Annotated in this window: 31 protein-coding genes, 2 pseudogenes and 1 riboswitch (1 of these 34 running past the window's edge); of the genes and pseudogenes, 16 read left to right on the top strand and 17 right to left on the bottom strand. The window is 48.7% G+C overall.

Annotated elements, in window-relative coordinates; translation table 11 throughout:
- The 4 genes from CG67_RS17950 to CG67_RS16545 all read left to right on the top strand — a co-directional run.
- The coding region (locus CG67_RS17950) for a BapA/Bap/LapF family large adhesin (RefSeq protein ID WP_025904051.1) at positions 1–5,215 on the top strand (5,215 nt) is incomplete at its 5' end.
- Between the two features lie 120 nt (positions 5,216–5,335).
- Complete coding sequence (locus CG67_RS16555) at positions 5,336–6,772, top strand: TolC family outer membrane protein (protein ID WP_025904050.1); 1,437 nt, start codon at positions 5,336–5,338, stop codon at positions 6,770–6,772.
- Positions 6,769–8,916, top strand: a complete 2,148-nt coding sequence (locus CG67_RS16550; RefSeq protein WP_025904049.1) for a type I secretion system permease/ATPase — start codon at positions 6,769–6,771, stop codon at positions 8,914–8,916. The genes CG67_RS16555 and CG67_RS16550 overlap by 4 nt, the downstream gene beginning before the upstream one ends.
- Positions 8,903–10,123, top strand: a complete 1,221-nt coding sequence (locus CG67_RS16545) for an HlyD family type I secretion periplasmic adaptor subunit (RefSeq protein ID WP_025904048.1) — start codon at positions 8,903–8,905, stop codon at positions 10,121–10,123. The genes CG67_RS16550 and CG67_RS16545 overlap by 14 nt, the downstream gene beginning before the upstream one ends.
- A 186-nt stretch (positions 10,124–10,309) precedes the next feature.
- Here CG67_RS16545 and CG67_RS16540 read toward each other — a convergent pair whose 3' ends face one another.
- Entirely contained in the window at positions 10,310–11,446 is a 1,137-nt protein-coding gene (locus tag CG67_RS16540) for a lipase family protein (RefSeq protein WP_025904047.1), read from the bottom strand.
- Between the two features lie 601 nt (positions 11,447–12,047).
- Here CG67_RS16540 and CG67_RS16530 point away from each other — a divergent pair.
- Positions 12,048–13,265 carry a lactonase family protein gene (locus CG67_RS16530; protein ID WP_174371902.1) on the top strand — a complete coding sequence of 406 codons (1,218 nt, stop codon included), beginning with the start codon at positions 12,048–12,050 and terminating at the stop codon, positions 13,263–13,265.
- A gap of 172 nt (positions 13,266–13,437) precedes the next feature.
- Here the strand turns inward: CG67_RS16530 and CG67_RS16520 are convergent, their stop codons facing one another.
- The 3 genes from CG67_RS16520 to CG67_RS16510 form a co-directional block, all read right to left on the bottom strand.
- Positions 13,438–14,757: a gluconate:H+ symporter gene (locus CG67_RS16520; protein WP_025904043.1), complete on the bottom strand. Its 1,320-nt coding sequence runs from the start codon at positions 14,755–14,757 to the stop codon at positions 13,438–13,440.
- Positions 14,758–14,859: 102 nt separating this feature from the next.
- The gene (gene idnD / locus CG67_RS16515; protein ID WP_025904042.1) at positions 14,860–15,891 is read right to left on the bottom strand and encodes an L-idonate 5-dehydrogenase; all 1,032 of its coding nucleotides are present in this window, start codon (positions 15,889–15,891) and stop codon (positions 14,860–14,862) included.
- Between the two features lie 308 nt (positions 15,892–16,199).
- Positions 16,200–16,733, bottom strand: coding sequence for an NlpC/P60 family protein (locus tag CG67_RS16510; protein ID WP_025904041.1), 534 nt, complete (start codon positions 16,731–16,733; stop codon positions 16,200–16,202).
- A gap of 463 nt (positions 16,734–17,196) precedes the next feature.
- A riboswitch (TPP riboswitch) is annotated at positions 17,197–17,309 on the top strand.
- A 162-nt stretch (positions 17,310–17,471) separates the two neighbouring features.
- Between CG67_RS16510 and thiD the strand changes: the two genes are divergently transcribed.
- Complete coding sequence (gene thiD / locus CG67_RS16505; protein WP_025904040.1) at positions 17,472–18,272, top strand: bifunctional hydroxymethylpyrimidine kinase/phosphomethylpyrimidine kinase; 801 nt, start codon at positions 17,472–17,474, stop codon at positions 18,270–18,272.
- 50 nt (positions 18,273–18,322) lie between these two features.
- Here thiD and CG67_RS18860 read toward each other — a convergent pair whose 3' ends face one another.
- The gene (locus tag CG67_RS18860; RefSeq protein ID WP_371190699.1) at positions 18,323–18,532 is read right to left on the bottom strand and encodes a DUF1493 family protein; all 210 of its coding nucleotides are present in this window, start codon (positions 18,530–18,532) and stop codon (positions 18,323–18,325) included.
- Between the two features lie 776 nt (positions 18,533–19,308).
- On the opposite strand from CG67_RS18860, the pseudogene CG67_RS16495 reads away from it, so the two are divergent.
- Both CG67_RS16495 and CG67_RS16490 read left to right on the top strand, forming a co-directional pair.
- Positions 19,309–20,156: pseudogene (locus tag CG67_RS16495) on the top strand (DUF3289 family protein).
- Positions 20,146–20,610 carry a DUF943 family protein gene (locus CG67_RS16490; RefSeq protein WP_025904038.1) on the top strand — a complete coding sequence of 155 codons (465 nt, stop codon included), beginning with the start codon at positions 20,146–20,148 and terminating at the stop codon, positions 20,608–20,610. Before CG67_RS16495 ends, CG67_RS16490 begins: the two are co-directional and overlap by 11 nt.
- 286 nt (positions 20,611–20,896) lie before the next feature.
- Here CG67_RS16490 and CG67_RS17945 read toward each other — a convergent pair whose 3' ends face one another.
- The 5 genes from CG67_RS17945 to CG67_RS16465 form a co-directional block, all read right to left on the bottom strand.
- Positions 20,897–21,229 carry a LysR family transcriptional regulator substrate-binding protein gene (locus CG67_RS17945; RefSeq protein WP_371190698.1) on the bottom strand — a complete coding sequence of 111 codons (333 nt, stop codon included), beginning with the start codon at positions 21,227–21,229 and terminating at the stop codon, positions 20,897–20,899.
- 44 nt (positions 21,230–21,273) lie between these two features.
- On the bottom strand, positions 21,274–21,582 hold the full coding sequence (locus CG67_RS16480) for a lysozyme inhibitor LprI family protein (RefSeq protein WP_051546434.1): 309 nt from the start codon (positions 21,580–21,582) through the stop codon (positions 21,274–21,276).
- A gap of 446 nt (positions 21,583–22,028) precedes the next feature.
- On the bottom strand, positions 22,029–22,343 hold the full coding sequence (locus CG67_RS16475; protein ID WP_200910045.1) for a DUF1493 family protein: 315 nt from the start codon (positions 22,341–22,343) through the stop codon (positions 22,029–22,031).
- A gap of 105 nt (positions 22,344–22,448) precedes the next feature.
- On the bottom strand, positions 22,449–22,907 hold the full coding sequence (locus CG67_RS16470) for a lysozyme inhibitor LprI family protein (RefSeq protein ID WP_025904034.1): 459 nt from the start codon (positions 22,905–22,907) through the stop codon (positions 22,449–22,451).
- Positions 22,904–23,932 carry a peptidoglycan-binding protein gene (locus CG67_RS16465; protein WP_235501148.1) on the bottom strand — a complete coding sequence of 343 codons (1,029 nt, stop codon included), beginning with the start codon at positions 23,930–23,932 and terminating at the stop codon, positions 22,904–22,906. The genes CG67_RS16470 and CG67_RS16465 overlap by 4 nt, the downstream gene beginning before the upstream one ends.
- A 445-nt stretch (positions 23,933–24,377) precedes the next feature.
- Here CG67_RS16465 and CG67_RS16460 point away from each other — a divergent pair, with 445 nt between their 5' ends.
- From CG67_RS16460 to CG67_RS18205, 4 genes and pseudogenes are all read left to right on the top strand, one after another.
- Positions 24,378–24,671 carry a hypothetical protein gene (locus CG67_RS16460; protein WP_025904032.1) on the top strand — a complete coding sequence of 98 codons (294 nt, stop codon included), beginning with the start codon at positions 24,378–24,380 and terminating at the stop codon, positions 24,669–24,671.
- Positions 24,671–26,209, top strand: a complete 1,539-nt coding sequence (locus CG67_RS16455; RefSeq protein WP_025904031.1) for an S-type pyocin domain-containing protein — start codon at positions 24,671–24,673, stop codon at positions 26,207–26,209. The genes CG67_RS16460 and CG67_RS16455 overlap by 1 nt, the downstream gene beginning before the upstream one ends.
- A 4-nt stretch (positions 26,210–26,213) precedes the next feature.
- Positions 26,214–26,699: a hypothetical protein gene (locus CG67_RS16450; RefSeq protein ID WP_025904030.1), complete on the top strand. Its 486-nt coding sequence runs from the start codon at positions 26,214–26,216 to the stop codon at positions 26,697–26,699.
- 2 nt (positions 26,700–26,701) lie between these two features.
- Positions 26,702–27,438: pseudogene (locus CG67_RS18205) on the top strand (IS3 family transposase); the annotation flags it as partial.
- A gap of 145 nt (positions 27,439–27,583) precedes the next feature.
- On the opposite strand, the gene CG67_RS17730 reads toward CG67_RS18205, so the two are convergent.
- Positions 27,584–27,802 (bottom strand): hypothetical protein, encoded by a 219-nt coding sequence (locus tag CG67_RS17730; protein ID WP_074011275.1) that lies wholly within the window; start codon positions 27,800–27,802, stop codon positions 27,584–27,586.
- Positions 27,789–27,971 (bottom strand): hypothetical protein, encoded by a 183-nt coding sequence (locus CG67_RS16440; protein ID WP_025904028.1) that lies wholly within the window; start codon positions 27,969–27,971, stop codon positions 27,789–27,791. Before CG67_RS16440 ends, CG67_RS17730 begins: the two co-directional genes overlap by 14 nt.
- A 531-nt stretch (positions 27,972–28,502) precedes the next feature.
- Between CG67_RS16440 and CG67_RS16435 the strand changes: the two genes are divergently transcribed.
- On the top strand, positions 28,503–29,819 hold the full coding sequence (locus CG67_RS16435; protein WP_025904027.1) for a site-specific integrase: 1,317 nt from the start codon (positions 28,503–28,505) through the stop codon (positions 29,817–29,819).
- Between the two features lie 4 nt (positions 29,820–29,823).
- Positions 29,824–30,438 (top strand): Fic family protein, encoded by a 615-nt coding sequence (locus CG67_RS16430; RefSeq protein ID WP_025904026.1) that lies wholly within the window; start codon positions 29,824–29,826, stop codon positions 30,436–30,438.
- Here the strand turns inward: CG67_RS16430 and CG67_RS18200 are convergent.
- The 5 genes from CG67_RS18200 to zorA1 form a co-directional block, all read right to left on the bottom strand.
- On the bottom strand, positions 30,435–30,593 hold the full coding sequence (locus CG67_RS18200; protein WP_152975079.1) for a hypothetical protein: 159 nt from the start codon (positions 30,591–30,593) through the stop codon (positions 30,435–30,437). The two genes, CG67_RS16430 and CG67_RS18200, sit on opposite strands and share 4 nt — an antisense overlap.
- Positions 30,594–30,728: 135 nt before the next feature.
- Positions 30,729–33,980 carry a type I Zorya anti-phage system protein ZorD gene (gene zorD / locus CG67_RS16425; RefSeq protein WP_025904025.1) on the bottom strand — a complete coding sequence of 1,084 codons (3,252 nt, stop codon included), beginning with the start codon at positions 33,978–33,980 and terminating at the stop codon, positions 30,729–30,731.
- Positions 33,980–35,662: a type I Zorya anti-phage system protein ZorC gene (gene zorC / locus CG67_RS16420; RefSeq protein WP_025904024.1), complete on the bottom strand. Its 1,683-nt coding sequence runs from the start codon at positions 35,660–35,662 to the stop codon at positions 33,980–33,982. Before zorC ends, zorD begins: the two co-directional genes overlap by 1 nt.
- Complete coding sequence (gene zorB1, locus CG67_RS16415) at positions 35,659–36,399, bottom strand: type I Zorya anti-phage system protein ZorB1 (RefSeq protein WP_025904023.1); 741 nt, start codon at positions 36,397–36,399, stop codon at positions 35,659–35,661. Before zorB1 ends, zorC begins: the two co-directional genes overlap by 4 nt.
- Positions 36,400–36,412: 13 nt before the next feature.
- The gene (gene zorA1, locus CG67_RS16410) at positions 36,413–38,602 is read right to left on the bottom strand and encodes a type I Zorya anti-phage system protein ZorA1 (protein ID WP_025904022.1); all 2,190 of its coding nucleotides are present in this window, start codon (positions 38,600–38,602) and stop codon (positions 36,413–36,415) included.
- A 325-nt stretch (positions 38,603–38,927) separates the two neighbouring features.
- On the opposite strand from zorA1, the gene CG67_RS16405 reads away from it, so the two are divergent.
- Complete coding sequence (locus CG67_RS16405; RefSeq protein WP_025904021.1) at positions 38,928–40,637, top strand: class I SAM-dependent DNA methyltransferase; 1,710 nt, start codon at positions 38,928–38,930, stop codon at positions 40,635–40,637.
- On the top strand, positions 40,627–41,633 hold the 5' portion of the coding sequence (locus tag CG67_RS16400) for a restriction endonuclease subunit S (RefSeq protein ID WP_025904020.1). Its footprint extends 376 nt past the window's final position; the window shows 1,007 of its 1,383 coding nt (coding positions 1–1,007); its start codon is at positions 40,627–40,629; its stop codon lies off the right edge, out of view. The genes CG67_RS16405 and CG67_RS16400 overlap by 11 nt, the downstream gene beginning before the upstream one ends.

Raw genomic sequence — 41,633 nt, 5'->3', positions numbered from 1 at the left:
CGGCAGCCACAGTATTACCACCACGGTCACCGATGCGGCCGGCAATACCAGCCAGCCTTCGGCCGCGATTCCTGTGACGGTCGATACCACGGCGCCGGCAGCAGCCGGTGATGTCGAACTGACCGACGGTAACGGTAATAACCTGTCCGGAGCGGAGACAAATGACTCTACTCCGGTCCTGAAAGGGACTGCGGAAGCCGGCGACACCGTCACTATCCTCGACAACGGTAAAGCCATCGGTACCGCCACGGCGGGCAGCGACGGCAGCTGGAGCAGCACCCTGCCGGCCCTGGCCGACGGCAGCCACAGCATCACCACCACGGTCACTGATGCGGCCGGCAATACCAGCCAGCCTTCGGCGGCTATTCCTGTGACGGTCGAGACCACGGCACCGGCAGAAGCAGGCGATGTCGAACTGACCGACGGTAACGGTAATAACCTGTCCGGAGCGGAGACAAATGACTCTACCCCGATCCTGAAAGGGACCGCGGCAGCCGGCGACACCGTCACTATCCTCGACAACGGTAAAGCCATCGGCACCGCCACGGCGGGCAGCGACGGCAGCTGGAGCAGCACCCTGCCAGCCCTGGCCGACGGCAGCCACAGTATTACCACCACGGTCACCGATGCGGCCGGCAATACCAGCCAGCCTTCGGCAGCGATTCCTGTGACGGTCGAGACCACGGCACCGGCAGAAGCAGGCGATATCAGCCTGACCGATTCCGCCGGGGACGATCTGAGCGGGAAAGCCAGTAACGATGCCACCCCGATCCTCAAAGGGACCGCGGCAGCCGGCGACACCGTCACTATCCTCGACAACGGTAAAGCCATCGGCACCGCCACGGCGGGCAGCGACGGCAGCTGGAGCAGCACCCTGCCGGCCCTGGCCGACGGCAGCCACAGCATCACCACCACCGTCACTGATGCGGCCGGCAACACCAGCCAGCCTTCGGCGGCGATTCCTGTGACGGTCGATACCACGGCGCCGGCAGCAGCCGGTGATGTCGAACTGACCGACGGTAACGGTAATAACCTGTCCGGAGCGGAGACAAATGACTCTACTCCGGTCCTGAAAGGGACTGCGGAAGCCGGCGACACCGTCACTATCCTCGACAACGGTAAAGCCATCGGCACCGCCACCGCGGGCAGCGACGGCAGCTGGAGCAGCACCCTGCCGGCCCTGGCCGACGGCAGCCACAGCATCACCACCACGGTCACTGATGCGGCCGGCAATACCAGCCAGCCTTCGGCCGCGATTCCTGTGACGGTCGATACCACGGCGCCGGCAGCAGCCGGTGATGTCGAACTGACCGACGGTAACGGTAATAACCTGTCCGGAGCGGAGACAAATGACTCTACTCCGGTCCTCAAAGGGACCGCGGCAGCCGGCGACACCGTCACTATCCTCGACAACGGTAAAGCCATCGGCACCGCCACCGCGGGCAGCGACGGCAGCTGGAGCAGCACCCTGCCGGCCCTGGCCGACGGCAGCCACAGCATCACCACCACGGTCACCGATGCCGCCGGTAATACCAGCCAGCCTTCGGCGGCGATTCCTGTGACGGTCGATACCACGGCGCCGGCAGCAGCCGGTGATGTCGAACTGACCGACGGTAACGGTAATAACCTGTCCGGAGCGGAGACAAATGACTCTACTCCGGTCCTGAAAGGGACTGCGGAAGCCGGCGACACCGTCACTATCCTCGACAACGGTAAAGCCATCGGCACCGCCACCGCGGGCAGCGACGGCAGCTGGAGCAGCACCCTGCCGGCCCTGGCCGACGGCAGCCACAGCATCACCACCACGGTCACCGATGCGGCCGGCAATACCAGCCAGCCTTCGGCCGCGATTCCTGTCACGATCGAGACCACGGCACCGGCAGCAGCCAGTGATGTCGAACTGACTGACGGTAACGGTAAGAATCTGGCCGGAGCGGATACTAACGACAATACCCCTCAGCTCACTGGTAAAGCCACAGCAGGAAATACCATTACTGTTTACGATGGTACGAAAGCTATCGGTACGACAACAGTTAACAGCGATGGTAGCTGGAGTATTACGCTTTCCGCTCTTGCTGATGGTACCCATAGTCTGACGACAAAAGTAACTGACTCTGCGGGTAATAGTAGTGATGTCAGTAATGCTATCGCTGTCACAATCGATACCCAGGCACCAGCATCTGCTACCGGTATCACGTTGGTTGATGACAGTGGTAACAATATTGCTGATAGCTCCACGACAGATACCACTCCAATCCTGAAAGGAAACGCAGAAGCAGGAAGTACTGTAACCATTAGTGACGGCTCAGGTACTCTTGGGGAGGCAACTGCTGATTCAGAGGGTAAATGGACTTTCACAACGCCGGTACTGACGGATGGAACCTATAGCTTTACGACGACAGTAAGTGATGCCGCTGGTAATACCAGTCATGCTTCTGCAGCAATTGACACCACAATCGAGAGTACTCAGCTACTTGCAGTGGATGATACAGCGAGCCTGGATTACACCACTTATGCTGAAGAAACCGATAAAGGTACAAGCTCTAAAACTGGATTCTCGTTATTAGATCTTTCGTTAGGAGATGTTCTCGACTTATCCCTGGTAAATCCAGCCAGCCAGTTACAACTTGATGTTGCCAAAGGAACCACCGAAAACCTCGTTGTCCAGGGCGATGTAGGCGGCCTGGTAGCATCTTCATTTGATTTATATATCTATAAGTATGATGCGAGCAGTGGTGAGTATCTGCAATACGAGAAAGTGAGTAATTGGATCGTTGGCTTACTGGCCGGTGTCTCCAAGGATCTGTCACTTTCTCTGGGTGAAGGTACCTATCTGTTTTTGCTGAACTCCGGCGTGGGCCTCTCTGTTGCTACGGGTTATACCCTGCATATCAAATCCGATATTCTGGAAACGTACACATCAAATAGTGCAGAAACCAGCGGTAACCTGATATCGGGCAGTAGTGATGGCAGTGGTGCAGATACAGCACCGGCGGGTTCAGTGATCAGCAGTGTGAATGATACCAGTGTAGCGGCATCAGGTTACACCACGATCTCAGGGACCTACGGTACGCTCAGTATTGATGCTGCCGGTGACTATACCTATAAACTGAACTCAGGGACTGACGTTGCTGATATTGGTAATAGCGAAACCTTCAATTACACACTGACGGGGCCAAATGGCAACACCAGTAGTGCCACACTGACGATCTCTCTGACCGATGCCGATACTGATACTGGCACTGTTGCGCTTCCGGATGTGAGCGTAGATCTGGATTACGCTACCACATCAGAGGAAACGGATAAGGGGACCAGTTCTAAGACCAGCGCCGCCTTACTGAACCTTTCACTCGGCAGTGTGTTAAATACTTCTCTGCTGAATCTGAATAATCAGTTACACCTGAACGTAGCGGACAATACGGTCGAAAATATTACCATCAAGGCAACAATGGTGGGCGTGATCGCATCAACATATGATCTCTATGTCTATAAATATGATGATGAAACTGGCCAGTATGCACAGTATGAAAAGGTATCTGACTGGATAACCAGTGCTTTGCTTGCCGGCGCGTCATCTCCATTATCACTGGAGCTTAGTCAGGGATCCTATTTGTTTATGTTGAATGGGGGCGTCGGCTTATCTGTGGCGACGGTTTACACACTGAGCATTACGTCTGATGTGGTTAACAGCGTCACTTCAGTTGCCACCTCAACCACAGGGAATCTGCTCACTGAAACCAGCAGTAGTGAAGGAAGCGATACTGTACCGACAGGTACGCTGATCACCTCTGTAGGTACAACAGCCCTCAGCACAAGCGGGAATACAGAAATTACTGGTCAATACGGCATTCTGACTATCGATCAGCAAGGGGATTACACCTATACCCTGAATGCCGGGCAGACAACAGATACTCTCAGCTCCGCAGAGAAGTTTACTTATACCCTGACAGAACCTGACGGGACAATTACCACCAAGATATTGTCGATTAACCTCAACAATAATGCACTCAAGGCGGTAGATGATCAGGCAAGCCTCGATGTCTCTGCGACCGAAGTTGAATCCGCCTATTCAGAAGCGGTGGCCAGTGGGACACTGAACACCGCAACCAGTAGTAGTCAAACCACAACCTTTGGTAATGAATTTAGTGTAGACAGCAATACGGTATTAACAGGTACCCATCTGATTATCACCGGTACTCAGTCATCGGTTAGTGCGACGGCCAGTTTAACCCTGTCTTACAACATTTATGAAGGAAGTGATGCAACAGGTACTTTGGTTGCCTCAGGTACGGTGACACCGACTACAACCTTATCCCTTACTCAAAAAGTAACGACTGCTGATATTGATTTAAGTGATAACGACCTATCGGCAGGGGATTACTACGTACAGATCAGTGCTACATCTTCAGCTACCGGCCTGCTGACTATTGCACCGACGGTCTCTTTTAGTTCCACAATATCGGGGACAGAAGTATCGGTCAGTAATTTCCAGACATCCTCTGAGTCGTCAGACGTCACAGGAAACCTCTATGACGGCACGGATTCTGATGGTACCGCAGATGAACTACAAACGGTTTATACCAAGCTGACAGTGACCAACGAGTCTGACAGTAGCGTTACGCTCAATCAGTACGACACTGCATCACAAACGCTCACCGGTTTGTATGGCACCCTTACGATTCATGGAGATGGCAGCTATAGCTATGCGTTGAACAGTAATATCAATGTGGCTGATATGACGCAGAAGGAGATGTTCAGTTACACGCTGACTGCAGAGGATGGCAGTACGACCTCTAAAGCCAACCTGACGATTAACCTGCATCCGACAATCACCGGTACCAGTCAGGCCGATACTACGGGTGGTACAGCTTATGACGATACCTTCCACCTTGAAGGCGGTGCCGATACTGTCGTGTATAAAGTCTTAAGCGATGATAATACCGGAGGGAACGGCAGCGATACCTGGGACGACTTCTCGGTGAGTGAAGGGGATCATATCGACCTGGATGCTCTGCTGGTCGGCTGGGATGGGAAGGAAAGCAGCCTGGGTAATTACGTTTCTGTTACCCACACCGATAGCGGCAATACCGTCGTCTCTATTGACCGTGATGGTAGCGGCAGTGCATACCAGTCTACTACATTGGTCACACTGGAAAATGTGAACGCCACAATGGACGAAATTCTTCATCATTCGTCGACTGATAATCCATCATAACCATGAAAAGGCGGGCAGCCATGCCCGCCTTTTTTCCTTATTACACGCTAACACGGAGGTGGGTGTTGCTTTATAGCCCCTCATTTTTATCATATTTGACTTCACAGGTATTCATGAGCAATGCTAATCATTAATTCGCAGATTTTACTCCGCATTCTCCCACTCGCTATCCTGACGTCCGGCATATTCTTATCTGAGCCAGGGCTCGCAAACAGCATAACGAGCGCAGGTGATATCAGCACTCAGGACCTGATTGATCAACAATCTCTTCCTGACCTGAGCAATACAGTCACTCAGCCGATTACTCCTCCACCTTCTGGCCTGACAGATATGGATTACGCCGTATTACAGGCAGAACAATGGCATCCGGCAATAGGTCAGGCGGTAGGGAAACTTTTTCAGCAAGCTGCGAAAGTTGATGTAGCAAAAGCTAAATACTATCCCCAGATCAGCGCCGGTATGAATAATGGCTACTCAAACAGCTATGTTGACGCCGGATATTCACCCTCATTAGTTCTCTCTGTATCTCAGATGTTGTACGACTTCGGTAAGGTCTCCAGCTCAGTTCGTGCAGCCAATGCCGGACTGGCTGAACAACAGGCAAATGTCATGGTAAGTATTGACCAGGTTGCCCACGATACAGCGTCTGCTTTGGTTCAGGTTCAGGGATACCAAAAGCTAGTCATTATTGCGCAGCAGCAGCTTGATGCACTGAATCATATTGGTTCTCTGATTCAGCAGCGTAATACTGCCGGAGCCAGTTCTCTTTCTGACGTGGTACAGACCAATACCCGTATAGAAGGTGCTAAAGCCACACTAATGCAATATCAGTCAGCTCTCCAACGCTGGAAAGCCACACTGGCGACAGATATGGGGACAGGCCCGATTGGACAAGTGGCAAATACTCTCCCGTCATCCCTGATGAATGCCTGCACGGTCCAGCAAATTAACTATCGCGTCATTCCCTCTGTACTGGCTGCTTATGCGCAGAAAAATCAGGCACAGGCTGAACTCGATAATGCCAATGCTCAGATGAGGCCCACACTCTCTCTTGAGCCCCAGGTGACTCATTACCTGAATAATAACTACTCAGATAGCAGTGAGCTGGATAAAACCCAATACTCAGCCTGGATTAAACTTGAAATGCCTCTTTACCAGGGGGGCGGATTAACCGCCAGCCGTGATGCAGCAGTACAAACTCTCGAATCAGCCCGTGCTGCTATCCGTCTTGCCGAGCTTGAGGCTCGCCAGAAGCTGACGGAATCACAGGAACAAGCACAGAATCTTTATCAGACATTAAATGTCCAGGCGAGACAACAACTTCTCGGTGAGAAAACCCGTGACTTATACGAAGCTCAATATTTGCAGCTGGGAACACGTCCCTTACTCGATCTGTTGAATGTTGAACAGGAGATTTATCAAGCCAGATTTACTCAGGAGCAAACACAGGCACAGTTGCATTCACTCCAACTGGACTGCCTCTACAGTACCGGACAAATGCGGAATACTTTTAAATTGAATAATAGAAAAATACAGGGAGTTGAGATAAGGCCATGAGTCATCACATATTGGTTGATAGTGAAAGTAAAGTGCTGGCCTGGGTGGATACACTGTCCCTGATTGCCAAACAATATCGCTTAAGTTTTTCTCACGGCGCGATGCAGTCTCAGGCTTCGTGGCTGGCCGGAAAATACCTTCCCGAAGTCCTGGGACATCTTGCCCGACAGGCAGGCTTACACTATCGAATCCTGTCTGAAAATAGTGCGGATCTTTCCTCTCGCCGACTTCCCCTGGTTGCTGTATTTAAAAATGGTGATATCGGTATTATCGAAAGTTTTGACGGCGAGAAAAATGTTGCTTTAAGACTGATTCAGGATCACGGACTAAGCACCTCAGTACCATTAGAGGGACTACTGGATGAAACTGAATGTCTGGTGGCTTTACGTCCGTCAGCACCTGCGCGCGATATACGTACCGAGAACTATCTGGCAGCGTTCCGCCCTGACTGGCTACGTAAGATTGCCCTGAAGGATCTGCGACCTTATGGCTACGTCATGCTGGCTTCCCTGGCTATCAACGTCCTGTCATTATCAGGTATTCTCTTTTCCATGCAGGTTTACGATCGGGTTATCCCGGCTCAGTCATACCCGACATTATATGTATTATTTGGTGGTGTACTGATTGCTTCGGTATTTGGTTTTTTACTAAAAGTTGTTCGCAGTCATGTGATGGACATCTTAGGTAAACGAGCCGACATGCGGGTCTCTGACCGGGTCTTTGGCCACGCATTACGTTTACGCTATTCAGCCATACCTCGTTCTACAGGAAGTTTTATTGCTCAGGTTCGTGAGCTTGAGCAGCTAAGAGAAATGGTTACCTCAACGACGGTTTCTGCAATCGTCGACCTGCCTTTCTTTATTTTGTTTTTTTTAGTCCTCACGGTTGTCTCGCCATACCTATGCTGGATAGCTCCGGTTGCCGCTATATTGATGATTATTCCTGGTCTGCTAATGCAAAAAAAACTGGCCCGGCAGGCACGAAAAAATGTTCATGAAGCGACACTGCGTAATGCCATACTGGTCGAAAGTCTGCAGGGGATACAGGATATCAAACTGATGCAGGCTGAAAGTCATTTCCAGCAACAGTGGAATAGTTATATACAAGTCACAGCGGAGTCCGGTGCACAAACCCGTAAAATCACTCATGGCCTGCTGAGTTGGGGAACGACTCTACAGAACCTGGTTTATGCATTAGTGGTGGTGATTGGTGCACCATTAGTCATCAGTGGTGATATTACGACAGGTGCTATGGTCGCCGCATCCCTGCTCTCTTCCAGAATGATTGCCCCAATGACGGCGTTGTGCGGTGTTCTTGCTCGCTGGCAGCAGGTTAAAGCAGCCAAAGCCGGACTGGACAATCTCATGCAACTACCGGTTGAAAACAATCGGGAGGAAGTCAAAGTTCATACACCAGTGTTACACGGTGAATATACCTTCGCTCAGGCCTCTTTCAGGTATGCAGACCAGCAAGGACCTGCCCCTCTCACTGTCCATAACCTCCATATTAAGGCCGGAGAAAAGATTGCTTTGCTGGGTCGTAATGGTGCCGGGAAATCTACTTTCCTGCAAGCGCTAGTCGGCAATGTTGATTTGGTTTCCGGGGAGTTACGTGCTGACAGTCTTAGTTTACCGCATATCGATATTGCTGATATTCGCCGGAATACTGGTTTGCTGACTCAGGATGCCCGACTGTTCCATGGAACCCTTAGGGAAAACCTGGTACTCGGCCGTTCTCAAGCTACCGACAGTGATATTTTTGAAATACTTGAAGTCTGTGCAGTCGCAGACTTTATCAAAAAACTGCCTCTCGGACTTGAACATCCGATTATGGAAGGTGGTAGCGGACTTTCTGGTGGCCAGCGTCAGGCAATACTACTGGCCAGAACATTGCTTAGGGATCCAAATATTGTCCTGCTGGATGAACCGACAGCATCGTTAGATGAACATACAGAAAAAGAATTTATTGAGCGCTTCACCCGCTGGATTGGCGGACGAACATTAATTATTGCCACTCACAGAGCTGCTGTTCTGTCTCTGGTGGACAGAGTATTGGTGCTTAAAGACGGGCAACTCACACTGGATACGCCAAAAGCTAAACTTCTGAATAAAGATGCCAGGGAAAAGCAGAATGATATTCAATAAGCAAAAAACATCTAACGAAAAAGAGTCTTTTGACCCGGCAAACCTGCTTGATGATTCAGGCGTAGACAGCAGGTCGCTCAACGGCTCAATCCTTATCATTACAGTACTTTTTGGACTCCTTGCGATATTCACCCTATGGGCCTGGTTTGCCAAGCTTGATGAAGTATCGACTGGCACAGGAAAAGTTATTCCCAGCCTTCATGAGCAAGTACTTCAATCACTGGATGGCGGCATTCTGGCTGAGCTGTACGTGCGTGAAGGAATGCAGGTAAAAGCTAATCAGGTAGTGGCCAGGCTTGATCCGACGATAAGTGAATCAAATGTCGGCGAAAGCTCGGCCAAATATCGGGCGGCTCTGGCAGAGAGTGTGCGTTTACATGCAGAAGTAAACAATACTCCTCTGGTATTTCCGCAGTCATTAAAATTATGGCCCGACCTGATTAATTCTGAAACATCGCTTTACCACAGCCGAAGAGACCAGTTAACAGAGTCAGAAAAAGAGATGAATCAATCCATCGGTTTAGTACGGCGCGAGCTTGGCATTACCGAAGGCCTGGTTAAAAGCGGGGCGGCCAGTATTGTCGATGTTCTGCGTTTACAGCGTCAGTTAGCGGACCTTAATTTGAAACTCACTGATTTACAAACTCAGTACTATGTAGATGCTCGCCAGCAAATGGCTAAGGCCGATGCTGATGTGCAGTCTCTGGCAGAGGTGATTAAAGGTCGCGCAGATACACTCGATCGTCTGACCATCAAATCTCCGGTACGGGGCGTGGTAAAAAGTATCAAAGTCACTACAATCGGTGGTGTCATCCCACCTAATGGTGAGCTCATGCAAATCGTCCCTATGGATGACCGTTTATTGATTGAAGCCAGACTATCCCCCAGAGATATTGCATTTATCCATCCCGGACAACCGGCGATGGTAAAAATAACAGCCTATGACTATTCCATTTATGGTGGTCTGCATGGGAAGGTTGAAAGCATCTCTCCGGATACCATCCAGGATGAAGCCAAACCTGAGGTTTATTATTACCGGGTCTACATCCGTACTGAGCATGATTTCCTTACTAATAAGTTAGGAAAGCATTTCTCTATCGTACCAGGAATGATTGCAACTGTTGATATCAGAACCGGTCAAAAAACTGTGATGCAATACTTGATCAAACCGTTCAATAAAATGAAAGAAGCTCTGAGAGAGCGCTAAAATAACGAGCAGGCCATGATTAACTATTGGTGGCCTGCTCATTACTCTCTGGTACATAAAAATAATAAACGACTACCTTTGTTTAATTATCAGGCAGCCCACACCCCTGTCACTTCTGCCCTCTGTCTATACATTAAAAATCACACCACCAATAATACTCAGTTATAAAATGTCAGATAGCTCACCTTAGTCTGCGGATGACATCAGTTTAACGACAAAGGGCACAGAATCGCGCAGCGACACATTCACCGTTTCACCGTGGTTCATTCCCGCATACTCTTTTATTTCCACCGGCGTACCCGCGGCTTTAACATCCCGGGCAAACTGCTGTTGCATGGCGGTCGGCACATTAATGTCTTTCAGGCCGATACCGATAAAGACCGGATGGTTAATTTTCAGGGTGTTATAGCGCAGAGAGGGCAACTGCGTGTCCAGCAGTTTCTGGAACCCCGGCAGGAAACTGTTGCTTTCGTTCAGCCCCTTCTCCATCACATGCTGCGTTAACGGAGTAATGCACAGGCGGCTTGCCAGCCTGACATCCGCAATCGCCTCCTGACGGAAATAGTCTTCGGCCTTCAGCGACTTATTTTCATCGGCTGCCGACAGGAAAATATAATAGGCATAGGGCATTTTCGGGTCGCCGCCGGTGATCCCCTGATCCGGTTTGAAGATAGCATTCACAGAGGTCGAGGCGTTGATATAGGGAGTCCCGGTCAGCACTGTGCCCAGCACATGCAGTGCCGGCGCATAAGATGGCTGATAGCCGGACGCGGCAAATGCCGCATGTGCCCCCTGTGACTGGCCGACAATAATAATTTTATTACTCAACGGGAAATTTTTCAGTGCCGCCGTAATGCTGTCAAGCACACTCCAGGCCTCTGCACGTGCATTCAGATAATGATGCAGGCCGCGGGAGCCCAGCCCCGCATAGTCCGGGGCAACCACCGCAAACCCCAGCGATAGCCAGGTGTTCAGATATTGCTGGTCACGTGATGAACGGGGGTTCAGAGAAGGGGCGCATTGGGTAGCCACCCCGACGGTTCCGTGGGCCCAGACGACCACCGGCCAGCCTCCGCGAGGGGCCGGGCCTTTCGGTAAAAATACCGCACCGGTATCTTCACGGCGGGTTTTTCCGTCGACGCCACTGACCGACGTGTAATGGATCAGATACTGTGCAGAAGCTTCCTGCAAGCCGTGATCGGCAGGCAAAGGACTTTTTTCCAGTAACACGCCATTGGGTGATAAGGATGCCGCACCGGCAGACGGTGTTACGGCCATCAGACTCATTGAAGATATCAGTAGTGCGCCTGCGAGTTGATTCATTTGTCACTCCTGCCCTGTCTGAATAGTGGCGGAACTCCCGGATGCCTTGTCCGCCGCTGGATGATGGCGTAGTACTCTGCCACAAAAACTGACTGCGATGTCTTACATCCCCGGGCAGCCACAAAGTACGACTCAGGCTGCCGGAGTTACACTTCTCCATTTTTTAAATCAGTTAAGCCGGCCTTCCGTATCGACCTCCGTCAGTGACTGATGACCGGAAAAATATGCACCACCGGGATACCCCCCCTGCCCGCTCATCGTTCAGAAGTCCTCAGCCAGGGGGCTGATGATGAGATTACGGTGAATATCCGGCCCCCGCCTGAGCCTTTTCAGCATAGGCCTCACGGGCATCGCTGTAAATCTGCACCAGCACCTCAGGCCCGTTCCGGGCCAGCCTCTCTGGCCCGCGCGGCATAATAACCACACTAAAGTTAACATTTATTTTCATTTTGAAATATTTTATAAAGGTTCTTCTGCCGCCGGCGAACCTGAGATTTCCCCCGTGACGGGCAGAGATCACCGACCCTGCCGGCACAGCAGATGACATACCCACACTGTCCGGGATATCTGATCCCACTGGTAATTTAAAAGGTTGTTATTAATGAGAAATACGGTCAAAAGTGTTGTTTCCAAAACATTCAGGATGTCGTCGGTGGCCCTGTTTTTAGTGACAAATATCGCTTATGCTCAGGAGAGTCACCCTTTACTTCCGGAGCATAATCGCGTGCAACCACAAACCGTATTGATTGGCAGCTGGACCGGCCAGACCACCAACCCTCTCGCACAAAAAGCCGTTTATCCCAGTGAAGGGATCTATCGTTTGCATCTGAATCCGGATGGCACGCTACTGCCACTGGATGTGATTGAGCTAACCAATCCGTCATGGATTGTCTTCAGCCGTGACCACAAGTATGCCTACACCACTAACGAAAGTGAGAATGGCGAAGTCACTGCACTTAAAGTCACCGCAGAAGGAAAACTGAAAGTCATTAATGCCGTCAGTAGCCAGGGCGAACATCCGACGCATGCAACACTGACGCCGGACGGTAAATATCTGCTGGCGGCTAACTATTCAGCCACGAAGAAAAATGCCGGATTTATTCTTTTCCCGATAGAAGCACAAGGGAAACTGGGTGAGGCTATTCAGCATGTTCCGTTTGAGAAAGGCTCCGGTGTGGTCGCCGGACGTCAGGACAGCGGCCATGCACATTCGGTCAATATTACCCCGGACGGTAAACGATTATTTGTGGCCGATCTGGGCGCGGATACCGTGCATGCCTACCGCTATCAGGCAGACAGTAAAACACCGTTTGTCGCGGATACCGCGGCAGATGTCCATTTCCCGGCCGGCTCCGGCCCCCGTCATATGACATTTTCCCCTGACGGAAAATTCGCCTATATCGTCACCGAGATGGGGGCACAAATCCACGTTTACCGGATAGGTGAACAGGGCCTTACCGAAGTACAAACTGCGCATCTGACCGGGAGTCAGTCAGAAGAAGATAAGAGTGGCGCAGGCATTCTGTTCAGCCCGGACGGCAAGTTCCTGTATGCCGGTAACCGCCGGAACCGTAATGAAATTGTCGCCTTCCCGGTCGATAAAAAGACAGGAAAACTGGGAGAAGGGAAAGCTTACCTTGCCGGTGGCATTGAGCCCCGTGCATTTGCCTTTGATAAGAGCGGGCAATATATGCTGGTCGCCAATGTTTATTCCAACAATGTGGTGGAACTCTATCGCGATGCAGAGGACGGTTCCCTGAAATATACCGGGATCAGCGTACAAATAGGCAGCCCGACAGACGTTAAATTCTTACCCTGAGACCGTCACGTCACGGAAAGTCACCTGGCGACCGTAATAACCCGCGGTACCGGTCGGTAAGGGCGATCCGCTGACATACAGGCGGGAGTATGCACTCTGTTGCGTACTCCCGCCTTTTCTTTGACCGGCCCTGCCAGCGCAGGCAGCGGCAGGAGTACCTGTATCATAACGGTCAGTGGACAATCGTATCCAGGATCAGCACACCGGCCAGCCCCAGTACAGAAATCAGGGTTTCCATCACCGTCCACGTTCTCAGCGTCTCGGTCACACTCAGATTAAAGTACCCTTTGAATAACCAGAATCCGGGGTCATTCACATGAGAGGCAATGACACTGCCTGACCCGACGGCCAGCACCATCAGCGCCGGGTCTGCGTGCGTTACCGCAATAATCGGCGTGACAATCCCTGCGGTGGTGATAGCCGCCACCGTTGCAGAGCCCAGAGCAATACGCAGCATGGCCGCCACCGTCCAGCACATCAGCAGAGGAGACAGGGATGACCCTTCCATCATACCGGCAATGTATTCCCCGACACCGCTGTCGACCAGTACCTGCTTAAAGGCCCCGCCCCCGGCGATGATAAAAACAATCATGGCGATGGAGGCAATCGACGAACCGCACATCTCCATCACATCTTCCGCTTTACGCCCGTTACGCAGCCCGAGGGTAAAGACAGCAATCACTACTGAGATAAACAGAGCAACGGCAGGGTTACCGATAAATTCAAAAAACTGCCGTACTGCATTCTCCTTCGGCAGAGTCAGTTCAAACACCGCCGCCACCGCCATCAGGATCACCGGAATAATGGCCGCAAAAATACTGATCCCGAACCCCGGCATTTCATCTTCAGCGAAGATTTTCGGGTTATATAACCCTTCAGGGGGTTCTTTTTCGAAATTTTTCAGGCACCGGGAAAACAACGGCCCGGCGATGATCACTGTCGGGATCGTGATCACAATCCCGTATAACAGGGTGGTCCCGAGGTTAGCGCCAAAAATGGTGGCAATTGCCGTAGGCCCCGGATGCGGTGGCAGAAAGCAGTGTGTGACCGAGAGTGCCGCGACCATAGGAACACCGACATATAACAGAGGCATTCCTGCCGCTGCCACCACCGTAAAGACCAGCGGTAACAGCAGCACGAAGCCAATTTCATAGAACATGGCCAGGCCGACTATCAGGCCGGTCACCATCAGGGCCCATTGCACTCGTTGTTTACCGAAGGCATTAATCAGCGTTGTTGCCACCCGCTGGGCAGCACCGGTATCTGACACCAGTTTACCCAGCATGGCACCGAAGCCCAGTATCATGGCCAGGCTACCCAGCGTTCCTCCGATACCTTTCTGAATTGACGCCACAACTGCCAGCGGCGTCATACCTTCAGCAATACCGACAACGGCAGAGACAAAAACTAATGCGATAAAGCCATTGGCTTTGAAGACAATCATCAGTACCAGCAGGAGTACGACTCCCAGCGCTATTATAGTAATCGGCATAATACAGCCCTCTGAAAACACGCTTTAAACAATATCGCCCACCCGTTACCCGGGGCGGGAGTTCTGTACACCGATAAGACCCTCGCGCCCCCGGTGACGAAGTCAGAACGTTAACTGCACCTTTGCGGCTTTTTGCTTATCACTCGCAAAATTCAGTGCAGCATCTATCTCATGATAGTCGTATTCACCGCTAAGCAGCGGAAGCGGATCAATGATCCCGCTGGCCAGCCATTCCACTGCGGTCGCAAATTCGGAGGTAAAACGGAAAGAGCCGGTCAATACGATCTCTTTGGAAATCAGCTGCATTATCGGAAATTCAGGGATATTGCCGCCCATCCCTACCTGGACGAGGGTCCCTTTCGCCCGCGTCACCTCCAGGCAACGGTTCAGAGAGGAAGGATGACCGGAGGCCTCAAAGGAAATATCGAAATACCCTTTCTCCGCCAGATAAGGTGAAAAATCACCACTGGCCGCATTCATCGTCATGGTGGCCCCCATGGCGTTAGCCATTACCAGTGAGCGTTCACTGATATCAGTGCAGACCACCTCTGCAGCCCCTCTGGCCCTGGCCGCGGCGGCAATCAGGCACCCTATCGGCCCGACGCCGGAAATAAACACTTTTTTGCCCTGTAAATCTCCGGCCTGATGAGTGGCATGAATGCATACCGCCAGCGGCTCAGCAAACACCATTACCTTTTCATCGGCCCCGGCATCAAAAGGGACACACTGACGGGTTTCCACCACTTTATACTGGCTGAAACCGCCATCCACATGCGGGTAATACATAGCACTGCCAAAAAAACGCATCCCGGTACACTGGTTATCCTCACCGGAACGGCAATATTTACACTCCCCGCAGGAGGCCGCAGGGTTAATCGCAACTCTTTGCCCTTCCTGCAGTGACGGGGCATCGCTTTTTACCACATAACCCACCACCTCATGGCCGAGAACCATCGGCATTCTGACCTCGAAATTACCGACCTTACCGTGCTGGTAATAGTGAAGATCGGAACCACAGATCCCGCCACGGGTAATACGTACCAGGGTACCCTGCCCCTGATAGCTGACACTTTTGCTAACGACTTCAACCTGGTGTTTGCCATTGATCATGCAAGAGTCTGTAAGGGTGTTCATCATCGTCCTCTTAAAACGCACAGATGCAGGCGCTTATCAGAACGGTATTTGGATGTTATATCTGTGATGTATATCGATTAAGAGAATGTTTCAGTGATATTGTTACCCGTAACGTGAGCCGCGTAACACTTTCCCGGTGGGTGCGGGAGAAAGGTAATAATAAGTGCCCCGAATGACTGCAGAGCGGCGGGATCAATGCAGAGAAGATAATGTTAATATCAGGGGCTGACAGCCTGATTCAGGCGGCCCCTTTGCGGCGGAACTTGTCACGAGGGACTGCGTTAAGCCATAACTCAACCGATATTATTCTAAGAGTTAAAGGTTATCTGAGAATTGTATTCACGCGGTAATCGTCTGGCTTCCAGGTAAACCGATTTCCAGTAAGGATTATTCAGCGATGAACGCATCACACCACGACTGACCGAGGCATGCAGGAAATGACGGTCAGTATCATAAAAACCGACATGCAGTTCATTGTTAATCCGGAAGAATACCAAATCGCCCGGCAGTAAATGAGCCTGATCCACCGGTTTCCCCATACGGATCAATTGCCTGGTCGTCACCCGATCCATCGGGATGTTGAAACGATCTTTCAGCGTTCGCCAGACAAACCCCGAACAATCGACACCGGTGAGTTGCGTGCCGCCCCACTGATATTTGGTCCCTTCCCAGGAATGCATCTGGTCGTGCAGCGCGGCAAGAACATTTATCAGATCCGATTGCTGATTTTCCTGAGCGAGAGTTTCCCCTTTATCTTCGTTATTACGGGAATGGGAAGAACATCCCGCAAGGGTCATCAGTAACAGGCAAGTCAGAATTTTACGGGTGGCAGGGGGAGTCATCTTGTAATTTTCTCAATTCAGCCGGCGGTCTGAAATATATACCTCAAAAAATTACCGGATATAAACAGATAACCGCCGAAAGGACGGCTTTCCGGGGATATTTACACAGATTTACATTAATCAATCGTAAAAAGCAGAGAGCAGGGTGAGCAGTGCAGAGACAGAATTCCGTGAGGTCACTGCATGACCCCTAAGCAGCGAATACGTGCAGGGTGAGTCTGGTGCGGATGCTTAGGGCTTTAAGCGTCAGCGGTCGCCGGGGAGATAAACTGATGCCGGGGCAGTGACACGGGAATGACTTGAGTGTGAATAAATCCAGCCTGTTCAGGCATAGATTCAGAAATAAAAGAGTTTCCATGCCCGGGCTGACCTCGCTTCATTGTAAAATTGTTGCCGTTGAGCCTGCGCGGTTAACCCCTGAACCTGCATAACATTGACATTCTCCGCCCTCCCCTCCTTAATAACAGGATGTCGGGGGAGTCTCACCAGAGAGACTGAGAGGCTATCAGCAAGGTATAGCGACCCTTAGAACCTGACCCGGTTGATACTGGCGTAGGAAGACGAACGAATGATCTGTCCGCAGAGGTTGCGGTAATTCCTTCTTTTTTCGCCTTTGCTGCGGACGCGAATGGCCCGGTTTATCTCTGTCAGGCTCCCCTGTAACACCGATGTCTGCCCTTTCGGGTGCAGCATTTTTCTTTGTGCGCGGATAAGCGCTACGGGAGCCGGGGAGGCAGAATGACACATCCACAGGCATTAACCATCGCGGGTTCTGACAGTGGCGGGGGCGCGGGAATTCAGGCGGATATTAAGACAATGCAGGAATTCGGGGTATTTGGTACCACCGCCATTACGGCAGTCACGGCACAAAATACACTGGGTGTACAGGCGGTTCAGGTCATGCCGCTGTCTCTGATTGCTGCTCAGATCGATGCCGTCGCCACGGATTTTACCCTGACGGCGGTGAAAACAGGCATGCTGGCAGACAGCGATATTATTGCCTGTGTCGCAGAAAAGATTAAACAACACAAACTCCCGGGCTTAGTCATTGACCCGGTGATGATTGCTAAAGGCGGAACACCGCTGCTACAGGAAAGCGCCCTCGACAGTCTGCGCCGTTTATTGCTGCCACAGGCCTGTGTGATCACACCTAATATTCCCGAAGCCGAAGCTCTGGTGGGTTACACCCTGCAGAGCCGTGAACGGATTGTGAGGGCTGCACGCGAGCTATGCAGGATGGGTGCTTTCAGTGTTGTCCTGAAGGGAGGGCACAGTGGGGAAGACGACGCCGCAGACTTTTTCTGCAGTCCGCAGGATGAGAGCTGGCTCACCTCTCCCCGTATTCAGACACCGCATACGCATGGAACCGGCTGCAGTTTCTCTGCCGCCCTGTGTGCATTACTCGCCAGAGGCCTGCCACTGCCGGAGTGTGTTGCACGGGCAAAACGTTTTATTTACCAGGCCATCCTGACCGCGCCGCAATACGGACAGGGCCATGGCCCGATAAACCATTTTACCGAGCGTCATATCGCGGGGTGAATTTGTCAGGCCAGTGGCTTATCTTAAACCTCATTTATTCAACAAGCTGATTAACTGTAAAACCACCGGCCGGCTTTCGCCGAATCAATAAACATGCTCAATGTTGATGATATTTTTTCCGCGGGATTTCTTATAAAAACCTTCAGGTTTCCGGGGGAAATAATGATCCCTCTGGAAATTTCAAGATTTCCCCCCGGCTGGGCTGACAGAGCGCCGATTAAGTCAGCGATATCTTCCCGTTGAAAGGTATCCTGCAGCACCTCTTCATCAGAGATATCCACGGTCTTCCATAATGTGGTGACCGCGGGCCGATCCTTCAGAATGAGCGCCCTGTATTCATCATCAGTCTTTTACGCTACTCACCAGAACTTATCCTTCGGACGTGCAATAGTATTGAATCTTTTCACGGTATAAACGCTGTTCTCCTAAAAATCCGCCGGTAATATCCCCCACCCTATTAAAAATCAAGTAAATAACTTCATTATTTACTCTAACAATTAAACGCAACCTAACTAATAAAACACAAAATCAATTTACTATTGGTGCCAATAATAAAATACAAATTACTGACAGACTACCATCATTACTTTTATCATCATGATTTATCCAAATAAAAAACAAATTAAATAAAATGAAGGAATACTTATAATTTCCGAAAAAATCACATCATTCAACATTCCGGATGCTCTACAATATAATTATTAAAGGGATATTCTGTGAAGACGGTTCACAACATGTCATTAAGACAATCAGGGGAAAACAGGGATGTCTCCGGGAGCCTCGCACCCTTCTTCCAGATACCATGATTTATGCTGTGTGAGTTCTTACTGTACCCAATGAAGTATTAACTTGTACCTCCCTCAACAGGACAGGCGCCACAACTGGCAGAGGAGAAGGTAGATTAAAATTCGTAACAACCGGGCAGAATTCTTAATTTTTATTCTGTGAAATTTTGCTATTTACAGCTCGCGCTTACAGCGTATTATCTTAAATTGCATGAATACTTTTTGGATCACAGACACAAGGAAGCGAGACCATGTCAGAGCTGAAGTATCCCTGTACTATTTTCAAAACCCGCAGACAAATGGATGACTATAGCGCCAGTGATATGCGCTATGGTGATTTAACCGAAGCTCAATTAAAATCCCATTACTCACTAGACTATATCTCTGATCAGGTTGTTCCCTGGACATTACACCGGCGTTCTTCGATGGATCGCCCTCAATCCATGTTCTGCTGTAATCTACGACAATCAAAGGAAAAAGTTACACGTCAGCAATGTGCATCTATCCTGTTTGATGAGTTCCGCGCATTATCGCGTCAGTTTTCTCTTTATGGTCCTTACCGATATCTCATCCAAAAGATGATTACCCATATGCAGAAAAATACAGGAAGCATATTTCGGGATTCATTACTGGATCGGGCTCTTCAGGAAAAGATCTACGGAGAAAGTTCTGGCGAAAACAGCACCCGTTTATTACTAAAAAAAACATTCGATCTTAATATTGATTGGGATAAGAAATACTATCCAGCCTCAAAAAAAGGAAAATTTTATGAAACGATATCCGGTGGCAGGTTACCAAAATTTGACAGTTTGAAAGATAACTTTAATGGAATGGGTATCACTATCCATGATACCTGGTCAACTCATATTATAATAAAATCATTACAGATTAAAAAAATGATTACTGTGCCATAGTACAATACAGAGTACAGGATCACTTTGGTCTGGATAGCTATGATGTTATGAATAAAAAATTCAACCAGCTTCTTATTTTTCGGGTCTGGTTTGTCCTCCAGCGGTATAAAGAGTTCGGTTTTAAACCCTTTATCACACAGATAAATTCTACTATAGAAATTCCCGGGTCTCGTGATGACATTTAAAAATAAGATAATATTACTGGTTCTTACTTTCGTCGTTTTCCTGTTACTGGCCTGCACCCTCCGGGTCGTATTACGTCCGGCAGAGATTGTCGCCATCCATCACAGAAGCAGCGGCTTCAGTGATATCCTGGTAAAAAACTTTCCGTATACCGATCAGGGGAAAATAGCCTGGTGGCTGGAAAATAAAAAGGACATCGAAAAAAAATACCACCTTCCCCGCCCGGATAAAGACGGTTCTTTCTATCTGACATTCTGGTTGTTTGGCGACGGTTATAAAGAGGAAGGGAAATATGACAGACTGTGCTTTAAAGACAAGGTTCCGCCTGAAAACTGTATAGATAAAAACAGAGTCTTCTCCGTACAAACGGGCCGCAACGGAAATATAATATTTATCGCCCGTGGGGGTGTCTATCGTATGACTGAAAACGGAGAAATCGCAAAAGAGAAAACCTGAGCTATCCAGCCTCCCCCGGAAAGAAGACAGCATCCTCTGCGTTAAGCAGCCTGAGTCCGGCAGGAAAGCACCGGTCATGCCCGCCGGGGATAAGCCATTTTTCATTGAAGTAAGCCCGGTCAGCAACAGACCGTTCCTGAATGCTTTAGACTGACCATGCGGTAATTACTGACGATGGTATAAACATAGCCGTGAACTCTGCGCGAAGGTTACTGCCCTATTGCCTCAGTGATCCTGCTGATACGGATCCCCTGTGGCGGGATGGAGAACCGGAAAATCGGCTTCGTCAGTATGTTATCGCCGGACTGAGCTGCGCTTCAATATATTGCCCCAGGGTTTCATGGAATAACTTTACTGCGCGGCTTAACGTTCGCTGAGCCGGTAACCCAGGATTGATGCGTACAATTCCCATCAGCGGGTCATTAAGCGGAATGGCCACTAAGTCTTCCGGCGGTTCTTTTTCTGCCAGCGTCATCTTCGGTAAGATAATCAGTGCCAGCCCCTGTCTGCAAAGTTGCTTCTGAATTTCTATGGAAGACGTGACAAAACGTATATCCAGAAGAATACCCTCGCGTTTAGCGGCGGTTTCCAGCGATTGCCTGAGAAAACGGACGGGTATCTTTGGCAGAGATACCTGCTAACGACCAAAAGCGAAGGTACGGTTTACTCAACGGCCTGTGGAAGCCCCAACAGGTTAATTTCTTCCGTATGTCGTCTGTTGAGGTTTATCTCGCACTGATCAATAAATGACTGATAATCATAAGCCTCTTCATCAAGTTCAGTGGCAACGGCAAGGCAAAGTTCCTGCCGGTAGTGCTTCCATAATGCCTGTGCTTTCATAAATCTTCTGCTGTAGATATCGCCGGAAGTCACACTGGCATTTTCCTTACCGTTAAACCACCCCATATTATTGGCTTTTATCCGTTTAACCGTCTCAGAGATAAGAGCATCCAGATCTGTTTCGCTATCCATTCTGGCCTTCGACAGACATTCATCCTGTTTTGCAGGAATATTATATTTTTTGAAGCATTCTTTCGCCTCAGGGCTTTCAGATAAAGCAGCTATACCTGGCAGTGGCAGGATTAAAAAAACAGCTACTGCAAAACAAAAAAATGTCCTCATTGCAGATACCTCAATCTTTTGCGCTGGTCTTCATATCTCATTAAGTTCATATTGTTTGTTATATATTGAGCGTGCGAGGTGAAATTTCTTTAACTCTTTTTAACTGAGTTTATTCACCTTCCCGCTGGTTTTCCCGATATCCGTAAAGCCTCTGTATATTAAAATCGTGTGCCCGCGATTCACTCATGCATTCAGACGTTAAATACGCAGCCCTTCCGTGATACTGCCTCCCGCGAGGCCGGTTAAACCGAAATAATATAAGACGGGCTGATGTTCGCCATAGAGACCGGCGCACTCTAACCCTCCAGCCAGCATCCGGCTTCTGCTGAGGCAATAAGCATACTAACCGTTAATGGTGCAGGCTGATGATAATCAGTCTTCAGATACTCAGGAAGAATTCTGTTTGGCAGAAACCTGATGCCTTCATTTGGGAAATATTTACGGAAATTAAATCCGGAGGGATCGATATTCAGCAATTCAAAGTATTCATCAAAAAAATCTGAAGCGTCTTCGGGGAGTACAGATTCCGCACCGGTACTCAGTGAAGCCTCTTCCTGCATTTCCCAAAAGTACTTTTTAATCAACTGTTTTACTACGTCCGCCTGATTCATAATCCGGAGCCTTCCTTGCCGAAAATTATTTGATAATGGAGGAACGATTGACCTGACATATCTTTGGCAGAGATATCTGCTAACGACCAAAAGCGAAGGCACGGTTTACTCAACGGCCTGTGGAAGCCCCAACAGGTTAATTTCTTCCTTGTGTCGTCTGTTGAGGTTTATCTCGCACTGATCAATGTTTGCCTGATAATCATAGGCATCCTTATTGATTTGTGAAGCCACTGCAAGGCAAAATTCCTTACGATATTGTTTCCATATATCTTGTGATTTCAGAAAACGGGTGCTGTAAACATCACCGTAGGTTTCGGTAGCGTCCTCTTTACCGTTGAATGCACCAATGAAATTGGTCTTTATACTCTTTCCCGATTTAGCGATTAACGAATCAAGTTGTTTTTCACTGGTTTCTTTTTTATCAGAAAGGCATTCATAGCCCAGCGCTGGCGTTTTTCCATTTTTAAAGCAACTTTCCCACTCTTCCCCCCAGGAAATAGTGGCTTTACCAGAGAGAGGAAGTATTAAGGAAGCTATCAGCAAGGTAATAGTATAATTTTTCATTTTAAATACCTTACTCTTTTCCTGTTATCTTCAAAAATCCTGTATTGGGGGATAGACAGGATAAATGATGCTAATGCGTCCTTACCCTCGATCGCTGCTTTGATTAAGCCCTGTGCGTCATAAACACCCTGATAAAAGATATCGACAACAACGTCTCTGATTTTCCTGTCGAGTCTATTCCATGAAGGTGCACCAGATATATTCTTAGCCAATCTGCTATACAGGCTACGGGCTTCCTCCGACTTTATCCGGTAAACAATTTCAAACAGCCGGATCTGCTGCTCGTGGGTAATTTCGCCAACCAGTGATCCATAGACCTTAACGAACTGAGCGGCCAAGTGATTTCTAAGATACGCAGCCCTGGAGCAAATAACCGCTTTGAATTCTTCAATCCCGGCCTGTCTGAGCGTGGCATAAATTTCTCCGGTGCTGCGTTCGCGCATATCATAACCGCGCCCTAACGTAACGCCGGATCGCCCTCCGGGCCAGTGAAGAATACGGGAAAAATTGGGATAACGGTGCTGCCTGAACGGTTCCACTGCGGTGATATAGTCTGAGCCTTCTGCATCAAAAGTTATTTGTCCTTCATGTACCCGGAGCGCCCCCCGGGTATTGCGTGGCCGCCAATGTGGACTTAATGCATTGCTTAACGCCTGAATAAAATAAGTATCAACGGGCGTTATCAGCCCTGAAGGCGACATATTCAGCAGACGTTGATACCAGCGAATAGCCTCTATCGTGCCTTGTCCGCACTGGCCGTCAATCTTCAAAGTTCGCCCGGTGCTCTGTCGGTAACCCGCCCCGGAAATGAGTTGCTGGATTTTTTTTACCTCTGCGGGTGCATTGGTGCCGCATGTACCGACCGATGAGAAAAGGCGATCGGGATGCAACGTCATGGGAGCGTGAGAGCGTCCTGTCATATGAGTAAGTTCCCTGTCAGTATTCATCCCTGGGTGATCCAGGTTGTAGAATACGCCACCGGGGGTGAAGAGTAACCGAGGGATTAACTGATTTGCTGACAACATAACAATTTTGTTTTAAGTCATAATTTTCGGTTCCCCCACCGGGCATATAAAAATTAAAATCCACCACCACTCTCTCACCACCTGAAATTCAGCCCAAAAAAGCGCCCTGCTCAGAAAAAGTAACGGGTATCAGTCCCGGTAGCTTTATGGTGTTCTGCCATAAATGAGTTTGCCAGGTTACAGCCAGTGCCATGAGCACAAGGAATTTTACTGCAGGCCAGCGGTATGGAACGACAGCCCTCGATTGCAACAGGTCAGTCACATCGTCATTGAACGGGCAAAAGTAACTGCTTTCGCCAGGACCTGATTACGCATCAGCGACTCTCAATTTTTTGTACAGAAACGCCGGTTTCGATCGCAGTTGAACTGGCAACGGCAAGGTAGAATTGCGTTTCAGTATTGCAGCAAATAAACCACACAGACAATAAGGAAAAAGGGAAAGGAAATGGACCTTCAATATAACAATGAACTGACCCCGGAAATACTGGCAAGAATGGATCAATCACCGTTTACGGCAGAACAACTGCACAGGATGAATAATGAGGCACGTGCGCTAATTGAGGGACAGCAGGAATATTGCCGCCAGCAGTCTTATACCCCATATCGTATTGCAGTGGATGGCCGCCGCCCCGATAACGGCGATGAGATTATCAACACGTTGAGCAACGGTCAGGTGATTGTGAGCCCTGAGGGCGAAATGATGCCGGAAGATTTTCTGTCATCGCATGAGGTGAGGTGATGGGAAATCGTTCTGACTGTTATGGACGGGGGACGGCACTGGAAGGTGATAAAACCACCACGGGGGCAATTTGTATAGCCTCCATGTCCAATGATACCGAGCACGGTCTCCGGGTGGTCCGCGTGGGGGATAAAACCACCCCCTGTCCGAAATGCGGTGAAACGGGGATTATCGTATCCGGAGAACCCCGTGATACCAATAATGGAAAAATAGCGGCGGTTGATGGTTCAATCGTGCACTGTGGCTGCCCTTCAGGCTCAAACCTGATTATCGCACCGGCAGGACAGTGGGTCGGCCGGGAACCGGACCCTTCGATTGCCGCCCGAGCCAGGTTTTTTGCTGAACGTAAGGCCGCAGAGGAACAAAGAACTCAACAACTAGCTGAAGAGCGTGACCGTAATCGTGTGTTCGCCAAATCCTGCCTGCGGGGTGAAGGCTGTAACGATGCCGGAAAAGATCGAGAGCCTCATACCCATTTCGCTGCGATGGCGTTTTATCAGGCCGTTCCGCCTGCCGACCCTGCCTCAGATAAAGATGTGATCCAGCACGCTCAGACGGCGAAGAAGAAAGCTGTTGAAGATATTCCGAAGCCGAAGAAGCGAAGCGCCCTGTACAAATGGTGGTTCGGTAATTATGAGGAAGTGGAATATCAGCGGGCAACCGCTGCAGCGACGAGTGCGGCCCATGCTCAGGCGGCTGTTGAAGGTGCCAGTGTCTTTGGCCTCATTGGTGGCAGTGCCATTACATCAGGAACATGGGCGGTAAAACTGGGGGAAATAGCTACAGGACTTGGAAGGGTTGCAGCCAGCGGTCCCGGTGCGCCCATCGCAGCCGTTGTGCTGGGAATGATGCCAGGAAGACTGAATGAGGGGGAGCAGGATTATTTAGACCGCCTCAGACTGGAACAGATGCGTGAAGCGCCCACCCGTGTGCGCTATACCTGGGAACAGGACGTCCACGGGAATCTGACTCCGCACGGCTGGCATACGCCACCGGGAAAGGACAGGGTACGTGTACGCAAAATGGAGTGGGACAGCCGCCGAAAAGCGTATACCTTCACCACAGAGGAAGCCCCCCATATAACGATTATCTGGACGCCGGACAGTTCAGGTGTCAATGTTCCTTCAGATACAGGCAACCGAAATCCGGTAAGGATACCGAACCCGGTGATTGTTGATCCGCTGCCGGAAGACCCCCGTATTGAGGCAACGACCAGCCCTGCTCCGGAAGAAAAGACGTTTGCGGATTATATTCTTATTCTGCCATTGCCGTATATTCCGCCGATTTATGTTTATCTGAATTCTGTTCTTAAGGGGGAAAGAGCGGCGGAAGCAGCCAGAATTCTTGGGTATGACCGTCGGGTTTCAGCGGATAAAGTACCGTTTAACTCTCACGGACAGCCAGCATTCTTTAATGGAAAAGATTATATAACTCCTGATATTGATGGACACAACGTATCTTATGGTTGGAAAAAAATCAGTAAAAAAGGTGTTCGTTTAGGAACATATGACAAAGATTTAAATAGAATAAAGGGGTGATAATATGTTTGGTATTTTTACAGAGAGTGATGCTATTCAATCAGAATTTAGCGAGATGGTTTTGCCAGCTAAAATAATAATTGGAGATTTCGATGAAGGAATGCAAATACCATTAACATATTGGAGCATAAGGAAATATCAAGAGAGCTGGATTGATACTATTGGTCAGGGATTGAAAAAAGGCAACCATTCAGTCCTGGCGGTATCTATGTATAACCCAGAGACAGTTAACTTTATATTCTCATGGGTGCTTTATTATAATGAAGAGGAAGTTATTATTCAAAACAAAATGATTTTTTGTGGTGAGATACAAGGCTTTTCTACTGATAATTTAAATGACTATGCCGGGGAATACGATGCGTATTCAAATGGCGAAAAAGTATCAGAGTGGTACACTACCATTGATGAAGTGAAAGAATTTATGTCATACCTGGAAAGAAAGGTAGCAAATCATCTTGGATCTCCGGATGATTTAACGGCTCTTAATTAAACCAACCGGATACACGGCGTAATGACGCGGTCATTGAAGTCCTCACTGAACTCGCTGAGCGTTATCCGCGATACGGTTTTAAGAAGCTTTTTCAGGTCATTCGCCGGCAAGGCCATGTATGGAATCATAAGCGGGTTCACCGGATTTACTGCCTGCTGAAACTGAATTTCAGACATCAAGGAAAGCAAAGTTTGCCGGTACGTAATCCGGCACAGCTGGTGACAGCAGAGGCAATAAACCAGAGCTGGCCGGTTGATTTTATGCACGATGCTCTGGTCAGTGGCAGACGTTTCCGGACATTCAATGTGGTGGATGATTTTAACCCTGAGGCACTGGCCATAGAGATTGACCTTAATATTCCGGCTCAACGTGTCATCAGAGTGTTGGATCGAATCATTGCTTACCGTGGTTACCCGCTCAAACTGAGGATGGATAACGGACCGGAATTTATCTCACTGACACTGGCCCAATGGACTGAAGATCATGATGTACAACTGGAGTTCATTCAGCCCGGGAAACCCACTCAGAATGCTTTTATTGAACGATTTAACCGGACATACAGGACTGAAATACTAAATTTTTATCTGTTCAGAACACTGAATGAAGTACGGGAGAAACAGATCGGTGACTGACGGAATATAACCGCGAGCGACCTCATGAATCCCTGAATAACCTGACGCCGGAAGAATACCGGTTGATGGCTGAAAAACCGGAAACCTCAAAAAGTGTCTGGAACTAATACAGGTATGCTTACACCAGGGGGCGGGAAAATGTGAAAAATCAGGAGTTGCGGCGCCTGACGGCAGGAATGGTCGGAGTGTGAAACTGAAAAGCGTAACACCTATAATGCCGTCAGGAGTAAGGTGAAATGGGGTAAGATAAACCTATTGATTTGGCCGTTCTGGTAAAATTTTGCCAATAACAAAAACAACCAATACGGATAGACCTATAGCGATAAGGCGTTCATGCCATGTATCATAATGAAAGAACCAATAGCAGCAGAGTACGACTAACAATCCACCAATCACAGCGCCTGAAGTCTCAATAAGAGTAAATAAAATACGCTTGCCGATACTGAGTTTTTGAGGGTTATCTTTTCGCATTGATCTCTTTCTCAACCATACTATATCGGGTATCAGTATCTATAAAGCCAAACGCCAGATAGCCCATATCTTTAGGCACTGACAAAACACCGTCAATAAAGCCTATGGCCGAATCTGGCGATAGTATAATTTTGGCTATACGCCTTGCGATTTCCTGATAGCTATCCAATTTAAAATCCTTTTATAATTGAGATAAATTTGGTGGTTTTCCTTATGGGTGGTACTCACTAAATCAATAGTAACCCTGCCAGCCGTTGTCCATTCAACATTTCTATGAGCTCGTTCTTAAGCCATTCATAGTAGCCCGACGCATCACTGAATCATACAAATGCTAAAGTTCTGCTCAGCGTTGATTTTGTACGCCGTGGAAAAATGGTGCAACACTTTTGCGACACTAGCCCGGCAAACAAAAAAGCCACTCCGGAGAGTGGCTTAATGTCCTGAATTCACAGGAAGAATCTGGTGGCCCCTGCTAGACTTGAACCAGCGACCAAGCGATTATGAGTCATGAAGTTATTGCTCTCACATTTCTTCTCGGTTGTTCTGGCTTGCATTATAAAACCATTAAAATCATATAGATAATAATTATTCTCTGTTTTTGTTTGTCTCTGAATGTTCTGGACAGTAAGATCGCTACCTGACCCATTACCTGACCCAAATATTGATTGGGTCAGGTAACAGACAATTAACAGGTGATGGTGTGGCAACTCAGCTAACTGATACAGCAATCCGTGGACTCAAACCGAAAAGTACTTCTTACTATGAATGGAGCAATAGTGGTCAGCGTGGTGCTGGGCGTCTTGGCGTAAAAGTGCAGCCTTCAGGCAGTAAGGTTTTTTATTTTCGTTACTATGTAGATAAAGGTAAGAAAGAGAAATTCATTCAGTTAGGCATCTGGCCTGAGATGAAACTGGTGACGGCCAATGAGCTGGCAAAAAAGTACGGAGCCTGGCTTATAGAGGGCAAAGATCCCCAACAAGAGCTTGAGCAGCAACGACTGGCTGAGCAGCAAATGATGCAGCTTCACCGTTCACAGGGTTCGTTTAAAGAACTGGTGCAGGGTTACGTGAACAAAATGAAGTTGGATAATAAACGTACCTGGGCAGATGTGCTGAAGCGTCTTGAAAAAGAATGCTACTCAATTATTCCTCCTGAAACTAAAGCAAAGGACGTCACACCTTCACAGATTAAAGCGATTTTGTCTGGCATTATCCAGCGTGATGCTGTGGTCCATGCAAATCGGATTCGCTCCTATCTGATGGCAGCATTTAACTATGGTCTAAAAGCCGATAACGATCCGATGAATACCAGCGTAGGTATTACGTTCGGGCTTGAAGTTAATCCGGTATCGGCCATACCGAAGCAATCTTCAGCGGAAAAAGTGGGTGATACATGGTTAACATTGGAAGAGCTTCGTTTTGTCATGGAGCAGTTCTCACAAGCTACCAATGTTGGGCCGCTGATGCAGCATCTTATTCGCTTCTGCGTTTATGCTGGTGGGCAGCGTCCATTTGAAATGATTGCTAGTCAGTGGAACGCAATTGACTGGCAGCAAAAGACGCTCTTGGTAATTGCTGATGTATCGAAAAACAAGCGGGAGCACCTGGTGCCGCTGACTGAATCGGCTTTACAGGAATTAGCCTCAGTCAAAGAGTTAACTAAGGAAAGTAACAGCCCCTATATTTTCCCACTATCAACCAACGGTGAGCGCCCGGTACGTACCGATAGTCTGGCGCGTTCCATTATGTATTTTCGGGCTTTTAATCCTAAGTTTAAAGTTTTCACGGCGCGAGATTTACGCCGGACTTGTAAGACTCTAATGGGGGAGGCAGGGATCAGCAAAGAGATCCGCGATCGTATTCAGAATCACGCTTTGAATGACGTCAGTTCGAAGCACTATGACCGCTATGATTATCTGCCTGAAAAGCGCAGGGCACTTGAAAGCTGGGAAGACCGGGTTAATAACTATCAGCGACAGCAGGAAAACAACGTTGTGAGCTTGTTTGGACGGAGGTAAGAGCTTGGCAAAATACGAGCTTAATTCAGCAGAAGAGCGATATCAGCCTGGCTCTGGAGAATTGGTGCTGGCTAATAAGTTAGGGATCACTGATGAAGAGGAAATGGAAGCTCTGGAATCTGGACTCTTGCTAATGCTTTATGAACAGCTATTTATCGAAGGCCAGCCGCCAAAGGAACTGGCTTTTGAACATATAAGTGGCTGGCACCGTCAATGGCTGGGGAATGTGTACGACTGGGCGGGAAAATTGCGTAATGCCAACTTAGCTAAGGACGGTTTCCAGTTTGCCGCTGCCGACAGGATCCCGCTGCTTCTCAATGGTTTCGAGAAGCAGTTTCTCTCCAAGTCTGGTGAACTGAAAGCCCTGGCTCGTCCGGAGTTGATCAGTTATCTGGCTGAATGCCACGTGGAGTTTATTTTGATCCATCCATTCAGAGAAGGTAACGGGCGTTTGTCGCGACTGCTTTGCGATGTGCTCTCGGCTCTGTCAGGAAAAGGCTTGCTGGACTACAGCCTGTGGGATGAGCATAAGGCTTTTTATTTCAAGGCAATACAGGCAGGCGTATCAGGGAACTACAGCCCCATGATGCAATTGGTGGACGATATATTGCCAGATTAACGGGCGAGGCCCACGGCTTTCGCCTGTGCTTGATTTTTTTTGAGTTGCTGCTCAATTTTTTGCACAGAGTTACCTGTTTCAATAGCGGTTGAGCTGGCAACAGAACGGTATATCTGTGCTTTGGTAATCTGAGATGGTGATGCTTCTCGTCTCATTAGCAAGTCCTCGTTATGTTTCCAGGATTGTAGTTGTACTGAAATGTGCTGGCAAGGTTGATGTAAGGCCGATAGTACTACATTGAGACACCAGCCGCTTATTGGGCTGGTGGCATGGTTAGTCTTTAGCGGTATTTAAATCGAAGATTTTCTGGCAACAACAGCCTCAAAATCAGCACCACGCAAATCAGGAGCTGCACAAAGCATATCCCTAGCCAATGCACGTCGACGCTGCAGAAGGTCATCCAGAGTTTCTTCAAAAGTAATGATTTCAGAGTCCCTTATCGTCGGGTAATAGACATACACGTCTTTAGTTTGCCCAATTCGATACGCCCGGTCCGTTGCCTGATCTTCTTTGGCCGGATTCCAGCAGCGAGTGAAATGAATAACATGATTGGCTTTCTGGACGTTAACGCCGAACCCGACAGCAACCGTAGACAGAATAATCACCCCAAACCCAGGCTGAGCCTGAAAATCATCAATCAGGCGCTGGCGGCTGTTTTGGCTTTGACTTTTGGTACTGGTATCACCATTGATAATGACAGGGCGGAAACCAAACTTTTGGTGAATAGCATGTTGAAGTTCGCGCTGTAAGTCTCGAAGCTCCGTAAAAATAATGACCTTATCTCTCGTGGTGTGTTTTATATCTGCGAGTGTTTTCAGTAGCCAATTCAGCTTGGGTGAGTTATCACGAAAACGTGGCTCTGGATTAACGACTGCAGGATGTGCACAGATAAGTTTCAGTCGGTGTAACAGACCTAACATACCGGCTCCGGTCTGCTGCATCCCTTCACTCAGGGCTTGCTGCTGTTGCCAGTTTGCAACAGACGAAAGGTAGAGCTGTTTTTGCACGCCAGACAACGCCAATTGCTTGCAGCTTTTCACTTCAATTTTCTGAGGTAAATCACGCGCGACCTCTTCTTTGGTGCGGCGTAAAGTCTGCGGTTCTATCAGCGTCCGCAGGCTTTCCAGCCGTTCCGTATCGCGGCCATCTTCATTCTCGATGGGGCGAACATAGTGTTTACCAAATTCATTTAGTGCCCCTAACAATCCTGGCTGAGCAAAATCAAATAAGCTCCATAGGTCGACAAGTGTGTTTTCGACAGGCGTTCCTGTGCATGCCACTTTAAACCTGGCTTGTATCGCATTGGCCGCATGTGTAATTAATGCAGCTGGGTTTTTTATTTTTTGTGCCTCGTCACACACCATAATGGACCACGGCTGCCGTGCCAGAGAAAACTCCTGGTCACGAAGCGTTTCATAGGTTGTTAGTATGATTTTGGCCTCGCCCTGCCAGCCAGGTTTAAGCAGGTTTTTGATCCCCTGAGACTGCAGATGAGAAGGGATAGCCTGTTTGGGGTATTTTATCGCTTTAATGGTCTCGCCATACAATTTCAATACCGGAATTCCTGCGGTATAGAAGAAATTGTCCAGTTCACGTTCCCAGTTATCTAAAAGAGAGACAGGAGCAACAATGAGACTTGGCGGTTCTTGCGGGAATTTTTCAATGAACCATACCAGAAAGCTCAGAATTTGCAGCGTTTTCCCAAGCCCCATATCATCTGCTAGCAGGCAACCTGCAGTTTCATCTGGTGAGCGAAGGAAGAGTTGCTGGAGCCAGGCCACGCCTTCACGCTGATGGTCTTTGAGTCGAATATGCTCTTTAAGGCTCAGAGGGATTTCAGGTTCTGAATAACGTGCATTAAGAAGTGAATTGCGGTGTTGTTTGATGTAGGCTGCTTCTTCAATATTCTGTTCAATTTTAAGGACAGCCCTAGCCGCTTTAACATCAACATTGCCCTGAGACTCATTTGTCGTATTTAGCTGTTTTTCCCAGTTCTTACTGAAGGTTTTAGCAGCATCTAATGGTAATTGGCTATCATTCCATGGTGCGGTGATATGCGTTTCACCAGCTGTTTCTGCCTGAGTAATTCTCTCCTTCAGTTCATCAAAATGGTGATGATTTTCAGGTTGCCAGCCAGACAAATTTTCGACTGAAAAAGCGGAGAAATCGATGTTATCGGGGAGCCAGTTTTCACTCTGCGCTTTGGTCAGCCAGGGTGAGGTGATTTTTTCAAATTCACCAATGCCAATCACCCGATCGCCATACTTAGCAATATCCAGCACATCGCTAAATTCTTTACCTTCGATTTCCTGTTGCCAGCGAGATAATAGTGACTGGCAATCGTGCCATTGCTGTTCAGTGAATTGACTCAATTCCAGCTCGTAACTCTGCCATGAACCTGCAGGCATCTGTGCAGCGAAGCTAATACCAATAGCCTGAACAAATTTATCCAGCTCCCATGGAGCGGAGAAAAGGAACGACACCTCCGGTTGTGGCACTGGCGAGATAGGCTCAAGAACTAACGTTATATCCTCTATTTTGCGCTCATCATTTAGGCGAGGCTGAAGCTTGAAACGATGAAAGAAAATTCTGGCATCGAACAGCGCCTGTTCATGTTCTTCAGGGGCAATAACACCGGCAGCATCTTCACCAAGGAAGGTATAAGGGTTGCGAACAAAGGACAGCGCTTCACTTCCGGCCACTCGACGGCCTGGGATCGAGTGTATTGAGTTCAGAACTTCTTTCACTTCGGGAGGTATGATGACGTGGTTAAGTTCGCCATTTTCGCCAGGAATACGATAGCTATCTTGAACCTGTGAATTCTTGTCAAAACTCCCTAGCCAGTTAGCAGGCTGATCCTCGAAATGGGGCTCGATTTCGATAACCGCAGTGTCGGCAATCGTTGCTTTACGCAGACGTAATGATAATGAGGTTGGTTTGATGACATGCGTTTTTTCTAAATAATCATCAAATTTTGCGGCTGCCTGCTTTGCACATTTACGGATAGCGGCCCACCCCAACTGATTAGTGGTTTCACCAGGAGTCTGATTCTGCTGTGCACTGAGTTGTTCTGTTGCCTGTATGAGTGCCCAGTTTTCCTGCGATAACAGGTATGGCTGATTTTCGTGGGTTAAAATGGCACCGGTACGACTAAAACGGATCGGCTTACGGGCTGGCAGAGAGGCCCATTCAGCAATCCAGACGCGAAAATCGCTATCGCTTAACGCACCTCGTGAACTCAGGCTTACGCGTAATGGTAACACCTCAGGGATGCCAATCAGAGGCAGGCTACTGGCATGCTCTTCATCTTCCAACAGGCGGTATAACGCATCCCAGCTCAGCAACCATCGGTCTGTGAGTGATATCAGATAGTCTTCTTCAGCCAGTTGTTCAAGCCAGGATGCCAGCGCCCAAAGCTGCGAATCATCAACCAGCGATAGCGGAAAGCTGAGTCCGTTCTCCTCAACCCGGCATTGATTCTTTACGTGGCGTTCTATCTGCTGACGGTTTCCTGTCAGTGTACTTAACAGACGTTTGAGCATTATTTAATCCAGTAGCGATGTGGTTCTTTAGTCACGGGGGTGAAACCGAGTCGGAGTAACTCTCTTTCTGTTGTGTCATCCGGTGATTTGAGCTGAACAGATAGCACACCACCTTTTTGCCGGTTATCGCTGACGACACATGAGATGTTTTCAACCAGATGCTGTACAGCAGTATCTCTCAATGGATTGATGATCTTAACATCCGATACTGAGACGGGAGAGGAAGCTTTCTTATCTATAAACTTGATGGGTTCTTCCGCCATCCAACGGATACCCAGCTTGCGCAGCTCATCATCGTATTTCAACATCCAGCCGGTGATTCGGACGTTGTTATAGCCCTCAGCCCGAGGGGTATGCGCCAGTCGAAGAACATTACGGTATTTATCTTTTAGATGGATATTAATATCTAATGAACTCGTCTCTGGATTGAACGGTGCCTGACCTATTCGGTAAGCGTACATTGCGTTCCCTGTCCCGGAAAACTCCACGAAAATGTAATCATTAATCTGCATGATCATCGCGTTATCAAAGCTACGGCCACCACGCAAATGACTCAGCCGTCCACGATTCTCCTCGCGGAATTTCACAAAGTCACTACCACGATTGTGCCAGGCATCTAGCCCCATCACGATACGAGTGAATCCCATCTGATTGGCGAAACGTAGCCAGTAGTGCAACCTTGCCTGGTCGACATCGCCATTACCGCGAAGCAGTTCGAAGAAGTGCATAAGGTCTTGTTTTGCCAGCCAACCCCGCACCATAGCGGCTACAGGCTCAGGAACATATTGATTCCACTTATTCTGCTGGCTTTTTAGCTGTGGGTTATCCCAGTATTCCAGCGCGGCCTGTTTCAGTGCTGTATGAGCCTGATCGCGATAAGTGGAATGGTAATAGCGCGTCAGCGTTCCCGTCATGATGTCGTCGCGAAAACGTAGCCACTGCGCAGCCAGACCTAACAACCAGTTAATTTTTTCCAGGAATTGTGGATCGTCAAGCGTATTGAGTTGTGCCAACAGCACAGTGAAAATACGTTTCCACAACCAGCTGCCATCGGGGATTTGCGCGATTTTTTCCAGTGATGATAGAGAATTATTCTCACCGGAAAGTAGCTGTTGGGATATCACCCTGCCCGCTTGTGGCGTAAAAATATCGTGATAAAACTCAATGGTTTTCATCCACGACTTTTCTCTACGGATAGCGGCTTTCACTACAGAGTAACCTTGGGCGATATGCCCACGTAGAACGCACCAATGTGGATTTGTCTCAGGAGATTCATGCTGATATGCAAAATAGCTTGAACATAGCGCTGCCCAATCCTTTCGTTTCAATTCCTTCGATTCCAGCCGTTTCATGATAGCGCTATCGACCTCAGGAAAAAACACATCATCCTCAAGCAAGATTGGTCGGTCTGGATATAACGGATCGTTATCGGCAAGACCATAAAATACCATCCGCCATTCTCGCTCAGTGAGCTCTTTTGCAATACGAAGGCGACGTAGAGCCTCCAGCCGCATTTCTTGCGGCGGTGAGGGGATTTTTTCTGCTTTATCAAATCTTTTTTCCATATCAAAGGCAGCTGAAGCCAACATGTGGAAATCATTATGCAGATAGTTGTCTTCCCTTTGATTGGAAGAGAGTCTCGCAGCAATGCGCTGAGAAAGAGAATCTATGGCTGGGATCATTGGGGCATTACCAGCTGACAGACTTCTTTATTGACGACAGGGGGAAAATCTACCTCATCGGCCTTATCACGCTTATCTTTAAGCCCAAAAAACTGCATACGTAACTCGACGCGTCGGCTAGCTGCCTTACTTTCCTTAGCATTATTGAAGGAGACGCCACCCGCCAGGAAGAGTTTACGGATTTGAATCTGTTGTTCTGCAGAAATACTTTTTTGCAGTGAACTGCGGCTATCGAGCAAACTACACATGACCCATTCAGATCGTTGTAGCGAGAGATGTAGGTTATACAGATATGAGCCGTCAGTATCGGTAAACCCTTCAATGACAATTTGCTTAAACCACTTCTTACCTTCTTCACTGTCGGCAGCATCAAGCACCAGAGGAACAACATCCTGCAGTGCTTTTTGCCCTTCAGCATTTAGGAAAAAACGGTTGTGATCGAAACGCCCCGCGTCACCAAAACTGATACTATTATCGTGGCAATCCACCACGATAGTTTTGTTCACGTCACGGGCATGTAATTTCAGTCGCTCACACAATCTGGATATATCCTGACCTCTTATTTTTTCACCTTGCTCTGCACGTTGAATTCGTTGTGTAACGGAGCTCAACGAGGCAACCATGACAACCAGAAATAACACCATCATGGCGGTCATTAAATCAGCATAAGAGATCCAGAATGGTTTCTCGGCTTCATCACTGCGGCGTTTTTTAACGCCAAATGCGTTTCCAAACATTAGCCGTCACTCCTTAGGCACGTACGCGCGACAGGACATCATCAAGCTCACTGACGCTTTCTCCGATCTGTTCGACAGAACCTGCGAGCAAAGTAGAAGCCTTCGCCATTTCGACGTCCAGTTTGCCCAGCGTTTTATCCAGGCTGCGTAAAACACCTTCGGAGAAGTCCTCAAACCCTTTTCCAAGCACGTCACTCACATTTTCCATAAAAGCCTGTGCTTCCCGGTTATAGCTCTGCAGGTGCTCACCATGCAGCTGAAGATCGGCGATAAATTTGTTACGTGTGGCTTGTTCAGACTGCGTATTTGCAGCGAGCTGCTCCAGCATGGCAATGGATTTGCCAACAGCTTCCCGATTGTTACGATAATCAGCCACAACGGACGTGAGTTCACTGGTGGCAAGGGAGAGTGATGAACCTGCTGATTGTGCTTTATTCAGCACGTCAGCGGTAAGGTGGTTGGCTTCCGACACCCGATCACCTGCATGTTCAAAGCGTTCGGCAGCCAGACGCATCTTATCTGCGCCATTTTTCATATCCTGAATCTGTCGGTTGGTTTGTTCTGCGAGCAAGCGTAGTGTTTCTGTCGTTCCGTGATGCTGGCTGGCAACAGTGTCGATCAGTTGTTTAATCTGATCGTCTACCTCACTCATCACACTTTGTGTCTGTTCATGCAGTGACTGCTGATTCGCTTGCTGAGTCGCTGATATCTGTTGCTGCCCCTTGTCAATCTGCCCAAACAGGCCACCCAGTTGTTCACCCAGCGACTCGACAGAGGCTGCCATTTTTTCCATTGTGGCGCTTTGCCCCTGCTGGACAGAGTTCTGAATGGCTTCAATAAAGGCAGCCATATGCTCGGATTGTGCCTTTTCTCGCGCTTCACTATCGGCGAACATTTTCTCCAACTGACGGGCCATACGTTCACCGGCCCCCTCGCCTTCTGCGCCAATTTTAGCCACTGAGGCCTGAAGGCTAGTAAGCATGTCATTCATGCCTGTCTGTAAAGCTTGCTGACCCGACTTCATTTCAGACAACAGTTGTTCGATGAGTTGAGCGCTACCCTGTCGGGAATCGTCGCTCACCTGACGCATGTCTTGTAGCAATGCGGCAAAACCGGTTTGCATTGTCTGAATTGCGCCAACAGTTTGCCCCATCATGTCGTTGAGACTCGTAAATTGCTGACCGAAGGTGGTATCGAGTTTCGCCATAAACGCGGTCAGCACATCCTGCAGCATGTTTTGCACCATGCCACTTTGATCGCCGCTGGCGGTCTGCACAGCACCGGCAATTTTATCCAAGGGCGACTTCAAGCTATTTTCAATTGCGCCACTGACTTGTTCAGCAAGTTGTTGTCCTGATTCACGATAGGTCGTGCTAAGGGTGGCCGCCAGTCGCTCATTCTCTACTTTCTGACTTTCAGCTAGCTGAAGCAACATATCGCGTAAATCAGTGACCAGGCTCTCTTTCAGATGGCGCGCCTGGGTCGCACTTTCATTACTGGATTTCACCAGTGAGGCTAAATACTCCTCACCCACGCCGCTCTCATACAAGGAGTCCAGAGTAGCCGTGAATTTTTCCAGTTGCTTATAGCATTTCGCCAGATAGAATTTTTCTAGCCAGGTGATAATGATTGAGAACGCAATCGCGACGGCTGAACCGAGAAATGCGTACAACACGTCGTGAAGAAGGTTATTGACGCTGCTGGAGACCTGTTCTGGGGTGCTGGGATTGAAGTGATTGAGCCCAATCATCAGACCATAGAAGGTACCGATAATCCCCACACCGGTCAGAATACCGGGTAGGTGTTTGAAGAATTCGATATTTAACGGAATATCGACCAGTTGCTGCTCCGAGAAAAAACTGGCACTTGGTGCAGTGGCTCGAATACGGCCGATTTTCTCTTCCCCGTTCTCCAACTCACGCTGCAGGTGTAACGATTCTTCGAACTCATTCCATGCATGCTTGAATTCAGGCCTTTGAAACAGACTCTTAAGGTGCTCAAGCTGGGCTTCTGGTGTACTGTTTTCAAAGCTGCTGATTGATTTTGTATATTTTTTTAAGCCATTAACAATTTTGATGGCTCTTGATAAATAAAAAAAAGTAAAGCAGAGAAAGGCAAGAAGTACAAAGCTAATAACAGTGAAAGGCACCCAATGGGGTTCCACAGACGTAAGCACCACTAACAGGGAATTAAGCCAAGACATTATTTTATCCGTTTAATATATTAATCTGTAATCAGAATGACCATCGACAACATTCTGATTACCTTTAATCAAAATTTTTACGCTGCAATGGTTGTCACCGCGTCGCTTCTCATGAATGGCTTACGTCATTCGGGCAGTTAATGATAAAAGTAGAATAAATAAGCGAAATAGTATCCTCTTTTTAACCCTTCAAAAGCAAACTTCTTCACTCTATGTCGTTTGTAATCGTATTCATTCCAGGTATCATTTTGCGTACTGCATTCCAAAACCGAATCTGCGATGAGGCATGGCTGCTTTTTCGCTGCGATCTCCCCCGAGGATTTTGATGAATAACGCCGAACAACTGTTTCTTAATGAATTGGATAACAAATTCTGGAAGGCCGCCGACAGGCTGCGCGCCAATATGGATGCCGCCAACTACAAGCATGTGGTGCTGGGGCTCATCTTCCTGAAGTATGTTTCAGATGCTTTTGAGGCTCGACAGCAAGAGCTGGTCACCCTGTTCTACGATGTCGGCAACCCTGACAACATCTACGCCATGTCGCGTGATGATTACGACTCTGATGAAGAATATGCCCAAGCTATCAGAGACGAGCTGGAAGTTGAAGATTACTACGCCGAGAAAAATGTTTTCTGGGTACCAAAAGCTGCCCGCTGGGAAACGCTGAAAAACAAAGCCATGCTACCGACCGGCACGGTGTTATGGGTGGAGGATACCACCGGGCAGGAGGTCAAACTGCGCTCCGTCTCCTGGCTGGTGGACAACGCCCTGGATGAAATTGAAAAATCCAACCCGAAACTGAAAGGCATTTTGAACCGGATCAGCCAGTATCAGCTGGGCAACGAGGTATTAACCGGCCTGATTAATACTTTCTCTGATGCGAACTTCAGCAACCCTGAATATAACGGCGAGAAACTCAGCTTAAAGAGCAAAGATATTCTTGGTCACGTGTACGAATATTTTCTCGGTCAGTTCGCGCTGGCGGAAGGCAAGCAAGGTGGTCAGTACTACACCCCGAAAAGCATCGTCACCCTGATTGTCGAAATGCTGCAACCCTACAATGGACGCGTTTATGACCCGGCGATGGGCTCCGGCGGATTCTTTGTCTCCAGCGACCGCTTTATTGAAGAGCACGCGGGCGAGAAGCACTACAACGCCGCCGAGCAGAAACAGAAAATCTCCGTCTACGGTCAGGAGTCGAACCCGACAACCTGGAAGCTGGCGGCGATGAACATGGCGATCCGCGGCATCGATTTTAACTTTGGTGCTAAAAACGCCGATACTCTGCTCGACGACCAGCACCCGGATCTGCGCGCCGACTTCGTAATGGCTAACCCACCGTTCAATATGAAAGAGTGGTGGAGCGCCAAGCTGGAAAATGACGTGCGCTGGAAATACGGCACACCGCCGCAGGGCAACGCCAACTTTGCATGGATGCAGCACATGATCCATCACCTGGCGCCGAAAGGCTCAATGGCGCTGCTGCTGGCTAACGGCTCGATGAGCTCTAACACTAACAACGAAGGCGAGATCCGCCGCAACCTGATCGAAGCCGATCTGGTGGAGTGCATGGTGGCGCTACCGGGCCAGCTGTTTACCAACACCCAAATCCCGGCCTGTATCTGGTTCCTGACCAAAGATAAAACCGGCGGCAATGGCAAAGCACACCGCAAAGGCGAAGTGCTGTTTATTGATGCCCGCCAGATTGGTTTTATGAGAGACCGCGTGCTGCGTGATTTCACCCGTGAAGATATCGCCAGAATCGCCGATACCTTTCACGCCTGGCAAGCAGATAAAGAGTATGAAGATAAAGCCGGTTTCTGCTTCTCAGCAACGTTGGAAGACATCCAGAAAAACGACTTTGTACTGACCCCAGGGCGCTATGTTGGTGCTGCCGAGCAGGACGAAGATGATGAGCCGTTTACCGAGAAGATGACGCGACTGGCGGCGCAGCTGAAAGACCAACTGGAAGAGAGTGCAAAGCTGGATGCAAAGATTAAGGCGAACCTAGCGGGGCTCGGCTATGCGTTTTAATGAGCAGCGCCTTGAGGATCTTTGTGAGTTAGTTATTGATTGTCCTCACTCCACACCAAAATGGACGGATAATGGTTTTATTGTTCTCCGAAATCAAAATATTCGTAATGGTGTATTGGATCTTTCCGCGCCGAGCTTCACCGATGAAGATGGGTACAAGAGTAGGATTAAGAGAGCAAAACCAAGAGTGAATGATATTGTATTTACTCGTGAGGCTCCAATGGGAGAGGTTTGCTTAATTCCTGAAGGAATAGATTGTTGCCTCGGCCAACGTCAGGTGTTATTAAGGGCCAATAATGAAATTGACCCTTATTATTTATTTTGGGCCTTGCAGTCTCCTTATGTCCAACATCAAATTTCCTGGAATGAGGGAACAGGTACGACAGTAAGTAATGTGCGAATTCCTGTACTTAAGGATTTGAAAATCCCTCGTCTGGGAGGACATGAGTCTTGGATTGCAAAAACCATGACTTCTCTGGCGTTGAAATCTCAGATAAATGGAAAAATAAACCAAACTCTCGAACAAATGGCGCAAGCCTTGTTTAAAAGCTGGTTTGTTGATTTTGAACCGGTAAAAGCCAAAATTACGGTGCTGGAAGCGGGCGGTTCGCAGGAAGACGCAATGCTTGCCGCCATGACGGCGATTTCCGGGAAAGATGCTGATGCGCTAGCGGTTTTTGAGCGTGAAAATCCTGAACAATATGCCGAGTTAAAAGCCACGGCAGAGTTGTTTCCGTCTGCTATGCAAGAGAGTGAGTTGGGGGAGATTCCTGAGGGATGGCGTCATGGGCCATTGAGCAACATCGCTACTTTTGCCAACGGTAAAGTCGATGTTTGCTCCTTGACACCTGAAACGTATATCTCTACTGAGAATATGCTGGAAAATCGGGCTGGTATTTCTACAGCCTCCTCACTGCCATCAGTAAATAGCGTTCCTGAATTTAGATGTGGGCACGTTCTAATTTCCAATATTCGTCCTTATTTTAAGAAAATTTG

Origin of the sequence: Tatumella sp. UCD-D_suzukii, from assembly GCF_000611875.2 — a bacterium.
GTDB classification, from domain to species: domain Bacteria; phylum Pseudomonadota; class Gammaproteobacteria; order Enterobacterales; family Enterobacteriaceae; genus Tatumella; species Tatumella ptyseos.
The sequence above is the reverse complement of the archived record's forward strand: the minus strand, read 5'-3'. Positions and strand labels throughout refer to the sequence as shown.

Excerpts from the sequence above, each read along its gene's own strand:
- CG67_RS16555 (WP_025904050.1), top strand. The coding sequence starts at position 5,336 with ATGCTAATCATTAATTCGCAGATTTTACTCCGCATTCTCCCACTCGCT.
- CG67_RS16550 (WP_025904049.1), top strand. The coding sequence starts at position 6,769 with ATGAGTCATCACATATTGGTTGATAGTGAAAGTAAAGTGCTGGCCTGG.
- CG67_RS16545 (WP_025904048.1), top strand. The coding sequence starts at position 8,903 with ATGATATTCAATAAGCAAAAAACATCTAACGAAAAAGAGTCTTTTGAC.
- CG67_RS16540 (WP_025904047.1), bottom strand. The coding sequence starts at position 11,446 with ATGAATCAACTCGCAGGCGCACTACTGATATCTTCAATGAGTCTGATG.
- CG67_RS16530 (WP_174371902.1), top strand. The coding sequence starts at position 12,048 with ATGAGAAATACGGTCAAAAGTGTTGTTTCCAAAACATTCAGGATGTCG.
- CG67_RS16520 (WP_025904043.1), bottom strand. The coding sequence starts at position 14,757 with ATGCCGATTACTATAATAGCGCTGGGAGTCGTACTCCTGCTGGTACTG.
- idnD (WP_025904042.1), bottom strand. The coding sequence starts at position 15,891 with ATGAACACCCTTACAGACTCTTGCATGATCAATGGCAAACACCAGGTT.
- CG67_RS16510 (WP_025904041.1), bottom strand. The coding sequence starts at position 16,733 with ATGACTCCCCCTGCCACCCGTAAAATTCTGACTTGCCTGTTACTGATG.
- thiD (WP_025904040.1), top strand. The coding sequence starts at position 17,472 with ATGACACATCCACAGGCATTAACCATCGCGGGTTCTGACAGTGGCGGG.
- CG67_RS16490 (WP_025904038.1), top strand. The coding sequence starts at position 20,146 with ATGACATTTAAAAATAAGATAATATTACTGGTTCTTACTTTCGTCGTT.
- CG67_RS16480 (WP_051546434.1), bottom strand. The coding sequence starts at position 21,582 with ATGGATAGCGAAACAGATCTGGATGCTCTTATCTCTGAGACGGTTAAA.
- CG67_RS16475 (WP_200910045.1), bottom strand. The coding sequence starts at position 22,343 with ATGAATCAGGCGGACGTAGTAAAACAGTTGATTAAAAAGTACTTTTGG.
- CG67_RS16470 (WP_025904034.1), bottom strand. The coding sequence starts at position 22,907 with ATGAAAAATTATACTATTACCTTGCTGATAGCTTCCTTAATACTTCCT.
- CG67_RS16465 (WP_235501148.1), bottom strand. The coding sequence starts at position 23,932 with ATGTTGTCAGCAAATCAGTTAATCCCTCGGTTACTCTTCACCCCCGGT.
- CG67_RS16460 (WP_025904032.1), top strand. The coding sequence starts at position 24,378 with ATGGACCTTCAATATAACAATGAACTGACCCCGGAAATACTGGCAAGA.
- CG67_RS16455 (WP_025904031.1), top strand. The coding sequence starts at position 24,671 with ATGGGAAATCGTTCTGACTGTTATGGACGGGGGACGGCACTGGAAGGT.
- CG67_RS16450 (WP_025904030.1), top strand. The coding sequence starts at position 26,214 with ATGTTTGGTATTTTTACAGAGAGTGATGCTATTCAATCAGAATTTAGC.
- CG67_RS17730 (WP_074011275.1), bottom strand. The coding sequence starts at position 27,802 with ATGCGAAAAGATAACCCTCAAAAACTCAGTATCGGCAAGCGTATTTTA.
- CG67_RS18200 (WP_152975079.1), bottom strand. The coding sequence starts at position 30,593 with ATGAGACGAGAAGCATCACCATCTCAGATTACCAAAGCACAGATATAC.
- zorD (WP_025904025.1), bottom strand. The coding sequence starts at position 33,980 with ATGCTCAAACGTCTGTTAAGTACACTGACAGGAAACCGTCAGCAGATA.
- zorC (WP_025904024.1), bottom strand. The coding sequence starts at position 35,662 with ATGATCCCAGCCATAGATTCTCTTTCTCAGCGCATTGCTGCGAGACTC.
- zorB1 (WP_025904023.1), bottom strand. The coding sequence starts at position 36,399 with ATGTTTGGAAACGCATTTGGCGTTAAAAAACGCCGCAGTGATGAAGCC.
- zorA1 (WP_025904022.1), bottom strand. The coding sequence starts at position 38,602 with ATGTCTTGGCTTAATTCCCTGTTAGTGGTGCTTACGTCTGTGGAACCC.
- CG67_RS16405 (WP_025904021.1), top strand. The coding sequence starts at position 38,928 with ATGAATAACGCCGAACAACTGTTTCTTAATGAATTGGATAACAAATTC.